At 69.1% G+C, this 57,671-nt stretch carries 40 protein-coding genes, 3 tRNA genes and 3 pseudogenes (1 of these 46 running past the window's edge); 25 read left to right on the top strand and 21 right to left on the bottom strand.

What is annotated here, in order from left to right; genetic code table 11:
* A pseudogene (locus OG246_RS17880) lies at positions 1–646 on the top strand (helix-turn-helix transcriptional regulator); its annotated part reaches 128 nt to the left of the window's first position; the annotation flags it as partial.
* A 90-nt stretch (positions 647–736) separates the two neighbouring features.
* Here the strand turns inward: OG246_RS17880 and OG246_RS17875 are convergent.
* The 3 genes from OG246_RS17875 to OG246_RS17865 form a co-directional block, all read right to left on the bottom strand.
* Complete coding sequence (locus OG246_RS17875; RefSeq protein ID WP_266462967.1) at positions 737–2,251, bottom strand: FAD-binding oxidoreductase; 1,515 nt, start codon at positions 2,249–2,251, stop codon at positions 737–739.
* Between the two features lie 109 nt (positions 2,252–2,360).
* Entirely contained in the window at positions 2,361–3,629 is a 1,269-nt protein-coding gene (locus OG246_RS17870) for an MFS transporter (RefSeq protein WP_266462965.1), read from the bottom strand.
* Entirely contained in the window at positions 3,626–4,369 is a 744-nt protein-coding gene (locus OG246_RS17865) for an SDR family oxidoreductase (protein ID WP_266462962.1), read from the bottom strand. The genes OG246_RS17870 and OG246_RS17865 overlap by 4 nt, the downstream gene beginning before the upstream one ends.
* A 342-nt stretch (positions 4,370–4,711) precedes the next feature.
* Between OG246_RS17865 and OG246_RS17860 the strand changes: the two genes are divergently transcribed.
* Genes OG246_RS17860 through OG246_RS17850 form a run of 3 tightly spaced genes read left to right on the top strand, consistent with a single transcriptional unit; the run spans position 4,712 to position 6,949 of the window.
* Positions 4,712–5,740, top strand: a complete 1,029-nt coding sequence (locus OG246_RS17860; protein WP_266462959.1) for a phosphotriesterase — start codon at positions 4,712–4,714, stop codon at positions 5,738–5,740.
* Entirely contained in the window at positions 5,730–6,071 is a 342-nt protein-coding gene (locus tag OG246_RS17855; RefSeq protein ID WP_266462955.1) for a cupin domain-containing protein, read from the top strand. The genes OG246_RS17860 and OG246_RS17855 overlap by 11 nt, the downstream gene beginning before the upstream one ends.
* Positions 6,068–6,949 (top strand): SDR family NAD(P)-dependent oxidoreductase, encoded by an 882-nt coding sequence (locus tag OG246_RS17850; protein ID WP_266462951.1) that lies wholly within the window; start codon positions 6,068–6,070, stop codon positions 6,947–6,949. Before OG246_RS17855 ends, OG246_RS17850 begins: the two co-directional genes overlap by 4 nt.
* Positions 6,950–7,026: 77 nt before the next feature.
* Here the strand turns inward: OG246_RS17850 and OG246_RS17845 are convergent, their stop codons facing one another.
* Positions 7,027–8,025: an aldo/keto reductase gene (locus OG246_RS17845; protein ID WP_266462943.1), complete on the bottom strand. Its 999-nt coding sequence runs from the start codon at positions 8,023–8,025 to the stop codon at positions 7,027–7,029.
* Positions 8,022–9,533, bottom strand: coding sequence for an FAD-dependent monooxygenase (locus tag OG246_RS17840; protein ID WP_266462941.1), 1,512 nt, complete (start codon positions 9,531–9,533; stop codon positions 8,022–8,024). Before OG246_RS17840 ends, OG246_RS17845 begins: the two co-directional genes overlap by 4 nt.
* A 424-nt stretch (positions 9,534–9,957) precedes the next feature.
* On the opposite strand from OG246_RS17840, the gene OG246_RS17835 reads away from it, so the two are divergent.
* From OG246_RS17835 to fabI, 7 genes are all read left to right on the top strand, one after another.
* The gene (locus tag OG246_RS17835) at positions 9,958–10,926 is read left to right on the top strand and encodes an AfsA-related hotdog domain-containing protein (RefSeq protein ID WP_266462939.1); all 969 of its coding nucleotides are present in this window, start codon (positions 9,958–9,960) and stop codon (positions 10,924–10,926) included.
* Positions 10,926–11,672 carry an HAD family phosphatase gene (locus OG246_RS17830; protein ID WP_266462937.1) on the top strand — a complete coding sequence of 249 codons (747 nt, stop codon included), beginning with the start codon at positions 10,926–10,928 and terminating at the stop codon, positions 11,670–11,672. Before OG246_RS17835 ends, OG246_RS17830 begins: the two co-directional genes overlap by 1 nt.
* A complete protein-coding gene (locus OG246_RS17825; RefSeq protein WP_266462936.1) occupies positions 11,669–12,676 on the top strand; it encodes a beta-ketoacyl-ACP synthase III in 1,008 nt (335 codons plus the stop codon). The genes OG246_RS17830 and OG246_RS17825 overlap by 4 nt, the downstream gene beginning before the upstream one ends.
* 92 nt (positions 12,677–12,768) lie before the next feature.
* Entirely contained in the window at positions 12,769–13,020 is a 252-nt protein-coding gene (locus OG246_RS17820; protein WP_266462935.1) for an acyl carrier protein, read from the top strand.
* Entirely contained in the window at positions 13,020–14,267 is a 1,248-nt protein-coding gene (locus tag OG246_RS17815; RefSeq protein WP_266462933.1) for a beta-ketoacyl synthase, read from the top strand. Before OG246_RS17820 ends, OG246_RS17815 begins: the two co-directional genes overlap by 1 nt.
* Entirely contained in the window at positions 14,264–14,974 is a 711-nt protein-coding gene (locus tag OG246_RS17810; RefSeq protein ID WP_266462931.1) for an SDR family oxidoreductase, read from the top strand. The genes OG246_RS17815 and OG246_RS17810 overlap by 4 nt, the downstream gene beginning before the upstream one ends.
* A complete protein-coding gene (gene fabI / locus OG246_RS17805; protein ID WP_266462928.1) occupies positions 14,971–15,759 on the top strand; it encodes an enoyl-ACP reductase FabI in 789 nt (262 codons plus the stop codon). The genes OG246_RS17810 and fabI overlap by 4 nt, the downstream gene beginning before the upstream one ends.
* 75 nt (positions 15,760–15,834) lie before the next feature.
* On the opposite strand, the gene OG246_RS17800 is transcribed toward fabI, so the two are convergent.
* Positions 15,835–16,773 (bottom strand): RNA polymerase sigma factor, encoded by a 939-nt coding sequence (locus OG246_RS17800; protein ID WP_266462924.1) that lies wholly within the window; start codon positions 16,771–16,773, stop codon positions 15,835–15,837.
* 262 nt (positions 16,774–17,035) lie between these two features.
* Entirely contained in the window at positions 17,036–17,896 is an 861-nt protein-coding gene (locus OG246_RS42785; protein ID WP_323178300.1) for a calcium-binding protein, read from the bottom strand.
* Positions 17,897–18,073: 177 nt separating this feature from the next.
* Between OG246_RS42785 and OG246_RS17790 the strand changes: the two genes are divergently transcribed.
* Positions 18,074–20,968, top strand: coding sequence for a helix-turn-helix transcriptional regulator (locus tag OG246_RS17790; protein ID WP_266462920.1), 2,895 nt, complete (start codon positions 18,074–18,076; stop codon positions 20,966–20,968).
* A gap of 11 nt (positions 20,969–20,979) precedes the next feature.
* On the opposite strand, the gene OG246_RS17785 is transcribed toward OG246_RS17790, so the two are convergent.
* Positions 20,980–21,936, bottom strand: a complete 957-nt coding sequence (locus OG246_RS17785) for an isocitrate lyase/phosphoenolpyruvate mutase family protein (RefSeq protein ID WP_266464323.1) — start codon at positions 21,934–21,936, stop codon at positions 20,980–20,982.
* A gap of 111 nt (positions 21,937–22,047) precedes the next feature.
* Here OG246_RS17785 and OG246_RS17780 point away from each other — a divergent pair, with 111 nt between their 5' ends.
* On the top strand, positions 22,048–22,662 hold the full coding sequence (locus tag OG246_RS17780; RefSeq protein WP_266462917.1) for a DUF1345 domain-containing protein: 615 nt from the start codon (positions 22,048–22,050) through the stop codon (positions 22,660–22,662).
* Between the two features lie 19 nt (positions 22,663–22,681).
* Here OG246_RS17780 and OG246_RS17775 read toward each other — a convergent pair whose 3' ends face one another.
* Positions 22,682–23,323, bottom strand: coding sequence for a DJ-1/PfpI family protein (locus OG246_RS17775; RefSeq protein ID WP_266462910.1), 642 nt, complete (start codon positions 23,321–23,323; stop codon positions 22,682–22,684).
* Between the two features lie 102 nt (positions 23,324–23,425).
* Between OG246_RS17775 and OG246_RS17770 the strand changes: the two genes are divergently transcribed.
* Positions 23,426–24,763, top strand: a complete 1,338-nt coding sequence (locus OG246_RS17770; protein ID WP_266462908.1) for a PLP-dependent aminotransferase family protein — start codon at positions 23,426–23,428, stop codon at positions 24,761–24,763.
* 26 nt (positions 24,764–24,789) lie between these two features.
* On the opposite strand, the gene OG246_RS17765 is transcribed toward OG246_RS17770, so the two are convergent.
* Complete coding sequence (locus tag OG246_RS17765) at positions 24,790–25,545, bottom strand: helix-turn-helix transcriptional regulator (RefSeq protein WP_266462904.1); 756 nt, start codon at positions 25,543–25,545, stop codon at positions 24,790–24,792.
* 54 nt (positions 25,546–25,599) lie between these two features.
* Between OG246_RS17765 and OG246_RS17760 the strand changes: the two genes are divergently transcribed.
* The gene (locus tag OG246_RS17760; RefSeq protein ID WP_266462901.1) at positions 25,600–26,826 is read left to right on the top strand and encodes an MFS transporter; all 1,227 of its coding nucleotides are present in this window, start codon (positions 25,600–25,602) and stop codon (positions 26,824–26,826) included.
* A gap of 427 nt (positions 26,827–27,253) precedes the next feature.
* On the opposite strand, the gene OG246_RS17755 is transcribed toward OG246_RS17760, so the two are convergent.
* Positions 27,254–27,592: an XRE family transcriptional regulator gene (locus OG246_RS17755; protein WP_266462898.1), complete on the bottom strand. Its 339-nt coding sequence runs from the start codon at positions 27,590–27,592 to the stop codon at positions 27,254–27,256.
* Positions 27,589–27,966 (bottom strand): type II toxin-antitoxin system RelE/ParE family toxin, encoded by a 378-nt coding sequence (locus OG246_RS17750; RefSeq protein WP_266462895.1) that lies wholly within the window; start codon positions 27,964–27,966, stop codon positions 27,589–27,591. Before OG246_RS17750 ends, OG246_RS17755 begins: the two co-directional genes overlap by 4 nt.
* A gap of 432 nt (positions 27,967–28,398) precedes the next feature.
* Here OG246_RS17750 and OG246_RS17745 point away from each other — a divergent pair, with 432 nt between their 5' ends.
* Both OG246_RS17745 and OG246_RS17740 read left to right on the top strand, forming a co-directional pair.
* Entirely contained in the window at positions 28,399–29,661 is a 1,263-nt protein-coding gene (locus OG246_RS17745; protein ID WP_266464320.1) for an SLATT domain-containing protein, read from the top strand.
* A gap of 17 nt (positions 29,662–29,678) precedes the next feature.
* A complete protein-coding gene (locus OG246_RS17740) occupies positions 29,679–33,032 on the top strand; it encodes a toll/interleukin-1 receptor domain-containing protein (protein ID WP_266462892.1) in 3,354 nt (1,117 codons plus the stop codon).
* Positions 33,033–34,537: 1,505 nt separating this feature from the next.
* Here OG246_RS17740 and OG246_RS17735 read toward each other — a convergent pair.
* From OG246_RS17735 to OG246_RS17720, 3 genes are all read right to left on the bottom strand, one after another.
* Positions 34,538–34,876 (bottom strand): XRE family transcriptional regulator, encoded by a 339-nt coding sequence (locus OG246_RS17735; RefSeq protein ID WP_266462889.1) that lies wholly within the window; start codon positions 34,874–34,876, stop codon positions 34,538–34,540.
* Positions 34,877–35,377: 501 nt separating this feature from the next.
* Entirely contained in the window at positions 35,378–37,147 is a 1,770-nt protein-coding gene (locus OG246_RS17725) for a GMC oxidoreductase (RefSeq protein ID WP_266462887.1), read from the bottom strand.
* Between the two features lie 239 nt (positions 37,148–37,386).
* Positions 37,387–38,718 carry a matrixin family metalloprotease gene (locus tag OG246_RS17720; protein ID WP_266462885.1) on the bottom strand — a complete coding sequence of 444 codons (1,332 nt, stop codon included), beginning with the start codon at positions 38,716–38,718 and terminating at the stop codon, positions 37,387–37,389.
* 298 nt (positions 38,719–39,016) lie between these two features.
* On the opposite strand from OG246_RS17720, the gene OG246_RS17715 reads away from it, so the two are divergent.
* The 3 genes from OG246_RS17715 to OG246_RS17705 all read left to right on the top strand — a co-directional run bounded on the left by OG246_RS17715 (position 39,017) and on the right by OG246_RS17705 (position 43,228).
* Complete coding sequence (locus OG246_RS17715) at positions 39,017–39,925, top strand: hypothetical protein (protein WP_266462883.1); 909 nt, start codon at positions 39,017–39,019, stop codon at positions 39,923–39,925.
* A gap of 103 nt (positions 39,926–40,028) precedes the next feature.
* Positions 40,029–40,577: a hypothetical protein gene (locus OG246_RS17710; protein ID WP_266462881.1), complete on the top strand. Its 549-nt coding sequence runs from the start codon at positions 40,029–40,031 to the stop codon at positions 40,575–40,577.
* 194 nt (positions 40,578–40,771) lie between these two features.
* Positions 40,772–43,228 carry a galactose oxidase-like domain-containing protein gene (locus tag OG246_RS17705; protein WP_266462878.1) on the top strand — a complete coding sequence of 819 codons (2,457 nt, stop codon included), beginning with the start codon at positions 40,772–40,774 and terminating at the stop codon, positions 43,226–43,228.
* A gap of 66 nt (positions 43,229–43,294) precedes the next feature.
* On the opposite strand, the gene OG246_RS17700 is transcribed toward OG246_RS17705, so the two are convergent.
* The 3 genes and pseudogenes from OG246_RS17700 to OG246_RS17690 all read right to left on the bottom strand — a co-directional run.
* Positions 43,295–45,070, bottom strand: coding sequence for a heme peroxidase family protein (locus tag OG246_RS17700; RefSeq protein WP_266462875.1), 1,776 nt, complete (start codon positions 45,068–45,070; stop codon positions 43,295–43,297).
* 396 nt (positions 45,071–45,466) lie between these two features.
* Positions 45,467–45,633: pseudogene (locus OG246_RS17695) on the bottom strand (transposase); the annotation flags it as partial.
* A 7-nt stretch (positions 45,634–45,640) separates the two neighbouring features.
* Positions 45,641–45,846, bottom strand: a pseudogene (locus tag OG246_RS17690) (ABC transporter ATP-binding protein); the annotation flags it as partial.
* Between the two features lie 758 nt (positions 45,847–46,604).
* On the opposite strand from OG246_RS17690, the gene OG246_RS17685 reads away from it, so the two are divergent.
* Genes OG246_RS17685 through OG246_RS17675 form a run of 3 tightly spaced genes read left to right on the top strand, consistent with a single transcriptional unit; the run spans position 46,605 to position 54,608 of the window.
* Entirely contained in the window at positions 46,605–48,053 is a 1,449-nt protein-coding gene (locus OG246_RS17685) for a triacylglycerol lipase (RefSeq protein ID WP_266462874.1), read from the top strand.
* On the top strand, positions 48,050–53,587 hold the full coding sequence (locus tag OG246_RS17680) for a tetratricopeptide repeat protein (RefSeq protein ID WP_266462872.1): 5,538 nt from the start codon (positions 48,050–48,052) through the stop codon (positions 53,585–53,587). Before OG246_RS17685 ends, OG246_RS17680 begins: the two co-directional genes overlap by 4 nt.
* Positions 53,588–53,627: 40 nt before the next feature.
* On the top strand, positions 53,628–54,608 hold the full coding sequence (locus tag OG246_RS17675) for a hypothetical protein (RefSeq protein WP_266462870.1): 981 nt from the start codon (positions 53,628–53,630) through the stop codon (positions 54,606–54,608).
* A 555-nt stretch (positions 54,609–55,163) separates the two neighbouring features.
* On the opposite strand, the gene OG246_RS17670 is transcribed toward OG246_RS17675, so the two are convergent.
* The 3 genes from OG246_RS17670 to OG246_RS17660 form a co-directional block, all read right to left on the bottom strand.
* Positions 55,164–55,237, bottom strand: a tRNA-Ile gene (locus tag OG246_RS17670).
* Positions 55,238–55,404: 167 nt separating this feature from the next.
* A tRNA-Asn gene (locus OG246_RS17665) sits at positions 55,405–55,477 on the bottom strand.
* Between the two features lie 5 nt (positions 55,478–55,482).
* Positions 55,483–55,555: transfer RNA gene (locus tag OG246_RS17660), tRNA-Asn, on the bottom strand.
* Between the two features lie 147 nt (positions 55,556–55,702).
* Between OG246_RS17660 and OG246_RS17655 the strand changes: the two genes are divergently transcribed.
* Both OG246_RS17655 and OG246_RS17650 read left to right on the top strand, forming a co-directional pair.
* Positions 55,703–56,008, top strand: a complete 306-nt coding sequence (locus OG246_RS17655) for a YtxH domain-containing protein (protein ID WP_266462868.1) — start codon at positions 55,703–55,705, stop codon at positions 56,006–56,008.
* A gap of 86 nt (positions 56,009–56,094) precedes the next feature.
* Complete coding sequence (locus tag OG246_RS17650) at positions 56,095–57,549, top strand: FGGY family carbohydrate kinase (RefSeq protein WP_266462866.1); 1,455 nt, start codon at positions 56,095–56,097, stop codon at positions 57,547–57,549.
* Positions 57,550–57,671 lie beyond the last annotated feature (122 nt).

The following is a 57,671-nucleotide window of genomic DNA, read 5'->3' as shown; positions in this document are numbered from 1 at the left end:
AGAGGAACTCGCCCAGCTCGCCGGGGTGAGTGTGACGTGGTACACCTGGCTCGAACAGGCCCGTAGAATCCGGGTGTCGAGCCAGGTTCTGAGCGGACTCGCACGGGCCCTGCGGCTCGACACGACGGAGACCGGGCACCTGTTCCGGCTGGCCGGTGAGTTACCACCCGCCACACAGGCACCCCGGTCGAGGGAAAGCATTCCCGCGCAATATCTGACGTTCCTCGAATTCCAGGATCCATTGCCCGCATTCATCGTCAACAACCGTTTCGACGTGTTGGCGTGGAACCATGGATTCTGTACGCTCTTCCCCTATTTCGAATCCCTGGAACAGAGCCGCCGCAACACCCTCGTGATGATGTTCGACGAGCGGGCCCGGGAAATGCACCCGAACTGGGAGCAGGACGCACTCGAGACCGCCGCGCTGTTCCGCGCCCAGGCCGCCGATCAACTCGCCCAGCCCGAATACGCGAAGATGATCGACGACCTCCAGGGCGAGTATCCGGAATTCCGGGAACTGTGGGAGCGGCTCGATCTCGCCCCGCCCGTCCCCTCCGTACGCTGCTTCGACCATCCGACCCTCGGGCGGATCGAACTCGGTTATGTGAAGCTGCGCCTGTCGAGCGCGGACGCGACCATGGTCGTCTATCAACCCGTCCTGGACAGCCGCCTGCTCGCCCGCTTCCGCGATCTGGTCGAGGAACGGATCAGGGTGCGGCTGCATTCGGCCGGGGGCTCAGTCGGACGGTCGTACCGACAGAGCGTGCCGGAAGACGTCCCTTGGGTCCCAGACGGCCTTCACCCGCTGGAGTCGGGGGTAGTTCCCCTTGAAGTACAGCGCGTGCCAGGGAACTCCTGAGGTGTTCCAGCGCGGGTCGGCCAGATCCACGTCCGGATAGTTGATGTACGACCCGTCGGTGCGGGAGTCGGAGACGGGTACCCCGCCCGTCTCCGCGTACAACTCCCGGTAGAGCTCCCGGATTCTGCGGATGTGCCGCTCGTCCTCGGCGGGATCGGTCCAGTACGTACCCAGATAGCTCTTGAGGACCGAATCCCGCTGGGCGACGACGGTCGCCGTGGAATCCACGGCGTTGACCTTCCTGCCGTAGGAGAACAGCACCACCGTCGTATGCCCGTCATAGTCGCGGTCGGCGAGATACCGGAACAGCAGCTCGCTCTCCGCGGCCGAATACGGCCGGCGCAGATAGGCGCCCTTGCTCTTGGAGCGGGTCAGCACTCCCCTGTTCTCCACGTCCCGCTGGCTGACCTGAAGCCACGGCATCCCGGTGCGGGTCACCCGGATCGGGGCCCGCACGCCGTTGCCCACCGCCGCGATGTACTCGTCAAGTCGCCTGCGGGCATCGGGAGTCGACCCGTCGAGCTGGGCGCTGAGGGTGATCCGGCCGACCGCGCGCTGGTTGAGGTACAGCGCGCTGTACAGGCTCTCGTACGCCGGGTCCGAGCCGTCCTCCTCGCGGTGCCAGTCGCCGTGGTTGCGGACGAGCCTTGCGAAGTCCCGCTCGCTCAGCGACTCCCAGGGCCACTCGGCGGAGGCGAAGAGAGTCGTCTCCGGGGGCCGGGGCAGCAGATCCTGCGGGGCGTCCGTCTCCGCCTCCGGGGAGCGGAACCAATAGCGGGTGACGACACCGAAGTTGCCGCCGCCTGCGCCGGTGTGCGCCCACCACAGGTCGTGATGGGGGTCGGCGGGGTCCCGCGATGCCACCACGGTCCGCGCCTCACCCGGGCCGTCGGCGACGACGACCTCCACCGCCTCCAGATGGTCGACGATCAGCCCGTCCCGTCGGCACAGGGCGCCGAAGCCGCCGCCCTGGACGTAGCCACCGAGCCCGACCGAGGGACAGGTGCCGCCGGGCACGGCGACGCCCCAGTTCAGGTACAGGGAGCGGTAGACGGACCCGAGCAGCGCGCCCGCGCCCATGCCGAAGGCCCGCCTGTCGGCGTCGTAGGTGACGTCGTTCAGTTCGGACAGGTCGATCAGCGTGCGCACGGCCGGGTCGTCCACCAAGCCCTCCAGACCGTGGCCCCCGCCGCGGACCGCCAGCCGGGACCCGTGGCGGACGGCGGCGGTGACCGCCCGGCGCACGTCCTCCGCGGTGCGCGGCACGTGGACTCGGTCCGGGGTACCGGTGAAGCGCGTGTTGCGCGAACGCGTGGTGAGGGAGAGGTAGCGGGGGTCGGCGCGGGTGATCGCGGGCACGCCCTGCGCGGGGATCCGGGGTGCGACGGACATGCCACCGGGGGCAGCAGCCTCAGGAACGGATACGCCAGGCACGGATACGTCCTGCACGGTCACGTCAGAAACGGGTACGTCAGGAACGGGTACGTCAGGAACGGATACGTCAGGCATCGGTGACCACAGCCGCCTTTCGTGAGGTCACGGCGCGGCGCACGGCCGCGTAGCCGAGGAGCAGGAGCAGGGCGCAGGCACCCGCGGCGCCGCCGAGGAGGGCGGTGTCCGGCCAGCCGCCGTGCGCCCAGAACGGGCCCGTCAGCGCGGAGCCCGCCGCGCCGCCGAGGAAGTAGCAGGTCATGTAGACCGTGGTGACCCGGCTGCGCATCTCGTCGCCGACCTGGCCGAAGACCGTCGTCTGGTTCGAGATGTGCGCGGCCTGGACCGCGAAGTCGATGAGGACGATCGCCGCGCCGAGCACGAGCAGCGAGGACGACAGGGCCGACACCACGGCGAAGGAGACCGCGATGAGCGCGAACGCGGCGGCGCTGACCGCCCGTTGGCGGCCCCGGTCGGCGAACCTGCCAGCCAGATTGGCACCGAGCGCACCGCCCGCGCCGAGCAGCCCCATCGCGCCGATCGCCGCGGAACCGTAGTGGTAGGGACCCTGGATCAGCCGGAGCGGCACAGCGGTCCACAGCACGGTGAACGCGGCGAAGCCCAGAGCTCCGTACAGGCAGCGCTCCACGATCACCGGCTGGGTGCGGACGAGGGAGAACAGCGAGCCGATGAGCCGGGCGTAGCCGCGGGCGGTGAGGGGGGCTTGGGCGGGCTGCGCGGGGAGGATGCGGCGCAGGGTCACGCACACCGCCAGCATCATGACCGCCGCGCCCCAGAACACGGCCCGCCAGTCGACGAGTTCCGCCACCACGCCGGCGAACGTCCGGCACAGGAGCGCGCCGAGGATGACCCCGGTCATCACGGTGCCGACGACCTGCCCGCGCCGCTCGGGCGGTGCCATGCCGGCGGCCTGCGGCACGATCACCATGGCGGCGACGCTCACCAGGCCGAGCAGGAAGAACAGCCAGATGAGGAGGTCGTCGTCGGCCCACGGGATCACCGCGAGCACCGCGGCCGCCGTGGTCACCAGGACGGTGAGGAGCCGTCTGCGGTCGACGGCGTCGCCCAGCGGCACCAGCGCGAACAGGCCCAGCGCGTAGCCGAACTGGGTGGCGGAGACGGACGAGGTGAGCGAGCCGGGGGTGCGGTGCAGCGAGGCCGCGAGCTCGGGCAGGATCGGCTGGAGGTAGTAGAGGTTGGCCACGCACAGGCCGCAGGCGGCCGCGAGCAGCAGCACGGTGCTCCGGCCGACTCGCGGCCGCGGCGGTGCGACGGGCCCCGCGAGGCCCGTCGCACCGCCGTGTGCCGCCTGGCTCACAGCGTGCCGCCGCCATCGACGTGCAGCACCGCACCGGTCACGAAGGTGTTCTGCAGGAGGTGCAGCACCGAGGCCGCGACGTCGTCGGGCTGCCCGATGCGGCCCACCGGCGTGGCCTGCGCGGTCTGCTCGAAGAGACCGGCGCGGGCGTCGTCGGGCAGGAAGGACCACAGCGGGGTGTCGATCAGGCCGCCGACGACGACGTTGACGCGCACCGGGGCGAGCTCGACGGCGAGGGAGCGGCCCATGCCTCCGATGCCCGCGTTGGCGGCGGCGGTCGCGCTCATGTCGGCGTACGACTTGAAGCCGGCCGCACCGGCGATCAGGACGATCGAGCCCTGGCCGGAGATCTTCTTGCCGGCGTGCCGGACGCTCAGGAGCTGCCCGACGATCTTGGTGTCGAGGGCGGCGCGCACGGCGTCGAGGGACACGTCGTAGACGGAGCCGACGGCCATGTCACCGGGGCAGACGACGAGGTGGTCGAGGGAGTCGATGCCCGCGAAGAAGGCGCGCACGCTCTCCTCGTCGGTGACGTCCACGACGCCGGTGGTGATGCCGTCGATCTCCTTGACGATCTGTTCCAGCTTGTCCTTGGAGCGGGAGCCGACGACGACCTGCGCCCCGGCGGCGGCGGCCTGGCGGGCCACCGCCTTGCCGATGCCGGACGAGCCGCCGATCACCACGACGCGGGCGTCGGAGAGCGAGGAGGCGGATGCGGAAGAAACGGGGGAAGCGGACAAGGTCGTCTCCTGGTCACGAGCGATTGGTCACGAGCGGTTGAGTACTGACCGGCCGGGGCAGAAGTGAAAGCCCGGCCACCCATGACGCTGTCAGCTCGCGCGTGAGGCAGGGAGGCGAGGATTCATGCTAGTTGGAATACCACCTGGTTAGGCCTTCGCAGGCGCGCCACCATGGGGTGTCGTCGGGCGCCACGGCTCGCCCGGCGCAACGGTCGGGGCGCGCCACGGCGTACGCGTGCACCGTCGCTGTCGGCTCGCCCGACGCCGCAATGGCTGTCATCTGCCGACGCCGAAAATGGCTGTTATTCCGAGGCGGTTCTCTGTGAGTACAGGCGGTTCTCTGTGAGTACGGAAACTCCACTCCCGCACGACCCGGTTCCGACGGTCCGCGGCCCGGTCGGCGCAGCCGAGTTGGGCGTCACCCTCGCGCACGAGCATCTCTTCGTGCTGAGCTCCGAATTCCAGTCGAACTTCCCCTACTTGTGGGACCGCGAGGCCGGAGTGGGCGAGGCCGTGCGGCAGTTGGAGCAGGCCTACGCGGCAGGTGTGCGGACGCTGGTGGACATGACGGTGCTCGGCCAGGGTCGCGACATCGACCTGGTGCGCGCGGTCGCCGAGCGCACCCCGGTGAACATCGTGCTCGCGACCGGCGTCTACAGCGTCGACGGCATCCCGCTCTTCGCCCGCTTCCGGGGGCCCGGCGCCGCCATCGAGGCCGAAGACCCGCTGATCGAGCTGCTGTTGCGCGATGTCACCACCGGAATCGCGGACAGCGGAGTCCGGGCGGGTCTGGTGAAGTTCGCCTGCGAGCGCACCCCGCCGGACGGGGCCGCGCACCGGATGGCCGCCGTCGTCGCCGAGGTGCACCGGCAGACCGGTGTCCCCGTCGTCGTGCACTGCGACCCCTTCGAGGGCAACGGCATCGCGCTGGTGCGGCTCCTGGAGAAGGAGGGGGTGCCCGCGGGCTCCGTGGTCGTGGCGCACGCCGGGGACTCCGCCGACCTCGACGGGCTGCGCGCCCTCGCCGACACCGGCTGCGTGCTGGGCTACGACCGGTACGGCATGACGCCCTTCGCCCCCGACGAGCAGCGCAACGCCACCCTCGCCGCGCTCGTACGGGCGGGCCACACCGCCCAGTTGCTCGTCTCGCAGGACCACCCCGTGCACATCGACTATCTGACGTCCGAGCAGCGGGAGCGGATCTATCCGGGCTGGAGTTATGTGCATCTCTTCGAGCGCGTCCTGCCGATGCTCCTGAAGGAGCCGGGCATCGACGACGCGACCGTGCACACCCTCCTCGTCGACAATCCGCGGCGGCTGCTCTCCCGTATCGCCGCGCCCCACCCCACGGAGGCCCGCGATGCCGCTTGAACCCTGGCAGGAACTGGGCGCCGACCTGCTCATCGACGAGGAGCACGTCAAGTGCTGGGTGGAGACCGTGCCGCCCGGCGAGCAGCGGCCCGCCCACACCCACCGGCACCCCTGGGTGACCGTCGTGCTCTCCGGGGCGCACGGTGAATCCCTGGACGAGAACGGCGAGTTGATCAAAGCCGTGACGCTGGAGACCGGCCAGGTGGTGCACAACCGCGGCGAGTCCCTGCCCATGCGGCACTACGTCCACAACCTCTCCGACCAGACCCTCGTCATGGTCGCCATCGAACTCCGTACGCCCACGGCGCCGGAGGAAGGACCGAGTACATGAGCCGACACGAAGGCCGAGCGGAGCAGAGCGGCGCGGGACAGCCGCCGCCGAGCACTCCCGCCCTGGTCACCGGGGCAACCTCCGGCCTCGGCCGGAGCCTCGCGCGGGCCCTCGCCGACCGCGGCTGGACCGTCCTGGTGCACGGCAGGGACGAGGGCAGGTGCGCCGAGGTCGTCGGCGAACTGCGTGCGGCGGGCGGCACGGCCTATCCGTATCTCGCGGACCTCTCCTCCCTCAAGGAGGCCGCCGAGCTCGGCAGGAGGGTGGCCGCCGAGCATCCCTCGCTGGGGCTGCTCGTGAACAACGCGGGCGTGGGCGCGGGCCGTGACTCCCGCCGCCGCGAGGTGAGTCGCGACGGCTACGAACTGCGGCTCGCCGTCAACTACTTGGCGCCGGTGGTCCTCACCCACGCCCTGCGCTCCCCGCTGCGTGCGGCGGGCTCGGCGCAGGTCCTCAACATCGGGTCGATCGGGCAGAGCCCCGTCGACCCGGACGATGTGCAGTTCACCCGGCGCTACGACGGCATGGAGGCGTACACGCGCAGCAAGTTCGCGCTCGCCGCCTTCACGTTCACCATCGCCGAGGAGTACGCGGCCGAGGGCATCCGGGTCAACTGCGTGCACCCCGCGAACTACATGGACACCACGATGGTCACCGAGGCCGGGGTGCGCCCCTGGTCCTCGGTGGCCGAGGGGACCGCGGCCGTGCTGCACGCCATCGACGACGGGGCGCGGGGCGCGAGCGGCCAGTACTACAACGAGAGCCGCCGGGCCAAGGCGCACCGCCTCGCCTACAGCGCGGACACCCAGCGGCGGCTCGCCTCGCTCACCGACCGGCTCATCGCTCCGGCGGAGGGGGCGAGCGGCACGGGCTGGTGAGCATCTGACATGTGGGCGGGACACGTCAAGACGGGCCCGGGTGCGATTCGACTCGCACCCGGGCCCGTCCCCGTGCCTCAGTCCTCCTGGACCAACGCCAGCAGGTGGTCGGGGAACCGCTCGCCCGCGAAGGCGCCGGCGGGGGCGATCTCGTCGACCTGGCTCAGGACTTCGGGGGTCAGCGTGACGGCTCCCGCGGACGCGTTCTCACTCATGTGCGTACGCCGCTGGGCTCCCGGAATCGGTACGACACCCTGCGCGACGAGCCAGGCAAGGGCGAACTGCGCGGGCGAGCAACCAAGTTGGGCGGCCAGTTCGCCGATCCTGGTGACCAGGGTCTGGTTGAAGCCGAGGTTGTCCTCGGAGAACCGGGGCAGGCCGCGGCGCATGTCGTCCGGGGCCAGCTCGGCTCCGGAGAGCTCCCCGGAGAGCAGCCCGCGGCTGAAGGGGCTGTAGGCGACGAACCCGATGCCGAGCTCGCGCACGGTGGGCAGTACGGCGCGCTCCGGGTTGCGGCTCGCGAGGGAGTACTCGGTCTGCACCGCGGTGATGGGGTGCACGGCGTGCGCGGCGCGGATCGCCGCCGTACCGGCCTCGGAGAGGCCCAGGTACCGCACCTTTCCGGCCTCGACCAGCTCCGCCATGGCGCCCACCGATTCCTCGACCGGCACCTCGGGGTCGACACGGTGCAGGTAGTAGAGGTCGATGTGGTCGATGCCCAGGCGCTTGAGACTGGCGTCGACGGCCTCCTTGATGTGCCGGGGACTCGCGTCGACCCGCACACCTTCGGGGGTGCGGATCAGGCCGCACTTGGTGGCGAGGATGGCCCGGTCGCGGTGTCCGCCGGCCAGCGCGCGGCCGACGATCTCCTCACTCAGGCCGGCGCCGTACATGTCCGCGGTGTCGAGGAAGTCCATGCCCCGGTCCAGGGCGCCGTGGATGGTGCGGATCGACTCGGCCTCGTCGCTGTCTCCGTAGAACTCGGCCATGCCCATGCAGCCGAGGCCGATCGCGGACACCTCCAGGCGGCCGCCGAGCAGGATGCGGTCCAGGGCGCGCGGTGTGATGGTGGTCATGCCTTCTCCTCGTTGGCTACGGGTGGTGCGGGCGTGCTGGTGGGCCCGGTGTCGCCGTGTGCGGCGGGCAGCAGCTGCTCCAGGCGGCGCAGAGCGCCCGGATCGGTGAGGGCGGCGGCAGCGGCGACGACTCCGTCCGGGCGCACGAGCACCACCCCGGGACGGCGGGCGCCCAGGGCGCGGGCGGTCCGCGCGTCCAGGTGCGCGCAGGCGGGCGTGTCCCGCTCGGGGAAGGGGGTGGGGCCCGCGAGGGCGAGCAGTGCGTGCCGTCCGTCGCGCAGCAGGTCGTGGGTGCGGCCGCCGGTCGGGAGGGATACGTCCGGCAGCCGGGTTCCGGGGCCGAGTTGTCCCAGCGAGGGCCCTTCGGCGGGGTAGCGCAGGTCCATCTGCGCGAGGCGGGAGGGCAGCACCCGGTCGAGGACACCGCTGCGCTCGGCGGCCGACGCCGCGAGGTCGCGGGCCCGCTCGCGCCAGCCGCTCCAGGTCCACAGGCGGGTCTGGCGGTCGGTGTCGTCGACCACGGCGTGCGCGACATGCGTACGTTCCCGTTCCCAGGCCCCGAGCGCGGTCTCCGGCAGCCTGCCCCGGATCACGTCGGCGAGCCGCCAGGCCGCTTCGTGCGCGTCCTGGATGCTGGTGTTCAGTCCCTGTCCGCCGGCCGGGCTGTGCACATGCGCGGCGTCGCCCGCCAGCAGCACCCGCCCGTCACGGAACCGGTCCGCCATCTTGCGGTGGACCTGGAAGTGGCCCGCGCCGCTGACGGAGACCAACTCCAGCGGAACGGGGCTGCGTTCGGCGGCTATGGCGCGGACGGTCTCCTCGACGTTCTCCGGTCCCGCGCCCTCGGGGGCGCTGCCGAAGACACGGATGCGCCCGCCCGGGAGGCCTACGACGACGAGCACGCCCGTGGGGCCCATGAAGTAGTGCGCCTCGGCGTGGGCGAGCGGCGTCTCCCACTCGCCGTCGACGAGGACGAACGACTGCGGGTACGTGGGCCCGGTGAAGGCGACGCCGAGCCGCTCGCGGACCGCGCTGTGCGCGCCGTCGCAGCCCAGCAGTCGGCCCGTACGGTGGACGGTGCCCGAAAGGTCGGCGTCCACCCCGTCGGCGTCCTGGGCGAGGGCGGTCAGCGGATGCCCGTACTCCACCCGGCCGCCCGTCTCACGCAGCGCGTCGAGCAGCAGTCCCTCGGTCTCGTTCTGCGGGAGGGAGAGGGGGGTGCCGAAGCGACTGCCTTTCAGGCCCCGGAAGTTGATGCGGGCGACGCGGCGGCCGCGGGCGTAGTAGTTGGCGGCGACGACAGGAAGTGCCGCGTCGCGGATGCGGTCCTCCAGGCCGAGGCGTGCCATCACTTCCAGCGCACGCGGCTGGAGGATAATCGCCTTCGCATGGGGGTTCCTTCGGGCCGCGCGATCGACAATCCTGGTGTCGATCCCGCGGCGGATCAGCTCGGTGGCCATCATCAGGCCGGTCGGCCCTGCGCCGACGACCAGTGCTTCGCTGTCCACGGTGATGCGTCACACCTCCTGCGTTCAGGGGGGAACAGGCATACGGGGTAGGCGTGGTTGGTGCGCCGGAGAACCATGGTGCATGAACTCCAAGAGCCGGACGTGGTGGGCGTGATACCCCTGAGTCCAGCACCACCCTGGGCGATTTTTCCGGCCGGGAATCCGGGCCCCCGGCGGCTGCGCGGCTCGTAGTGAGCCCTGTGTCGGGTGGCCGGCGACGCACCCCAGGCCGAACAGCAACTCGCTTTCAGCCAGCGCGAATTGGCGCAAACCACGGAAAGCCGGGGCACCCTGACTCGGGGTAACTGGTAGCGATTTCAAGGGTATGAGCCGCACGGGTGGCAGAAGGCTCTGGCTGGCGGCGGCGAGGCGCTCGAAGAATGTGGGCCACGAGCCCGGCCACTCCACAAGGAGCAGCACACCGATGCCCCTCCCCCAGAGCGCCCTCGCACCGGACGCGGCCACCACCGCACCGGCCCTCTCCTACCGGCACACGATCGACCGCGGCGACGTCCACCGCTGGGCGGTCAGCGAGGTCTTCCTCACCGACTACGCCGACCTGACCTCGGACAACTACCTGGCGGCCGCCCAACTCCCGCCCGCTCACCACTACTTCGGTGACCACACCGGACCGGCCGCCGACGCCCCCGACAGCATGCTTCTCCTCGAGTGCTGCCGGCAGGCCGCCACCTGCATCGCCCACCGCGGCCTCGGCGTCACCCGGGACAGCGCCTTCCACGTCACCGACTGGACACTCGAACTCACCGGCACCACCCCGCCGCCGGCCCACGGCAGGCCCCGCGAGCTCGACATCCGGGCCGCCGTCACCCGCAGCAAGGTCCGCTCGGGAACGGTGCGCGCCGCGCGATACGTCCTGGAGCTGTCGCACGGCGGCGAAACGATCGGGCGCTGCGACATCTCCGCCCGCTACTCCCCGGCGGAGGAGGCGGAGATCGTCCGCCGCTACCACCGCAAGTCGGCGCCTCCCCAGTCGGGTTCGCTGCCCGCCGTACCCCCGGGCACACCCGTGCCACCCGCCGAGGTGGCCCGCCGCGACCCCGCCAACGTGGCGCTCGCCGACGCGCGCCGTGTCGCCGGCGGGGTGGCCGCCGTGGTGGCGGTGCCGTCCGGACACCGTACGCACTTCGACCACCCGCAGGACCACTACACGGCGATGATCCTCATGGAGGCCGCCCGGCAGACCGCGCTCCTCGCGGCGGGCACCGGCGTACGGATCACCGGTTACCGCTCGGCGTTCGCCAGGTTCGCCGAACTCGACGCCCCTGTACGGGTGTCGGCCGTGCGCCGCCGCTGCGACGAGGTGGCCGTCCGCTTCCGGCAGGACGGCGTGGTCGTCAGCGAGATCACCGTCGGCGTCTCGGAGGACTTCTGATGGCCGCCGTACCCGGGCCCGTACGAGCGGTCTGGACCGACTACGGCGGCGTGCTGACCCCTCCGACGGCCGAGTCGATGGAGTCCTTCTGCGCCCGGCTCGGCGTGCCGTCGGCCCCGCTCCTCGCCGCCATGCGGCAGGTGTCCCGCGACTGCGGCGCGGGCGAGGACATCATGGCGCCGCTCGACACCCCGCTGCTCACCCAGGAGTCCTGGGAGCGCCGAGTCGAAGCGGCCCTCGCGACCCACAGCGGCATCCGCGTCGACCTCAGCGACTACCCGGCGCGCTGGTTCGCCGACCGCGCCGTCAACCAGCCCTGGCTCGACACCCTGCACCGGCTGCGCCGACAGGGCGTGTTCGTCGGCCTGTTGTCGAACATGCCGCCCGCCTGGGACCGGCACTGGCGCCTCGCCGTACCGCCCGAAGGCCTCTTCGACGCGGTGGTGCTCTCCTACAACTCCGGCTGCCGCAAGCCCGAGGAGGAGATCTTCCGCCTCGCCGCCGAGCGGGCCGGGGCGCGCCCGGAGGAGTGCGTGCTCGTCGACGACCTCGCGGTCAACTGCGCGGGGGCGGAGCAAGCCGGCTGGCACGGTGTCGAGTTCACCGGAGCCGAGGCCGCCACGGCCAGGGTCGACGCACTGACCGCGCCGGGCTCCGCACTCGTACCCGTCGACCCCGACCGCGAGCACCTGCGCGGACCGCGGCACGCGCCGGTGACCGTCGTGGCCCCGGGAGGCGACCTGTGAGAGCCGCCGTCATCAGCGGCATCGGCTCATGGCTGCCGCCCGACCTGGTCACCAACGACGACCTCGCCGCCCGCATGGACACCTCCGACGAGTGGATCCGCACCCGGACCGGTATCCGTACCCGGCACTTCGTGTCCGCCGGGATGCCGACCTCCCGTCTCGCCGCGGAGGCCGGGGCGCGGGCCATGGAGTCGGCGGGCACGGCGGACCTGGACGCCGTGGTGCTCGCCACCACCACGCCCGACCGCCCCTGCCCGGCCAGCGCCCCCGAGGTGGCCCGCCGCCTCGGCCTCACCGGCCGCCCGGCCTTCGACGTCTCCGCCGTCTGTACGGGATTCCTGTACGCCCTCACCACCGCGGCCGGGATGATCGCCTCCGAAGCCGCCGATCAGGTTCTCGTCATCGGCGCCGAGGCCTTCAGCACCCTCATCGACCCTCAGGACCGCTCCTCCGCCGTCGTGTTCGGCGACGGCGCGGGCGCGGTGGTACTGCGGGCCGGGGAGCCCGGCGAGCCCGGTGCCCTCGGCCGGATCGTGCTCGGCAGCGACGGTTCGCTCGCCGACCTGATCACGGTGCGGGCCGGCGGCTCCGAGCAACCCCACCCCGACGCCGACCCCGAACGCAGCGACCCGGCCGACCGCTACTTCTCGATGCGGGGCCGGGAGGTCTTCGGGCACGCCGTGACCCGCATGTCGGAGTCGGCGCGCGCCGCGCTCGCGCCCACCGGATGGCAGCCGGGCGATGTCGACCGGCTGGTCGGCCATCAGGCCAACCTCCGTATCCTGCGGGCCGTCGCGGAGCAGCTGGACATCCCGGCGGACCGGCTCGTCATCCACCTGGACCGGGTCGGCAACACCGCGGCGGCCTCCATCCCGCTCGCCCTGGCACACGCGCACGCCACCGGAGAACTCACCCCCGGGGCACGCGTCGTCCTCGCCGCCTTCGGAGGCGGCGCCACGTGGGGGGCCACGGCACTGACCTGGCCCTCGCTGAAGTCCGCGTAGCCACGCGCCCGTTCACGCACCGTCGCAACGCCCCACCGCGCCTCGTCACAACGCCCCCCACCCGAACCCACAGCCGAAAGGCGGCATCAGCCATGAGCACCTTCACGCCCCCCACCTTCGAGATCCTCTCCCAGGTCCTGGAGGAGAAGTTCGGCGTCCTGCGCGACGACATCAAGCCCGACACCGTCCTGGAGGACATCGAGCTGGACTCGCTCGCGTTGATCGAGGTCGCCCTGACCCTGCAGAAGCAGCTCGGCTTCGCGATACCCACCGAGGACCTCAACAGCAGCGGCACCGTCTCGGACCTCTACGAGCTGGTGAACACGGCAGCGGAGAAGGCCTGATGGCCGAGCGCACCGGACGGGACACGCCCGTCGCGATCACCGGGATCGGCCTCGTCACCCCGGCCGGCATCGGAGTGGCGGCGAACTGGGAGCGGCTCCTGTCGGGCCGCCCCACCGCACAGCGCGACCCGGCGCTCGCCGGGCTGCCCGTGGACATCTCCTGCCGGGTCCCCGACTTCGACGCCAACGCCCTGCTCGGCCGCTCGACGGCCTGGCGCCTCGACCGGGTCAGCCAACTCGCCCTGGTGGCCGCCAAGGAGGCCCTGACCGACGCGGGCCTGGACCCGCAGGAGTGGGACGGCGCCCGGGTCGGCGTCGTCATGGGCAACGCGCTGGGCGGCACCGCCTCCTACGAGGACGCCCACACCGCGTACCACCAGGAGGGCGCCGACCAGGTCTCGCCGCTGGTGATGGTGAACTGGCCGGTCAACATGATCTCCGGGTATCTCGCCATGCACTGCCGGGCGTTGGGCCCGAACCTGGTGGTCGCCACCGCCTGTGCGTCCGGCGTCACCGCGGTCGGCACCGCACGGCAGATGCTGCAGTCCGGCGTCTGCGACATCGTGCTCGCCGGTGCGTCCGAGGCACCGCTGAGCCCCACACCGATGGCCGCCTACCACCGGATGGGCGCGCTGTCCCGCCGCACCGACGACCCGGCGGGGGCCTCCCGCCCCTTCGACGCGGACCGCGGCGGTTTCGTGGCCGCGGAAGCGGCGTCCGTGCTGGTCCTGGAGCGCGAGCAGGACGCACGGGCACGGGGCGGCACGGTCCGTGCGCTGATCGCCGGCTTCGGAGCCAGCGCCGACGGGCACCACGCATCCGCGCCGGACCCGAAGGGCGCTGGCGTGGAGCGCGCCCTGCGCTCGGCACTCACCGACGCGGACGTCGCCCCCGACGCCGTCGACCATGTCAACGCCCATGGCACGTCGACCAAGTTGAACGATCTGATGGAGTCTCAGCTGATCAACCGCGTGCTCACGGGGCGGCCCTCGGTGACCTCCACCAAGGGCGTCACCGGACACGCGCTCGGCGCCGCGGGCGCCATCGAGGTGGCGTACACGGCCCTGACCATCGAACACGGGCTGGTGCCGCCCACCGCCAACCTCGACAAGCTCGACCCCGAGATCGACATCGATGTCGTCAGCGGTGCGCCCCGCGAACAGCGCGTCACCACGGCGACCAGCCACTCCTTCGGGTTCGGCGGACAGAACGCCGTTCTGGTCCTCCAGAAAGCAGGCACACGATGACCGGCGGCCGGTCCGTCTTCGTCACCGGAGGGAACCGCGGGATCGGTCTGGCCGTCGCCCGCGCCTTCGCCGCGCAGGGCGACCGGGTGGCGGTCGGCCACCGGTCGGGCGAGGCTCCCGAGGGCTTCTTCGGCGTGCGCTGCGACGTCACGGACGCCGACTCGCTGGACGCGGCGTACGAGAAGATCGAGGCCGAGCACGGCCTTGTGCAAGTCCTGGTGGCGAACGCCGGAATCATGCGGGACAAACTGGCGCTGCAGACCACCGACCAGGACTTCCTGGAGATCCTCGACACCAATCTGGTGGGCGCTTTCCGGTCGGCCCGGCGGGCCATCCCCGGGATGCTGGAAGGACGTTGGGGGCGGCTCGTCTTCATCTCGTCCTTCTCCGGAATGCTCGGCTCCCCCGGGCAGGCCAACTACGCGGCGTCGAAGACGGGTCTCACAGGGCTGGCCCGCTCGCTCGCCCGGGAGCTGGGGCGCCGGGGTATCACGGCGAACGTCGTGGCCCCTGGTTTCATCGACACCGACATGGTCGCGGGCGTCACCCCGAAGCGGCGTGCCGAGTACCTCTCCATGACGGCGCTCGGCCGCCCCGGCACCCCCGAGGACGTGGCGAACGTGGTGCGCTTCCTCGCCGGCGAGGACGCCTCGTATCTCACCGGCGTGTTCCTGCCGGTCAGCGGCGGACTCGGGATGGGCGTATGAGCACGGAGCCGAAGGGCGGCGGGCTGCTGGCCGGGAAGCGGCTGCTGGTCACCGGCGTGCTCTCCGACACGTCGATCGCCTTCCATGTGGCGCGGATCGCCCAGCAGGAGGGCGCCCAGGTGGTGCTGACCTCGTTCGGGCGGGCACTGCCCATCACGGAGGCGATGGCCGAGCGGCTGCCGGCGCCCGCGCCCGTGATCCGGCTCGACGTCACCGATCAGGGCGACCTCGACGCGCTGCCGGACGCGGTCGCCGACCGCCTGGGCGGTCTCGACGGCATCGTGCACTCGATCGCGTTCGCCCCGCGGTCCGCGCTCGGCGGCGCCTTCCTGGAGACGACGTGGCAGGACGCGGGGACGGCCCTCGAGGTATCGGCGTACTCCCTCAAGGCCCTGGTCACGGCGTGCCTTCCACTGCTGAAGGAGGGCTCGTCCGTGGTGGGGCTCGACTTCGACGCGGCCCTGGCCTGGCCCGGCTACGACTGGATGGGGGTCTCCAAGGCCGCGCTCGAGTCGGTCACCCGCTACCTGGCGATGTACCTCGGCGAACGGCGCGTCCGTGTCAACCTCGTCGCGGCGGGCATGGTCCGCACCCTGGCGGCGCGCTCGATCCCCGGAGTGGAGCGCATGGAGGAGATCTGGCGCACCCGCCCGCCACTCGCCTGGGACGTCCACGACCCGGAACCGACGGCGAAAGCCTGCGCGGTGCTCCTCTCCGACTGGCTGCCGGCCACCACCGGCGAGATCCTGCACGTCGACGGAGGACTTCACGCGGTCATGACATGACCGCGGGAGGCATCGACACGTTCCCGGCCGCTGCCGCAGCGGCCGGGAACGCCCGCCCGTGGAACCGTTCAGGGCTCACCGCGACGGCTCGGGAAAGATCAGCCGGAGTCGCTGGACTCTCCCCTTCTCGCGGAACATGAGCCAGGCGATGGTCGGCGGGCAGGGGTTGGCGGCCCCGACGGGGTTGGTGACGTCCATTTCCCAGATGGTGATGTCGCGGCTGGCCACCACATGTCGCAGGTACTGGCGCACCCCGGATTCCAGCATGTGCCGCATGACCGGGACGGGATGGGTGCGTTCCCCCGGCCGGCTGAGCGGGCCGACCAGTTCGGTCTCCGCCGGCCACAACTCGGAGATCTCCCGGGGCAGGGCGCCGCGCTCGGACGCCTGCAGGGTCTCCACGGCCTCGTGTCTGCTCTCCTTGGCGAGCGCGGAGGCGTCGTCGTGCGTCCGTGCGGCGGTCGACAGCAGCACCTGGGCCATTTTCCCCCTGGCCTGGTTGAGCCGGCTTCGCACCGTGCCCACCGGAACCTCGCAGACGGCGGCTATCTCCCGGTAGGAGGTGACGCCGCTGAAGTGCCGCAGCATCAGCACCAGTCGGAGCTGCGGCGGCAGTTCGTCCACCGCGTCCCAGATCCAGTCCCGCATGGCGTGTTCCTCGATGAGCCGCTCCGGTTGCGAGGGCGCCTGCTCGCGAAGCCGCAGGTGGTCGAGGCCGTCGAGGCCCGGCGTCTCCCGGGTTTCGCGCAGTCGCGTGCGGGAGGCGTTGCGGACGATCGCCCGCAGCCACGCCCCCACCGCCGACGGATCCCGTACGTCCCCGATCCGCCGCAGCGCGGTCAGTGCGGCGTCCTGCACCGCGTCCTCCGCGTCGGGGCCGTAGCCGAGCAGGCTCAGCGCCACCGCGCGCATCGGCGCCTGATGACGGGCCAGCAGGAGACCCAGGGCCGCGGTCTCGCCGGCCTGGGCCCTGCGCGTGAGTTCCTCATCCGTGGGCGGGTTGAGGGACACCATGAACTGAACGCCTCCGTGCGGACGAATCACGAACCGTGTGCAGTCTGGAAGATACGCCGGGACGGGTCCTCGGCGTCCACCATCGGGAGGATCGCCTTCCCTCGGGCTTGACGCAGCCGGCTTCCGTGGAGGCCGGACTGGACGGGTCCGCCGGGCCCGCCGGGCCCGACAAACCGACGGCCCTGCGCGACGCGCTGACGGAACTGCCACCCGACCAGCAGGGGGTGGAAGGGCCGCCGGTGGCCCCTCCCCCCCCTATCGGTTACGGATTGCAGCTGACACGGACCTCACCGCTGCAGGTGTCGACCCCCGTACCGCCGTTCAGCCGGTCGAAGCCCGGACCGCCGTTCAGCGAGTCCCGCCCTGCGTCCCCGAACAACCGATCGTTGCCGAGGCCGCCGCGCAGCGTGTCATTGCCAGGGCCGCCGCGCAGCGTGTCGTTGCCCGCGTCCCCGTTGATGGTGTCGTTGCCGTCGCCGCCGCTCGCCGTGTCGTCGCCCGCGCCCCCGTTGAGGGTGTCGTTGCCGGCGCCGCCATTGAGCTGGTCGTTGCCCGCGTCGCCGTTCAACGTGTCGTTGCCGGCGCCGTCGCTCAGCGTGTCCCTGCCCGCTCCTCCGGACAGCCGGTCGTTGCCGGAGCCGCCGTTGAGCACGTCGATGCCGTCGCGCCCCGAGAGTCCGTCGTTCCCCGCGCCTCCACGAATGAGGTCACGGCCCGAACCGCCGACCAGGGTGTCGTTTCCGGTGCCCCCGTTGAGAGTTGTCGGGATGAAGACGTTCGCGCTGACACCGACGGAGTCGCTCAGGTTCAGGGTGTTGACCACGATCCGCTGGACCCCCACGCACCGCACCCTCGTCACATCGGCGCCGACACGCTGGCATCCGGCCCCCGGCGTGATCCGGACGCGGTCGTCGACCACATAGGTCGCCACCCCGGTGCGGCTGACGGTGACCTGGTTGACCTGGTTGACGCGCGCGTCGTACCTGAGTGTCCCGTTGGAGACCGCGGCGCCGCCGGGTGCGGCGGGCGCGGCGGGCAACGCCGCGGCCGGCATCACCTGGGAGGCGGCGACCGCCCCCGCCGCGATCGCGGTGGCCAGCACCATCTTGCATGTGTTGCGCATATCCGATTCCCCCTGTGGGTGTGTCCGCCGCGGCACCCCCCGTGGACGCCGCCGTCGGACCCCCACAGCCTCACGGCCCGCCGCCGGCAACACATCGGGAGAATCCTTGCTTCCGCCCGCGCCCCTACCTCATATGTCCATTGACGGGCGGCGCCCCGAGTCCTAGCTTCGGCCCCGATGCCGAACCCCTTGTACTCCTCGCCGGTGATGGTGGGACGGTCGCTGGAACTGGCCGTTCTGGACGCCGCGCTGCACCGTGCCGGCGGCGGCGAGGGACGGCTGGTGGTCGTCGAGGGCGACGCCGGCATCGGCAAGACCCGGCTGGTGGACAGCTTCGCCCGGGCCGCCGCCGAGCGTGGCGTACGGGTCCCGGTGGGGTACTGCCCACCGCTGGTGGACGACGTGCCGTACGCGCCGATCCTGGACATCCTGCGCGGCCTCGACGCCTCGCCGGCGTCCGCCCGGATCCGGGACCGCGGGCGCTTCTTCCGCAAGGTCGCGGATCTGCTCGCCGGACAGGGCGAGACCACCATGGCGGTCGTCGAGGACCTGCACTGGGCCGACGGGTCCACCCGCGACCTGCTCGCGTTCCTCTCCCGCGTACTGCGCAAGGACGCAGTCCTGCTGGTCGTCACCGTGCGGGGCGACGAACTGGTCCCCGGCCATCCGGTCGGCGCGCTGCTCGCCGAACTGACCCGCGACCGGCAGGTCGACAGGCTGCGGCTGCTGCCGCTGACCCGTGCCGAGGTGGAGCAACAGGTGTGCGAACTCCTCAGGGAGCGCGCCTCCGCCTCCCTCGTGGACGACCTCTTCGGCAGGGCGGAGGGGAACCCCTTCTTCACCGAGGAACTGCTCGCCGCCGACGGCGGGACCGGTCGCGTTCCGGCAACCGTGAGCGATGCGCTGGACGCCCGTTTCGCCCGGCTGGGACCGGCCGCGGGGCAGGTGCTGCGTGCGGCCTCCGTGATCGGCCGCTCCAGCGACCACCTGCTGCTCGCCGCCGTCGCCCGACTACCGGACGACGTACTGGAGGAGGCGCTGCGCGAGGCGGTGGACCACTTCCTGCTGGTACCGACGTCCGACGGCTACCGTTTCCGTCACCAGTTGGCGCAGGAGGCGGTCCTGCGCGCGGTGCTGCCCGGCGAGCGTGCCCGGCTGCACGGCCGCGCCGCCCGGGCGCTCCAGGACCGCGGGCCCTCTTCGGCCGACGCCGCTCCGGCGAACGCGGCGGAGCTGGCCAGGCACTGGGAGGCCGCGGGCGAGCCCGTGCAGGCACTGCCGGCCGCCCGCCTGGCGGCGGACCTCGCGGAAGGGGCCAGTTCCCCCGCGGCGGCCCACGTGCAGTACGAACGGATGCTGCGGGTGTGGCCGGAGACCCCGGGCGCACAGGTCCCGGCCGGCATGACGCGTCATCAACTCCTCCTCGACACCGCCGGGTCGGCCGCCGCCTCCGGCAACAACTCGCGAGCCGTCGCCCTGGTGTCCGAGGCCCTGCTGGAGGTCGACAAGACCACCGAGCCGGCGCGTGCGGCCGTACTCCTCGAGCGCCAGGGCTGCTACGCGCTGACCTCCGCCGACCAGAAGACCTCCCGTACCGCGTACGAGGAAGCAGCCCGTCTGGTGGCGGGCGCGCCCGCCTCGCCCGAACGCGCCCGGGTACTGGAGGCGATGGCCCAGGGCCTGATGCTGCGCTCCTACGACGAGGAGGCGATCGGCTACGCCGAGCAGGCCATCGCGGACGCCCGGGAGACCGGTGCGGGCCCGGTCCTGTCGATCGCCCTGTCCATCCTGGGATCGTGCCGGATCAAACTCGGACGACTGGACGAGGGCCTGGCCGTGCTGGGCGAAGCGCTCGCGCTCGCGCTGGAGGTCGACGACCCACCGGCGGCCGGGCACGCCTACCTGTCGCTGTGCGAGTCGCTGGTGGCCGCCGGCCAGTTGCGAACGGCGCTGGAGCGGTCCCGCGAAGGCGCCCGCCTGACCAGGGAACTCGGGCTGACCGGAACGATCGCGCCTGCCATCGAGTGCAGCGCGGTACGTACGCTGGTCCGGCTCGGACGACTGAGCGAGGCCTCGGACCTCGCGGACCGGGCTCTGAGTGAGGTCGTGGAGCGCTTCTACTGCCAGCAGATCGAACTCCAGCTGGCCGGGCTGGAGATCAGGCGCGGGCGGCTGGTCGCGGCCGGGGAGCTGCTCGGCGGACTCGACCCCATCTTCACGGCCGAGGACGTGCTGTTCAGCGCCGGCACGCTGCGGTGGCGGGCCGAACTCGCCGTCGCCCGCGGCGACTGGGCGGACGCGCTGGCACTGGCCGAACGGGGACTCGGTTCGCGTCATACGAGCGGATACGAGGCGCTCGGCCCGCAGCTGTGCGCCGTAGCCGTACGCGCTGTCGCCGAGACGGTCGAGGAGGACCGCGGCAACCGCCGCCGCCCCGACCCAGCCGCGGCGTCGGCGGAGGCCCGCCGGTTCGCCGATCTCGCGGATTCACTGGTCGCGCAGGTCCGGGCGCGCGGAGGCCAACCCTCGCCCGACCACCTCGGCTACGCGCTGCTGGCCCGAGCCGAGTGCTCCCGCCTCGACCCGGCCGGACCGGACCCCGGCCTGTGGGAACAGCTCTCCGCGGACCGGGACCGCGAGCTGGACCCCTACCTCGCCGCATACGCCCGCCGTCGCCAGGCCGAGGCGCTCCTCATGTCCCGCGCCCCACGTGCCACCGCCGCACCCCTGCTCTACGCGGCCCACCGCAGCGCCCAGGAGATCGGCGCCGAACTGCTGGCCCGCGACATCGGCGACTTCGCCGGCCGCGCGGGCATCACCCTCGACCGCCCGGCCCCCACGGACCCGGACCGGGAACCGGCAGCCACCGAATTCAGCCTGACCGACCGCGAAACCGAAGTCCTCCGCCTCCTGTCCCGCGGCCTCACCAACGGCGAGATAGCCCGCGAACTGTTCATCTCCGCCAAGACCGCAAGCGTCCACGTCTCGGCCATCCTGCGAAAACTCGGCGTCACCAGCCGTATCCAGGCCTCCACGATGGCCGGCGGGATCCTGGGCGACGGCCGGGACTGACGTCGGCCTTCCTACCCCGCGGAACGACCACCCGGTCTGGCCCGTTCGATGTCGGCGGCCGGATACGGTGTCCGCTTGCTCACCGTGATCAGGCCGTGGTGGAACCCGTCCAGCACGGCGGCGGCGCGGGCATGCCGATCGATGATCGCGGCGATCGCGGGCGGGACCCCCTCGGGCCTTTCGCCCGCGATCCAGTCGTGCAGGAACGCCTCGTGCTCCGCCTCGCCGCGCAGGCCGTCGGGCAGGTGGTGGCGAAGCAGATGGTTCACGACGTAGCAGCCGTCATAGGCGTGATGGTCGGCGAGGAACTCGGCCTCGTCCTCCGAGAGTTCGAACCTCGAGCTCAGGGCGAGGCCGAAGTCCGCGAAGTAGATCAGCCGGCCGTCGGTCAGGACGTTGTTGAAGTGGGCGTCGAAGTGGACGAGCCCGCGGGAGCTCATGAAGGCGGCGCCGCGCGTCAGGGCTTCCTCCACCCACGCGTACCCCGGGACGTCCTCGCCCGCCGGAGTGGATTTCCTTCGGTCGCCCAGCCACTCGGCAAGGGTCTGAGGGACGTGTTCCAGGACGGCGGCCCGGGCGGCCCGGATGCGGTCCACCGCGAGCGCCTCGTCGTACAGCGGCCGGGTGCGGTCACCGGTGAAGTCTTCGATGCTGCCGCCGGCGGCGCCCGCCGCGAGCGTCAGCGAGACGGTGGTGGCCACCGTCTCGGGCGCCTCGCCGTACCCGTCTTCGAGGTCCGCGCTGACGGGCACCGTCACCCCGTCGGCGATCTCACGCACGCGACGCATCATCGTCTCGCGGTCGACACGGCCGTCCGGTGCCTTCTCGTCGAAGAAGTCGTGGTCCGGACGTCCGAGGGAGAACGCGATGCCCGCGCTCGTGGTCGCCACCGCGGGGAAGCCGGCCGACTCCAGGACGCGGGCGCTGCCCACGTACCAGGCGTTGGGCAGCAGGAAGGAGCCCCCGATCCGCTGTCGCCGCCGTGGCCCGGGCGGTCGCCGCGGACCCTCGCCGGCCTCTGCCCCCACCTGACCAGCGACGAGCGGCTACCGTCATGGCTTGTGCGCGTGAGATCCCTGATGTCCCTGTCCGCAGTCCCACGGCTCGCCAACGCGGTCGTCGTCGGAGCAGCCGTCGGTGTGGCCGTCGGTTCGTCGACCGATGTACCGCTGGGCATTCTCGCGGGTGTCGCCGCCACCGAGACATGCTTCGTGGTGGTCGGCTGGATCGTGCTGTGGCCGATGGACGCCGAAACCACCCGCCGAAACGCCCGACGCGAGGACCTGCGGCCCATCACCGAAGAGATCGCCGTGGTCGCGGCCGCCCTGTGCGGCCTTGTCGGCATCGTGGTGTTCATGCTCGGCAACTCCGACACCACCCATGCGGCGACGGCCCTCATCGGTGTGTTCATGGCCTGGGCCGCACTGCACCTGATGTACGCCACCCGGTACGCGTACCTCTACTACCTGGCTTCCGCGGGCGGAATCGACTTCAACTCCGGCCATCCGCCGGCGTACCGGGACTTCTTCTACTTCAGCTACAACCTGGGCATGACTTACCAGGTCTCCGACACCGACGTCTCCAGCACGACGATCCGCTCGGTGGTCCTGCGGCACACCCTTCTGTCGTACGTCTTCGGCACCAGCATTCTGGCTACCGCCATCAACCTTGTCGCGGGAATCTTCACTCGTTGAACGTTTTCTGCACGGTCGCTTATCGGGTGACGCCGACGGGCTGCGCGACGCAGGAGGGTCCCAGGTAGGGCGTGATGTTGCGCCAGGCGCGCTCGATGTACTCCTCCTTCTCGCCGACCGGGGCGACGTAGTGCAGCGCGCTTTCGGCGGCGTCGTGGCCCTCAAAGCGGGCGATGATCCAGGCGGCGAGGTAGTGCGAGGCCAGGCAGCCACCGGCGGTGGCGATGTTGTCCTTGGCGTAGAAGGGCTGGTTGAGCACCTCGACGCCGGCGGCGACGACCCAGGGCTTGGTGGTCAGGTCGGTGCAGGCGGGGATGGAGCCCAGCAGGCCGAGCTTGGCCAGCACGAGTGCGCCGGAGCACTGGGCGGCGATGAGCTGGCGCGAGGGGTCCAGGCGGCGCAGGACGTTCATGATCGCCGGGTCTTCTACGACCTCGCGGGTGGCGATGCCGCTCCCGACGATGACGGCGTCGGCGGCGCACGCCTCCTCAAGGGTGGACATCTGCTCGATGACCACCCCGTTCATCGACGTCACCTTGGGGCTGGGGGTGGCGATGGTGACGCGCCAGTCGTCGGTCTTGATGCGGTTGAGGACACCGAGCGCGATCAGGGAGTCGAGCTCGTTGTAGCCCTCGAAGGTGAGGATGGCGATGTGCGGCACGGCGGCTGTCCTTCCGGGTCGGTGGTCGGTGGTCGGTCGTTCTTGACGGTAGGAACCATCGACCAGGACAGTCAAAGAATTGTCATGGATACAATCCGGCGCATGGCAGCCTCGCGGTACAAAACACTGGTCGACGCGCTCGCGTCCGACATCCGGAGCGGGCGGCTCGCCGCGGGCGCACGGCTGCCGACCCACCGTGGGCTCGCCGCCCGTGAGGGCATCGCCGTGGTGACCGCGACCCGGGTGTACGCCGAGCTGGAGATCATGGGTCTGGTGAGCCGGGAACAGGGCCGCGGCACGTTCGTGCGCGACATCGCGGTTCCCGCCGGTCACGGCATCGATCAGCAGGTCGTCGCCACGGACGCGGTCGACCTCAACTTCAACCATCCGTCACTGCCCGGACAGGCCGATCTCCTGCGGCAGGCCCTGCGAGAGGTGGCCGGCGCCGGTGACCTCGACACACTGCTGCGCTACCAGCCACATCGAGGGCGCCTCCAGGACAGAGCCTCGATCGCGCGGCACCTGAGGCGCCGGGGAATCACCACGGACGCGGACCGGATCCTCATCACCAACGGAGCGCAGCACGGCCTCGCCATCACCGTCATGGCCACGCTCAACGCCGGTGACGTCGTCGCGGTCGACGCACTCACCTACCCGGGCTTCAAGGTCCTCGCACACGCCTTCCATCTCGACCTGGCGCCCATCCCCGCAACCGCCAACGGGCCGGATCTCGACGCCCTCGAGAAGCTGTGCGCCACCCGCCCCGTCCGGGCGATCTACACCATGCCCACCCTGCACAACCCGCTGGGCTGGGTGATGCCGGCAACCGACCGGACCCGCCTGATCAAGATCGCCCGGCAGCACGGTCCGCTCATCATCGAGGACGCCTCCTACGCCTACCTCGTCGAGGACCCTCCACCGCCGCTGGCCGCGACCGCGCCGGACATCACCGTCTACGTCTCGGGACTGTCCAAGAGCGTCGCCACCGGCCTCCGGGTCGGCTTCGTCGTCGCCCCGCCCGCCGCGGCGCCGTCGCTCGAACGCGCGATCCGGGCGACCACCTGGAACACCCCCGCCCTCACCACCGCCGTCGCCTGCCGCTGGCTCGACGACGGCACGGTGGACCACCTGGAAGCGCGGAAACGAGACGACGCGAAGGCCCGCCAGGCGATCGCCGGACAGGAGCTGGCGGGCCTGCCCCTCATCAGCCACCCCTCGTCCTACTTCACCTGGCTGCCGCTGCCCGACGACGCACGCGCCGATCGCCTGACCGCCACCCTCGCGCGTCAGAACATCTCGGTGGCCACGGCCGAACCGTTCTCCACCACGACGCACACACCGCAGGCGATCCGCCTCGCTCTGGGCTCGACCGATCCGGACAGTCTCCGGTCGTCGCTGCGCACAGTGCGACAAGTCGCTGTCGAGGACGCCCACGCGTGAAGCAGGCGACGGGGACGACGGGCCGGTCAGCCTGTCTTCTCGCGCGGCTGATGTGTGCCCGGGGTGTGCCCGAAGGTCCGGCGGAAGACGTCGATGAACGCGCTGGCGGACGACCAGCCGCACAGGTGGGCCACGGCGGTGACCGGGGTGTTCTCGGCCAGCAGGACCAGGGCGTGGTAGAGGCGCAGTTGGGTGCGCCACTGCGGGAACGTCATGCCGAGATCGGACTTGAAGAGGCGGGAGAGGGTGCGGTCGCTGGCGCCGACTTCCCTGCCGAGTGCCACCAGGGTGCGGTCGTCGGCCGGGTTCGTGCGCAGGATCTCGCAGACCGCCGTCAGCAGAGGGGCAGTTGGCGTGGGCAGGTGCAGCGGCTGCTGGGGTGATGCCCTCAACTGGTCGAGCAGCACGGCCCGCAGCCGCCCGCGTTCGGCGCTGTCGTCGTGCGGCGTGCGGGTGTAGGCGAGGACCAGTTCCCGCAGCAGCGCACCGACGGTCAGCACGGTCGGCTCGTCCAGACCGAGCGGGTTGTCACTCGCGGGCAGACCGACCAGGTGCAGTTCGAGTTCACCGTGGGCCTGGTGGGCGTGCACGGTGCCGGCCGGCACCCAGATGGCGCGATTGCCCGGCGCGAACCACGAGCCGCTGCTGGTGGTCACGGCCAGCACTCCCCGGCCCGCGTAGACGATCTGGTGGTCGTCGTGGCGGTGGGCGTCGATGGCGGCTCCGGGCGCCAGCCACTGAGTACGGGTCGGCGCTACGGGCTCGTGGCGGATTTCTGACATTGGTTGGCAGTTTATCGGAAGCGCGACACACTGCCCGGCGATGAGCATGGTGAGGTGTCAAGGACCAAATCGATCACCCTGCTGTCCGTCGGCCATGCCTGTGTGGACATCTACCAGGGCACGGTCGCCTCTCTCGTCCCGTTCTTCGTCGCCGAGCGCGCCTACGGCTACGCCGCGGTCTCGGGCATCGTGCTCGCCGCGTCCGTGCTGTCCTCGGTGGCCCAACCGGTGTTCGGCCTGCTCACCGACCGCTGGGCGATGCCCTGGATCCTGCCGGTGAGCACCGTCCTCGGCGGACTCGGTATCGCCCTCAGCGGCCTGAGCGGCTCCTACCCGCTGACACTGCTCTTCGTGGCGATGTCAGGCGTCGGAGTCGCCGCTTACCACCCCGAGTCCGCACGCGTCGCCCGGCTCCTCAGCGAGGGCAGCCACAGCGCGATGGGCTGGTTCTCCGTCGGCGGCAATCTCGGCTTCGCCGCCGCGCCGCTCATGGTCACCGCCGTCGTCGCCTCCGGCGGCCTGCGCCTGTCGCCACTGCTCGTGCTGCCGGCCCTCGCCGGCAGCGTGCTGTGCCTGCCCGTCCTGCGCGCACTCCAGAAGAAGACAGCCCCCGGCAGTTCATGCGGCCCAGCCGTGGTCGGCGCCGACGACAAGGCGTCCTTCGTGAAGCTGTCGCTGGCCGTGGTCTTCCGGTCCATCGTCTTCGTCGGCCTGAGCACGTTCATCTCGCTCTACGCCCAGCAGCGGGTGGGAGGCGGTACGACAGCGGGCACCGTGGCGCTGTTCGTGCTCTACATCGGCGGTGCGATGGGCTCGGTGGCGGGCGGCAGCCTGGCCAACCGCTGGGACCGGGTCACCGTCGCCCGCTGGTCCTACCTCCTCACGATCGCCGCCGTCGCGGGAACCGTGTTCATCCCCGGCCCGGCGTTCTACGCGTTCGTGGCGCTGACCTCCATCGGCCTGTACGTCCCCTTCTCCCTGCACGTCACCCTCGGCCAGGACTACCTGCCCACGCGCGTCGGCACGGCCGGCGGCGTCACCCTCGGACTGACCGTCAGCATCGGCGGCCTGGCCAGCCCCCTGATCGGCAGCGTCGCCGACGCGACCTCCCTGCGCACGGCTCTGGCACCCCTGATCCTGATGCCCGTGCTGAGCTGGCTGCTGTTCCGCACCCTGCCCGAACCCACGGCGCCCAAGCCCGTGCCGGCGGTGCGGCGGACCGGAGACGACACGGACGCCGAACTCACGGGCAGCAGCTTCCGTCCGTTGGGCGGAAGTTGACGCTCCGACACCTCACAAGGAACGTTTCCGCAGGTCCAGAAACCGCGCATGGTGGGGCGGGTGGGACTCGAACCCACGGCCGACGGATTATGAGTCCTTTGAGGATCTTGGCGGCCCTTGCCGATTTACACGGTTCTTGCAGGTCAGACGTACTGATCAGTGTCAGCCCTGTGCAGTGCTTGTCGGTCTGTTCCTGTCCTTGTGGCCCCTCAATGGACCCTGGGGGTCGATGAGTTGGACGCTTACCACAGCAGCAGCTGCGTCCGCCCAGTTCAGCCAAGGGGATAGAACCCTCGCACAGCGGATTCCCCTTCCAACGCGCAGATGCTCCACCCCAGGTATCGGCGTGGAGCATCTGCGCTATTTCAAGAGGCGAACTTGTCGACCAGAGTGCGCATTAACCCCGGGCTGCGGCCTGTCGACCGGGTCAGCCGAGGACGTAGGTCTCATCACCGAAGTCAGCGACGATCTTCAACTTGCCGCCGAGCGCCTTGACATAGGCAGCGAGGGTGTCGACCTCACTGCGCTCCAGTTGACCCTTCTCGATGCGTGAGACGCGGGCCTGGGTGACACCCATGGCTGCGGCAACCTGGACCTGTGTGGTGTGCTGCCGCTTCCGCAACTCGGCGAGGCGGTGCACACGGGAGGCCAGGACCATCGCCTGCGCCCCCTTCTGGATCTGATCCTTTTCGGCATCAGTGAAGGCGAAATCCTCGGCCAGGTATCCCCAGGAGACGGCCTGCGGGTCCTTGAGGTGATCAGTCATCGTGCCCCGTCCTCTCCATCGATTCGCTTCAGATGCTCCGCGTACGCCTGCTCCGCCTGAGGCACAGCGACGCGGTACCAGCCGACCCAGTTGCCCGCCTTGTCACCGCCGACCAGGATCACGGCCTGGCGGTCCGGGTCGAACACGAACAGCAACCGCACTTCCGTGGCCCCTGCCGAGCCAGGGCGGAGCTCCTTGAGGTTCGACAGCACCGAGCCCTTGATCGTGTCCACCAGAGGCCGACCCAGCGCGGGACCTTCCTCCTGAAGAGCAGTGACAGCCTGGCTGACCTGAATCAAGGTGTCGCGGTCAGTACGGCGCAGGCCATGAAGCCACGATAGAGCCGGCTCGACCACGACAATCTTCCAGGCCATGCACGCGTCCCCCATCTGCAATTTATTACACTGGCAGCATACACCACTGACGTCATAATGGCAGTGGCTGCGGTCCTCGCAGTCCTCTATGCTCGACGCGCAGCAGCTACTAGCGGCACGTCTCCGTCGACGCGAAAACCCACCTACCGATCGAGGTGTGGGAGACCCAGAAGGCCGAGCCCCTGGCCGTCTAGGTCCGCGCCCATCCCGGCATCGAGGCGGTGTGCCGGGACGGCCGGCACGTCTGCCGCTGCGCCTTCAGCGCGGCGCGCCGCACACGCCCCGTCCCGTCCCCCTGTGCGCCCGCCGAAGGGCCTTGACAGTGCTCGCCAAGTCGCTGACAGTCGGCGCATGCATGTGAGTTGGGCGGGGGACGTGTCACGGCAGCGCCCTCCCGGCTTCTACGGCCGTACCCTCATAGCTACGGGCGTGATGCTCGCGGCACTCGGTGTTGCCGCCATCGCCTCTGCCCATCCGGTGCTCATCACGAGTGTCAGTATCGCGCTCGCGGCTTGGCTAATTCTCGCCCTGCACTGCGGTTACCACCTGTTACGGGCGTATCGATGGCGTGAGCGACGGCGCACTGAGCAGCAGGCACGCGAGCGCCTCGCCATTCCCGGCGACGTCCCTTCCCCCGGCAGCTTTCCAGGTGTCCGCGAGATCGACGAGGCACAGCACGCAGAACTCAAGCAGACTCCGGACTACCAGGGCCGCTACCGTGCCACCGGTGTCAAGGTGGCGTTCCTGCCCACCTTGGCAGTGGGCTTCATCACTCTTCAGGCAATCTTCTTCCGGACCCTCGGACCGACCGCCCTTGGCCTGGCCTACGGCGAGGCTCTCCTGCTTGCGGTTCTCGTCCTGGTGGTCCACACGAACAAGCAGCCGAGCTTCGACTGGGTGCTCAGCCGGATCCGCGCCGAGCTGTTGCGACGGGAACAGTACCTTCGCCTTGCCCAGGTCGGACCATATCTGGGGATGGGACGCGACAGTTCCGCCCAGATCCGAAAGCAGCGAGTCACCCTCATCGCCACCGGAGATCTGGAAGGTCTCGAACGACTCGCCTCGACGGCAGACCAAGACACTCCAGAACCTGGTATCGAACGGCCGTGGGTGGACAGCCTGTGGCAGGCAGCGGCCACCCGCACCGGCTCGGGACGCACTGGCTCGGGCATCGAAGCGGACCCCGGCCTCCCCGATCAGGTCCGGGACCGTGCGCGTAGCTACCTGTACTACCGCATCGGCAAGCAGCTCATGTGGTTTGGGCTGAGCACCATCGCATTCGAGCGCGCCGAACGCAGGATCACCCGGACAACACAGGCCACCGTAGTGGCCGCAGTAGCGGTGGCCGTGGCCAACGCGGTGCTGCTGTCGGCGGATCGGCAGCACGGCGGTGCGTCCTCGTCCATCGCGCTGCTCGCCGCCGTGCTGCCCGCTCTCTGCACAGGCCTGTTCGCGACTCATGAACTGTTCGCCTTCCGACAGCTTGCCGTCTCGTACGACTACACCCGGCAGGAACTGGCGCGTTGCCAGTCGTCGTTACGGGCGCTGATCGGCCGCTTCGAAACGATAACTGACGATGCATCAGGAACTACGGAATTCCAGGCGCTCGTCCTGCGTACGGAAGCTGTGCTGACTCTTGAGCTGCAGAGGTGGGTCAGGCTCGTCCACAAGTCGCGTTTCGACGCCGCAATTTGACCGGGGGCGTTGCCACCATGCCGTACGAGATTTTCATCAGCTACAGCAGGGATGCCACCCCGATCTGCGACGACGTCCTGCGCATTCTGGAGGAGCGACTCCCCTACGAGGGCGTGGTCTTCGTCGACCGCGAGACTATCCCCGGCGGCGGCGACTGGTGGAAGAGGATCACCAGCGCGCTCGCCGAAGTTCGCTACCTACTGCTCCTCGGCACCCGGGAGGCCGCGACCAAACCCGACATGATCCTCAAAGAGCTGAAGGAGGCCCGTAAACAAGAAGTGGTCATTGTTCCGGTCGAGTTCGATGCCGGTGCGGTCAAGTCGCTGCTCGGCGAAGGGGAGACACACTATCTCGCTGCCGCTCGGCGCGACGACCAATGCGGTGACCCCGCAGGGCTCGAGCGCGCCCTGCGACGCTCTCTCGTGCAGCGCGTCGTGGACCGCCTGGAGTCACGTCGCAGGAAAGCCATCGCCTGGGCCGGGCAGAGACTGCCTTACCCGTCCTTCTGGGAAAACGTGTGGGACAACCTCGTTCCGGATACCGGCGCTGTCGTCCTCGTCGCTCCGGGAGGGCGTGGCAAGTCTGTGGTCGCAGCTCACTTCATCGACCGGATCTGCGCTGACACAGATGTCTACCCGTTCCTGCTTGAGGCCGCCGACACTGCGCGCGGCGCCGATGCCCTCGCGGGAGAACTCGGCGCCCGGTCCGCCAACGATCTGCCCGGCCATCTCCAGTCGCTGCGCGAGGAACACGGCAAGGAAGTGGTCTTTGTCGTCGACGCCCTCGACCAGATCCCGCCCGGCGACGACCCCAAGCACACTCGCACCATCGGCCTGCTGAACGTCCTGCATGCTTCCTGCGACCGGCTTCTGATCACGTGCCAGGATGACGTGTGGGCCGCCGCCTACGCCCCGTCGCTGGCCTTCTCCGTCCAGGAGGTGGGCGAACTTGACGAAGGCGCCGTCGCCCGCATCCTGCACTCGCTTCGCATCTCCAGTGAAGCGATCGGCAACAGGTTGCTACGGACCCCCTTCTTCCTCGATCTGGCTCTGCGTCGTGCCACGGTCTGGGACACCATTCCCGCAGTCGAAACCGCCTTCTTCCGACGGCTGTTCCGCGATGCCGCCGAGGAAGGTGGGCCAGTGCCCCAGGTGTCCGGGCGCCGCAAGCACGCTGTGCTCACTGCCCTCGCCGAGGCGCAGCTGCACGCAATGTCGTACGAGATCCCACGGGCGACCGTCCACGAACGCAGCGGCCTGGCCGAAGACGCCTTCACTCAAGCGGTGGCTCGGCTGAAGGACGACAGGTTGCTCATGGAGCGGCGCTCCGCACTGCGCCTCAGCCACGACCAGCTCGATGCCTATGCGGTGGCAATCGCCGTATACGGCACGGCTGACCCGGACGCCGCGGCCCGCGAGCTGTGCGGCCGCATGGAGACGGAGATCGGCTGGCCGGTCGGGTCGATGCTGGTCCGACTGGCGCACGAGCAACACGCCGAGCCGCTGCTGCGCACTCTGTTCACAGAGTTCCTCGGCATCCTCGACTGCAAGCGGGACGGGGACGTGTGCATGGCTCGAGCCTGGGGCGTCACCTACGTGCTGCGTCAGCGGCTCCCGCTGCTTATGCCCTTTGTACTGGAAGCGCTCGGCGGATCGCTGGTCGAGCGGCCGGGCCCGGGCAGCACTCCGAGCGCCATCGGTGACCATCCTCGTGTCACCCAGGACGCCGCGAGTTCGCTGGCCTCCGCATTCGGCGGGCTCGAGGCGGGTGACGTGGCGGACGTACCACGGGTCCTGCCAGTACTCGCCGACGGACTGGACAAGTTCCGGCTCAAGGGCCGCTTTGTAGAGGCCCTCGCCAAGTACCGCACCGCCGAAGTCCGTGCCCTGCTGACCCGAAGGGGCAACCATGAGCTCGACAGGCGCACGGACCTGCCCTGCCTTCGCTATGTCGCCCAAGGTTTACGCGGCTTCGACCCCCACGAGGCCACGACCGATCTCCTGGAGCGCATCGTCAACGACACCGGCATCGACCCCGTCACCCGCCGCCGCGCACGCGAGACCCTGCACGCCCACGATGGTCGGCCAGAGCCCGAGCGGGACGAAACGGAGATCGTGGAAGGCCTTCGCATCGCCGACACATCCGGCCCCTATTCCGACTGGGACGTGGTCCGCGAGTACGCCTCCTACGTACGAGACGAAGCAGCACGTGGGCGCGCCTTCGGCCCGAAGGTGGTCAGTGCCCTCATCGACTGCTTCCAGCACCCGATGAGCTACGTCGGCTATCCCGTCGCCGTCGCACTCGGCTGCTTCGACGACGACGCGGCCCGCGATGCCCTCCTTGAGCAGCTCTTGCGGGACGTGCTCACCGCGGAGGTTCGGGAAGCCTGCTTGCGCGCCCTGCACCAGCAGTTCGACCGATCGGGCGGCGAGCCACTCAGGCACCAGCTCTTTGCCTTCCAACTGTTGTACGCGGCACACGTCGCCCGGCACCGTGGCGCGGAAGCTGCGGCCCGCAGTCTCACCGAAATCGTCGGTCCGAACTTTGACACGGACGCCCTCGACGTCCTGCCACACAAGCCGATGGACAGTCCGGTCGCTCTGTCGGTGCAGCTGCAGAGCGACTCCTCCGCGGCTCTCGTGGATCCTGCTCTGCTCCGTCTCGAGGGCCCCGTCGACGGCCCCGATCTCGAACGCAAGTACCGCTTCACGGGTATCGGCCTAAGCGCCGACCGTCGAGCACTGGAGATTTCGCTGGCTCCGACGAGCTGGACAGAAGCCAGCCGCTTCCACTCCGCCCTGCGCCAGGATCCTGGCTCCGCGCGCAATACTGACCGCCGCCATGCCCTAGCCGGCAACTATCGATGGATCAGGCCCGTTCCGCTCGGCGAGACTGTCCTACCCGGCATCGCCTGCGTCCACTGCATCGTGCTGAGCAGCGACCGTCAGGTGCTCTTCAGCCGACGGAGCACGCAGTCCCCGTACGCCCCGGGCCGGTGGTCGGCCAGCTTCGAGGAACAGCTCAACGAGCATGACATGGGCGCTCACCCTGACCCCTTCACCCATGCGGCATGCCGCGGCTTCCATGAGGAGTTCGGCGCCGAAATCCATCCCGCGCGGGTTACGCCCCTCTCAGCTGTGATCGAAATTGGCCTGCTCAACCTCGCTCTGACCATGCTGCTGAAGCCGGAGCTGACAGCCGATGAAATCGAAGCACGCTGGCACACCAACGCCAAGGACCGATGGGAGGCCCAGACCCTCGACTGGCTCCCCGTCCGTTCCACCGCGCTCGACAGCCGCACTCCGGCACATCCCACCACGGCACTGCGCTGGGCGATGCTGCACCGATGGCTCGCCACGCACCAGGACTGAGTCCCTACCGCTCCTAGAGACCTCCGCGAGGATCCTGGACGACGACGCGATATCGGAAATCCAGTCGGCCCGTGGGAATGTACGGCTTCATGAGAACTGAGTAGCCACGGGCTGCCAACGTCGTAGGTGCATCAGGTCAGCCCCTCTCCTTCAGCCACCCCCCTATGGCGTCCGGGGTACGCACCCATAGAACACTGCGTTGGACAGGGCTGCATCACCCGGCACTACCCAGCCTTCTTCTCCAGCCAACGGAGTGACCTGAGGTCTCGTCAGTCGGTCATTGCGTTCCGGCACTGCGGCGAGCAGCCTCTCGAACGTGTTCTTGCCCGGTTCGGCCGAAGCCGTCGGAGCAGCCGTACTGGCCCGAAAGGCCGCGGGAGCCGGGCACGCCGACAGCAGGCGGGCTGCCCAGGTGATCACCCCAGCATCGTCGTGCCGGGGAGTGCCGTCATCATCCGGCTCCGCTCATGATCGGCCGGGCAGACCTCGACGACCGCCCGGCAATCTGACCAACCGACCGTGGGGAACTACACGAGAGGGCGGTGCAACCCCGTATGGCCGTTTCCTTGCCCCCTGCCATCGCCAGGACGCCCTCTCAGCGGCCACCTGCTACCACTCAGCTCAAGGTCCGATATCGACACCGAGGCCGCCAATCCCCTGGCCGACATCGAGAATCGAGCGGCACGAAAGCGACAGTCCGTCCCCACCGCACAGGCAGCAGCCGAAGTCGCTCTACCCTGACGGCGCATCAGACGCGCCGACATCTGCGCCGCCTCCACTGCCTACCCGGTACTCAACCTGCTGTGCCGCAGAGGGCAGCCCCATGCCTCACAGCAGGCAAATGGGACAACGTCCGGCCTGGGTACACCGTCGGCGCGGCCACGTCGGCGTCGTCCCGGCCCCTGCCCGGCCCCTGGATCTTGGTATCGAGCCTCAGGACAGCCATCCCGGAGGCCGACAACAACCTTGATCACCCACTCCGCCACAGGTCAGATGGGTCGGAGCCCTCCCGAGCGCCACCGGACTCCAAAGCCGTGAGCAGCGGATTCAGTCCATTGGACGGAAGTTGACGCTCCAACACCTCACGAGGAACGTTTCCGCAGGTCAGAGGCCATGCATGGTGGGGCGGGTGGGACTCGAACCCACGGCCGACGGATTATGAGTCCCTTGGGGATCTTGGCGGCCCTTGCCGATCAACGCTCATCCTTGACGTTTTCCCAGGCCAGACGTGCTGATCAGTGTCAGTCCCGAGTGGTGCTTGTCGATGTGTTCCTGTCCTTGTGGCCCCTCAATGGCCCCTGGGGGTCGACGAGTTGGACACTTGCCACAACAGCAGCCGCGTCCGCCCAGTCCAGCCAAGGGAATAGAACCCTCGCACAGCGGATTCCCCTTCCAACGCGATGATGCTCCACCCTGGGTATCGGGGTGGAGCATCTGCACTACTTCAAGAGGCGAACTTGTCGACCAGAGTGCGCGTTGGCCCCGGCCGCAGCCTGTCGACCGGGTCAGCCGAGGATGTAGGTCTCATCACCGAAGTCAGCGACGATCTTCAACTTGCCGCCGAGTGCCTTGACATAGACAGCGAGGGTGTCGACCTCGCTGCGCTCCAGCTGGCCCCTCTCGATGCGTGAGACGCGGGCCTGGGTGACACCCATGGCTTCAGCAACCTGGACCTGCGTGGTGTGCTGTCGTTTCCGCAACTCGGCGAGGCGGTGCACACGGGAGGCCAGGATCATTGCCTGTGCCCCCTTCTGGATCTGATCCTTTTCGGCATCGGTGAAGGCGAAATCCTCGGCCAGGTATCCCCAGGAGACGGCCTGCGGGTCCTTGAGGTGATCAGTCATCGTGCCCCGTCCTCTCCATCGATTCGCTTCAGATGCTCTGCGTACGCCTGCTCCGCCTGAGGCACAGCGACGCGGTACCAGCCGGACCAGTTGCCTGCCTTGTCACCGCCGACCAGGATCACGGCCTGGCGGTCCGGGTCGAACACGAACAGCGAACAGCAACCGCGCTTCCGTAGCCCCTGCCGAGCCCGGGCGGAGCTCCGGCACTCGGGAGCGGAGCCTCTGTGGCCGTTGTCGCAAGGGGTGTCAGTCCACCGCCAGCTCTCCCTGGATACAGCGAAGGCGTACACCATCTCTTTCGGGCCGTCCTTCTCAGGCCGCTCGTCGGCGTCGCGTCTGCGTACACCCGCTCGGCCGTCAGTATTCACTGCAGGTGAACCGCCACGGGCACCAGAATCACCAAGCGAGTAACAGCAATCCACCAGCTGCCCTCATATATCGATGAGTTGCCTCGGGCACCTGCACCGCCCCCATCCCGGGACGTTCAGGGCGTCCACCGTTTCATCCCGCCGGCGCCAGGTGCTCCGCCAAGCGCAACGCGAGCGCGGCCAGCGTCAGGGACGGGTTCGCCGCCGGGGACGTGGGAAATACCGAGTTGTCGCAGGCGTAGAGGTTGTCGTAACCGAGGAACCGCAGATCGCTGTCGACGACACCGCCGACGCGCAAGGTGCCGACTTCATGGGCTACCCCGCCCAGTGACGCGGTCTTCAGTGACAGGTCCTCGAATCCGACCGGCTGCGCGCCGAAGGCATCGAAGACCGCTCGCTTGACCTGCTCCATCTGCTCTCGGACCTCGGGCGCGACGGGGGCGGGCCGGACATGGACGGTCACGGGGTCATCGAGCGAGCCGCCGAGTTCGACGTGGTTGTCGTTCTGCAGATCCGCGTGGAGAAGGAACACGAGTTCGCAGAGCACCGACTCCCTCTTGTCCTTGCAGTGCTGCGCGAGGTTGTCGGGATCGACATAGCGACCCTGGTTGAAGTCCGCGCCCAGTTCCAGCACCGCGTTGTACGGGTGGTCGTCGGCCGAGGCATGGCGATACCGGGACAGCACCTTGGAGCTGGAGGCGGGCACGGCGTGCGGCGAGTCGAAGGGGAGCGAGAAGTGGGTGTAGAGGATGGGATGGTCGGTGATGCCGCGTCCGATCAGCTGGTTGGGGTCCTTCAGCCGGGACTGGAGTGCGATCTTCGCCGACTCGATGGTCCCCGCGGCCAGCACGATGCTCCGGCCTCGGTAGCGGCGTTCCCGCCAGTTGAGGAGGTCGAAGCAGCGCACCCCGTCGGCCCTGTGGTCTCCGTCGGTGAGCACCTCGCGGACGGCATGGTTGAGGTTGACGGTGAGCCTGCCCGGTGGCGGGGTGTTGTCCTGGACGAGCAGACTCTCCAGCAGCAGGTCGGCGGTGGAGAACATTCCGCCGGGCATCGACGCGGAGGTGTAGCCCTGGTATTGGACGGCCACCGGCGCGTCGAGGTGCTCGTGGTCGGGCAGCGTGGCGGTCAGCAGTCGTTTGGTGTCCTCCTGGTAGGCCGAGGCGACCGGGGTTGTCCGGTTGAGCGCGTCCTGCGCGCGCCGGTAACCCATGTCGAGGAGGTGCTCGCGGATTTCCGCGGGCCAGCCTACGAGTTCCCACGCCCCCATCGCGGGGATCAGGCCGCCCCAGAAGACGGACCGCCCGCCGAGGTTGAACCCCTGGGCACCCTGGAAGTCCGACCCCGGGCCGTTGGTGTAGTTGACGGTGCGGAAGTCCTGCCACAGCCCCCACACATGCTTGTCGAAGACTCCGGTCCGTAACCGACGCGGCAGATTGGCCACATGGGTCGGGAACAGATAGGACCCGAGCTCCAGAACGAGCACGTCCGCACCCCGGTCGCCGAGCTGGTCGGCAAGGATCCCGCCGCCGAAACCGGAGCCCACGACGATGACGTCGTAGACATGGTTCTCGTCGTAGTCGGGCCGGATAAGGGCCCGCTGCACCCGGCCGGACTCCGCGACCACCTTCTCCTCCGCGAGGAAGACAATCTCAGCATCCGTGAAGCGGCGCGCTGCGCCGGGCGCCGTCGCCACGTCGAGGTTGTTCCCCGCCATCCAGGTAGTGCGGTCCAGCACGAACTTGCACTCCAACTGGTCCCCATAGTCTCGCTCATCGAGCGTGAAGATCCACTGCCCGTCTGAGAACCAGCCAGGGATGTCCGCGTTCCAGTCCTTCGAGGTACGAAGGGAGATCACGTGCCCGGGCGCGGCCGCCCGGGTCTCGAAGGCAACGGTGAACATGGGCGCCCTTCCTGGGCTCAATGGTCACCGTACGTAGTGACCCGGGCAGCAGAGAAGCGGGGGTTGGACAAGACCGCCTGCGTCGCCCCGAGGGGACGGCGCTTTTGTGGCCCTGGGCGCAGGCGCCCACAGTCTGCCCGTGAGGCTGGCGCAGAGGAGGTCACGAGGAAGCGGGAACACGGGACCGTCGGCCTGGGAAAACACCTCGACGGTTGAGGCCGGCATCCCTGCCGGTCCGCCTACCACCAGCCTTCTACGGCGGTCTGGTACTCGGGTGAAGCGACAAATCCGATCAGAGCGTCCTGGTGGTTGAGGCCACGCATCAGCTGGTCGGTCCAGTCCTGCCATCCTGCGGCATCCGGCTGACGGCGCAGGAAACGCTGGTAGAGATCACGGCTGTGGTTGCGGCAGTACTCCTCGGACAGCACGAAGCCGCGCGCGACCTCGAAGCGCGGCATGCCGTCCCGCATGCGCTGACTCCAGAAGTCGAAGCCCCCGGCGTCCGGCGGACGGCCGAGCAGACGGCGGTAGAGCGAATCGATGAACGCGTCATCCGCCGGATGCTTGCCCCGGTACTCCGCGCTGTCGAGGAACGCGACGATCGCCGACTGGCGTCCCATGCCCTGCTGCAGCTGGCTGCGCCAGCCGGCAAGGCCCGCCTCGTCCGGCGCCCGGTCCAGCAGGGCGAAGTACAGGTCCGTGGCGATCTGCCCGGAATGCTCTTCCGAGTAGCAGAACCCGCGCGCCACATCCTGCGGGCTTGCACCCGAGAAAAGGCCCTGCACCCAGCCGTTGAGTCCCCCGTCGTCGAAGCGGCGGCCGAGTATGTCGCGGTAGAGCGACGCGACCCAGATGTGGCGCCGGTAGATCGAGCGGATCCCCGCGCGGTCGTCCGCCGCAGGGACCGACGGCGTCGGATAGAAGGGGTTCATCGTCGAACTCGGCACCGAGGTGTGCGCCAGGCCCAGCGAGTGGCCGAATTCGTGCACCATGACCGTCAGCAGGTCGAAGCCTTGGGCTCCAAATCCCTCCTGCCACGTTTCGTCCTCGTCGAAATGCGCGTCTCCGGCCAGCGCCCCGGCATTCGGCGGCGGGAAGAACGCGTGTGCGAGAACGCCTCCGGCCCCGTCGAACGGAAAATCGTCTCCGTGCGCCTGCGCATCGAAGAGAATTTCGATATCAGGTTGCTCACCGGTCTCTCGAAACACCAAGGGAACCACCGAAGACCAGCGACTCCAGGCCGTCTCTATAAGAGCACGCTGCCGCTCGGGCCCCAAGTCACGGGAGAGATTGTTGACGCGGTAGGTGATGACCGCGTGATCCCATACCGTGCCGAAGGCCACGAAGGTCCCGATGCCGGCCTCAAGGGCACCCTGCCGGTCAGGGAATCCACAGCGGGGCCGTGCGAACACTTTCTCTGTTTCGGCATCGACTGCCCCGGTGGCCGGCAACAGGGCCATGGCCTGGCATGCTCGGACGGCCGCCGGGCCCTGGGGAGAGTCGAGGGCGACTTCGTCGGGGAGGTAGCCGAACTGTCGCAAATAATCTAGCGCACGTTTGTCGTCGGGCATGCTGGTCACTTCTCCCTGGTTCACACCTCTGGGGTTCGCAGCATCCCGCGATGGCAGAGTGCTGGCCAGCCCCGGGAGCGGGAATCCTGTCTCCCACTTTTCGCCGTCGACGCGGAATCATTTGGGTCGGCCGTCGGTGACGATTTATTCCTTGCCTTCCCAGGAACCAAGAGCACGTTGAACGAGCAACCACGCCTGCCTGTGCCGCGTTTTCTGACGGATTGACCGGAAGCCGCTGGAGCGGGATGCTCCCCGCAACCGCGCCCCGCCACGGAAAACCGGAAGGGAGATTTCCTCTATGGAATTCAACGCGAACCCCGCCACGTTCATCTATGTGCATGGTGCTGGCAATAAACCGCCGGAGTCCGACCTGAAGAGCGCCTGGGACGAGGATCTGTTCGGGCAGGACATGAAGGAGCGCACCCGGATGGTCTACTACGCCGACCTGCTGCACGACCGCCCGGCCGCGATCGCGGCCGATGCGTGCAGCGCGAGCGGTGCGCTGGGGGCGCTTGTGTCCGACGCGTTCGCCGATACCGCGCTCATCGAGGACGCCGAGGTTCGCGAAGCGTTCGCCGAGATGGCCCCGGTCGGGCAGGAGTTCGCCCTCTCCCTGGCGATCAGTATGGCAGCCCGCGCCGCGAGCCCGACGGGCCTCGCCCCGACCGCAGGCGCCCGCCCCGCCGCCGGTGTCGCCGAGCTGCTGCCGCTGCCCGGACCCCTGCGCCGCTTCCTGTTGCGGCAGCTGCTGCGCCACCTCATCCCGGACGCCAACGGGTACTTCTTCACCGGCGTCCAGGAAAGGATCAGGGACCGGCTGCGCACGGTCCTCAATGCCGTGAACGGACCCGTCGTGGTGGTCAGCCACAGCCTTGGCACTGTCGTTGCCTACGACGTGCTCAGCGAGGCCGGCTTGGCCCAGAAGCAGGTTCCGCTGTTCATCACGCTGGGCTCGCCCCTGGGCTACACCGAGATCCAGGACGTCATCGCCCGGCCCCTGCGGATTCCCGCCCCGGTGCGGTTGTGGACGAACTTCGCCGACCCTCTTGACCTCGTCACGCTGGACACCACCCTGGCTGACGATTTCAGGACGGGGGCGAAAGTGATTGCCGACATCGTGGTGGACAACCCCTCGCCGAACAATCACGCGTCATGTGGCTATCTGCGATCCCGCCACGTGCGTGAGGCTGCGGCCGCGGCAAAGTGACAATCCACGACCGCAAGGACCCGTCTGAGGGGCCTCGCGTCTTCCGGCCAGGGATCTGACCGATCAATCGATCGCCCGGCAGCTGGGCATCTCGAAGAACACCGTGAAGCGGCCGCTGGCCACCAACCGGCCGCCGATATACTCCCGGGCGCCGAAGGGCTGGGCGGTCGACGCGGTCGAGCCGCAGACCCGGGAGCTGTTGAAGCAGACCCCGACGATGCCGACGACGGTGATCGCGGAGCGGATCGGCTGGGACTGTGGCATGACCGTCCTCAAGGAGCGCGTACGCGAGTTGCGGCCGGCCTATCTGCCGGTCGATCCGGTCTCGCGCACGACGTATCAGCCTGGCGAGTTGGCCCAGTGCGACCTGTGGTTCCCGCACCTAGACATACTCCTCGGATATGGGCAGTCCGGGCGCCCGCCGGTGCTCGTGATGGTCTCGGGCTACTCACGGATCATCGCCGCGCGGATGCTGCCCACCCGCACCACCGGCGACCTGATCGACGGGCACTGGAAGCTGCCGACCGGCTGGAGTGCGGTCCTGCGGATGCTGGTCCGGGACAACGAGGCCGGGATCTGCCGGAGCAAGGTGACCGCGGACTTTGCCGCGTTCGCGGGCCTGCTCGCCACCCGGATCTATCTCTTGGCATAAGGGTTCACCGCAGCCTCTCAACGCGCAACAAGGCACACCCAGCTGACCGGAAAGGACCCGATAGGCGCCTGGCTTGGTGCCGTTGACTTCAGCGACCTTCACTACGAGCAGTTCGGGGTCTCGACATCTGCTCTGCGACGGTTAGGTTGCCCACAAAGGGTTCCCGATAGAGGACCTACTGATGGGAGTTGATCATGCCAGTGGGATTTTCCGCGATACCGGACTGGTTTTCGCAGGACAACCAGGGAGCAGGAGTCGCTGTCGCCGACCTCAACGGCAACAACAAGTTAGACCTCGTGGTGTTCATGGTGGATAACCCACCGGGACAGAACCGCGGCTTATACCGCGTAGGCCACGACCTCGACGAACAAGGCAACATCACCGGCGAATGGGGCCCATGGCTCGACATACCAGACTGGTTCTCCTGGGAAAACCAAGGCGCAGGAATCGCCATCACCGACCTCAACGCCAACGGCAAACCCGACCTCATCGTCTTCACCATCGACAACCCACGAGGACAGAACCGCGGCATATACCGCGTAGGCCACGACCTCGACGAACAAGGCAACATCACCGGCGAATGGGGCCCATGGCTCGACATACCAGACTGGTTCTCCTGGGAAAACCAAGGCGCAGGAATCGCCATCACCGACCTCAACGCCAACGGCAAACCCGACCTCATCGTCTTCACCATCGACAACCCACCAGGACAGAACCGCGGCATATACCGCGTAGGCCACGACCTCGACGAACAAGGCAACATCACCGGCGAATGGGGCCCATGGCTCGACATACCAGACTGGTTCTCCTGGGAAAACCAAGGCGCAGGAATCGCCATCACCGACCTCAACGCCAACGGCAAACCCGACCTCATCGTCTTCACCATCGACAACCCACCAGGACAGAACCAGGCCCTCTATCGCTTCGCGTTCGACGTGGGGCCAACCGGCGTGCCCGCGCAGGGCGAGAACGGCTGGTCGACCTGGCTCGGCGTCCCCAACTGGTTCTCCTGGGAGAACGAGGGAGCCGCCACCGCCGTCGCCGAGATCGGCGGGGCACCGCAACTGCTCGTCGTCATGGTCGATGCCCCGCCCGGTCAGAACGCCGGCTTCAGCACCGTGCTCCCGTTGCGGGACGACCCGGCGGTCCGAGGCTCGTGGCAGGTACTCCCCTTCAACTCGCAGGTGCTGGCTATCCATGCCGCCCTGTTGCACACCGGGCAGGTGGTCTTCTTCTCCGGGTCCGGCAACAGCCAGGTCCGAGCGGCCAGTCCCGACTGGGGCAGCATGGCCAAGGGTGTGTGGACCAGCGTCATCTGGGACCCAGCAGCGCCACCCGGGGGGAACTTCTTCCATCCGGAGACCCGCTTCGGCCCCGATGGCAAGCCCTTTGATTTCTTCTGCGGCGGCGACACCCTCCTCGCAGACGGCTCGCTGTTGTCCGCCGGCGGCAACCTCGCCTATCCGGGCGATGGACACGGCAACCTCGGCCGTGCCGACTGTCTGGCCCTCGACCCGGTCACCCGGCAGTGGCAGCCGCGCGCCCGGATGGCACACGGCCGCTGGTACCCCACGCTGTTGACCCTGGACGACGGCAAAGTCCTCGCCGTCAGCGGGCTGAACGAGACAGACGGCACGCTCAACCGGACCATCGAGCTTTACGACCCGGTCGTTGATTCCTGGCGTCAACTGCCGCTGCCCGGCGAGGATCAGCTGACAGGGATGCCGCTCTACGCTCACCTTTTTCTGACCACCGGTGGGCGGGTCTTCTTCAGCGGCGGCCGAATGGACGACGAGAGCCCACAGGGCCCCTGCCTCCTCGACCTGGGGACACAGCCGATGGGTGTCACTCCCGTTCCCGGGCTCCAGGACCCGGCCTCGCGCAACCAGTCCGCCAGCGTGCTGCTGCCCCCCGCCCAGGAGCAGAAGGTCATGCTCATAGCCGGCGGCCCGGAGGACGTCAGCAACGCCACCGGAAGTACGGCGATAGCGGACCTGTCCGTCCCGAACCCTCAGTACCGGCCCGCTGCACAGATCAATCTGCCGCGCATGCACCTCAATGCCGTCCTCCTGCCGGACCGCACGGTCTTCGTCAGCGGAGGGGCACTCAAACGGGAGTCCCACACGGTGCCACGGCTTCAGTCCGAGATCTACGACCCAGCCACCGACACCTGGCGAATCGGCGCCACCGCGACGATCCCCAGGCTGTACCACTCCGTGGCGCTGCTACTGCCCGACGGACGAGTCGTCACAGCCTGCGGCAACCCGCCGCCCTACGGAGCACAGGTCCACTGGGAAGACAGCCCGAACGAGGAGCTGCGACTGGAGGTCTACAGCCCCCCGTATCTGTTCGCGGGACCACGACCTGTCATCACCGAGGCAGCCGAGGAATGGGCCTACGGACAGGAAGTGACCGTCAGTACCCCACAGGCGGGGCAGATCCTCTGGGCCAGCCTGATCCGGGGCGGCTCCACCACGCATGCCTTCGACAACTCCCAGCGGCTGGTGGACCTTCCCATCACCAGGCAAGGGAACGGGCAGATCGACCTCGCGGTCACCAAGGATCCGGATATCGCACCGCCGGGCTGGTACATGCTCTTCCTCACCGACGACAACAAGGTGCCCTCAACCGCGCACTGGATCCACCTCTGAACGACGATGCGCTGTGGCCCCGCTCCATCCGGAGCGGGGCCACAGCCTGTGATTTTCGGCGGCCTGTCAGATGGGGCCGTCGAGCAGGGGGTTGAGGAGTTCCGGCTTGCCCTCGAAGGCGAAGAGCAGCAGGTCCACCATGGTGAAATCGCCCTGCTTGTACGAAGGTAGCGTAGGTGTCCAGTCCGGGTCCTTGACGATGGAGTTGACACTGCCTTCCATCGCCCGGTGGAAGACCTCAGCGACGATGTTGCCGCCCAGGCCAGTGAGCCGTCCGGGCCGCTGTGAGTTCAGCTCAGCCTCCCGCAGGATGTAGAACCACAGCGGGGTGTGCTCGACCAGTTCCTGCTCCTCGGGCTGTGTCAGGACATTCTCCCCGGTGAACTGCACGCCATCGGTCCCGTTGCCGCGCAGGATCTCGGTCCTGGTCAGCGGTGTGATACCCAGCCCCTCCAGCTCCGCCACCAGTTGGGGGCCTGTGGCCAGCTTCACCATGGAGGCCCTGGTGAGGTTGCGGAAGGCCAGGTTGCGCTGGATGGGCGGGGGCGTGCCCTGTCCCCTCTGGTTGAAGGATCCGGCGGGGAGATCGCTGAGGGGATCGACCAGCAGGGTGTCTATCCGCTTGGTGAGATTGAAGTCCAGCGTGTCGACGACCAGGTCCTTCCGGCCCGCCGCGTCGAAGTCGAACAGCCTTCGGAAGTCCGCGATCCAGTTGCTCGGCAGCCGAAGGTTGTCGCCCGACTCCGGATCATCCAGATCGGTCAGATCGGTCGGCGATCCGGGTGTCAGATTTCCGGAGGTCCCGCTGAACCGGAACAGCAATCCCAGGTTGGCGGGGATGAGTCCTCCCCTGCTGTTGAACACGCGGTTCCACTCGTACTGGCCCCGGATCATGCTGTGTCCGAGCCGATAGGCGGCAACCGAGAACTCGATGGGCATCGTCGGCCGGTCTCCGGGCTGCGCGCTGTCGTACGGTCCCCCGCTCTGCGGCGGCAAACCGTACGGGCCCTGGTTGTCCGGCGGAAGTTCGAAGAACCGTCGCCCGTACGTGAACACCTGGTCCACGATGCCCTGGTCGACGATGTGGAGCAGGAATTCGGTGCGCAGCATCCACTGGTAGTGCTTGACCACGGTCGCGCGGGCTCGCTCGAACAGCTCGGAGCTGGTCGTGCCCTCCTCGACAAGGTGGTCGACCACCCGGTTGTGGAAGCGCATGAACGCCAGATGGAGCTGGCCGACCACCAGGTTCTCGTCGTTGCGCCCGTCGGGGATGAGCGGCCTGCGCTTGTCGGCCTGGGTACCAGTGCCCAGCTCTGCGGCACGCGGCAGGTCGAAACCCGGATGAGAGATCGCGGCCGCCGGAACAGTAGGCGGCCCGGATGCGATGGTCTCTCCCACCTTGAGCCGGGCGCCGTCCGCCTCGAAGAAGGCCGCCGAAGTCGGGTGGCCCGGCCCCAGGCCGTACAGGGAGTCGAGGTCGAGCGCAGGAGAGCGCCCCTGGAGCATGTCCTCTAGAGATACAGGGTCACCGAAGTTCGCCACCCGCGTCCGGTCCTGGGTCAGGTCGTGGTCGACGAACTGGCCCAGGTAGGTGAACCCGGCGGGTATACCGGGCGAAGAGTCCGGGTTGGCGGCACCACCGCCCGCTGTCATCGCCCTGGCCAGCTTCTCGCGGAGCTCGGGGCTGACCTGGATGCCCTCCGTCCTACTCAGCCGGGAGAAGCGGAAACTCGTCAACTGCTCTTCCGCCCGGGGGACCCTCGATCGCGGTTCCCCGTCCCTGATCTCCAGGATCCGGCCTTCATCGGCCAGGAAGAACGTTTCGCGATTGTGCCTCTGCATGATCCCGCCCCACCTCTCCCCGCGTCCCGAACTACCGGGCCCGGTACCGCGGGCGCACAGTGCACTTTCTCCCACGGTTCGGCCTCACGCTAAGCCGCCGACGTGGGCTCGCCTTAAGCACCAAACAGGTCAACTCGGGGTACTGCTCACGATGCGTGTGGTGCCACAGCGGGGTACCACATCGCTCCGTCCACGTATTCCGGACCGATGGGCCTGCCGCAGCACCGAGCGAAGGCGCTCGGGCAGGATGCCGTGTCCGACGGGACGACCATGGCCGAATCCTCCACGAACCTCACGTCGGTCAGCACGGTCTTGAACCGCATACCGTTGCGGGAGTTCCTGCCACCACGGCCGGCCCAGTCGTGCGACTCGAAGCTGGGCGACTACGCCGCGACACTTGCGCACGATTTTCGGCTCGACGAGCCGTCCCTGTCACGGGGCACGGCTATCTCGACCGGCCCGACGTCGATCAGCGCCGTCTTGATGCGGTTGCCATTGCGGGAGTTACCGCCGTTCTTCCCGGCCGGGTCGTGCTGGCCGTAGCCGCTGTGGATGGTGAGCTCACCATTGCTCGGCGACGGCCTCCATCAGGTCCTGCATGAACTCCCATCGGGCCAGCGGGTCGAGGGCGGCGACCGGCTCGTCCGGGATGAGCAGCTCGGGCCACTTGGCTATGCCGAGGGCGAGTTGTGCCCACTGGCCGCGGACAGCTTCCCGGCCCGCTGCGTGGGGTCCAGGGCGAGCCGCCGGATCCGGTCCCGCGCCACGGCCTCGTCCCCCCTGGCCTGCGCACCAGACATACCGACATCTGCGCCGCCTCCGCTGCCGGGCCGGACTCGACTGGCCACGCTGTGGACGACAGCCCCATGCCCAGACAACAAGCAAAGGACAACGAACCGGCCCGGGGGCACCGTCGGCGCGGACACGTCGGCGCCCCCTGGCCCCTGCCCGGCCCCTGGGTCTCGGCATCGAGCCTCAGGGCAGCCATCCCGGAGGCCGACAACAACCTTGATCACCTACTCCGCCGCAGGTCAGAGGGGTTGGAGCTCCTCCGAGCGGCGCCGGACTTCAAAATCGCGAGTAGCGGATTGCCCTTCCAACGCGATGATGCTCCACCCCGATACCGGGGTGGAGCATCATCGCTACTTCAAGAGGCGAAATTGTCGACCAGAGTGCGCACAGACCCCGGCCAGCAGCCTGCCGACCGGGTCAGCCGAGGAAGTGGGTCTCGTCACCCAGAGGGCCTTCATTCAAACTTCATCCCCAGCCAACGGAGTGTCTCGAAGTCGCATCCGGCGCTCCCGCCAGAGTGTTTTCAGTCTGACCGTTTCCGGTTCGGCACACCCCGTCAGCTGGCGGTTGCGTTCCGGACTTGCGGCAAACAGCCTCTCGAATCACCGGATGACATTGGTCCTGATTGTCGATGCGGTGAAACCCTGCCGAACATGGGCGACCCGGCGCTATCTTCGTACCCCTGATTGACCGTCACCCTGGTCCAGCGCCCCGGTGGCGGGCGTGAACGGGGGAAACAGCAGTGGCTTCACTCAAGCATCTTGTCGTCGTGGTGCCCGGAATCGGCGGGAGTGTCCTGCAGACAGCGGAGGGGGCCGCCCGCTGGGACGAGCACCGACGGCGGTTCGTCGCCGCGGCCACCCGGCCGCACCGGCTGGGCCTGGACACGCATCCGGACCTGGTCCCGGTCGGTCTGATGCCGGACATCACCCTGATCGGCCCCTTCGTCGTCCCCGGCTATGACGGCCTGGTACGCAAGATCCGCAACCGCTTCGATGACGTACAGGTGGATGTCTCCCTGCCTGGGCGCGCGCCGGACAACCGTGCTGACCTGGTCCTCTTCCCGTACGACTTCCGGCACAGCATCCGGCACGCGGCCGAGCGCCTCGCCGCCGATGTCGCCGCCCGTCTGAGCGGCGAGCACTCCGGAGCACGCCGACGGCGTGTGATCGTGGTCGCGCACTCCATGGGTGGCCTGGTCGCCCGCTACTGGCTGGGCCCCCTGGGCGGCGCGGCCGACTGCGCCGCGCTGATCACCCTCGGCACCCCGCACCGCGGCGCTCCCAAGGCGCTGGATGTCCTGGCGAACGGCCTGAAGGTGGGCCCCAAGCGGCTGGCTGGGCTCACCGCAGTGCTGCGTCAGTGGCCGTCGGCGTACGAACTCCTGCCGCGTTACCCTGCGGTGGCACGGCCGGACAGCTCGGAACCGCTCAGGCCCTACGAGTTGGAGGAAGGGGCCGGCGCAGGGGCAGCTGTCGACGCGTCGTTTGTCTCGCGGGCGAAGGACGCATTCGGCGTCCACCAGGACATCGAGGCGGCCTGGACAGAGCTGCCCGACAAGCCTAACTGCCCTGAGTTGACAGCCGTGTTCGGCCGGGGTCACGCCACCCTCCAGCAGGCCCTGCTCTCACCTGCCGGCCTGTCGGTGACGAAGGGCGCACCGGGCTGGCTGCCCAACCCCGACTGGCTCGGCGATGGCACGGTCCCTGCCATCTCGGCCATCCCCATCGAGCAGCAGGACATGCGCGCCCGCAGGGGAGTGGCGGAGCGTCATATGGCACTCGCCTCCTCGTCGGTGGTGGTGGACATACTGGCCGAGTACGCCGGTGAATCGCTCGAGTCCGTACGAGGGGACAAGCCCGACCGCCCCTGGCTCGGGCTCGACCTGGACGACACCGCCCTGTCCGGGGACCCGGTTGCGGTCGGCGTGAACCTCCACGGCGCGCGGGCCGACGAACGGACGCAGGTACGGATACGGGTCCGTGCACGCGACGACCGGCAGAAGGACGTCACGCCGTGGCTGCCTTGCGCCAGGTCCGGTGACGATCGGTGGCAGGCGGAGCTCTTGCCGCCGGGGGCCGGGACGTACTCGGTGGAGGTCGCGGCCACCGGTGTGCCGGTGGTGGATCGTCTTCAGGCCGGGGACGTACTGGGCGTGGTCGACGCTGGGTACGAGGGAGCGGGCTCGTGAGTACGGCGTGGCGCCGGTGGGCGAGCAGCGATCCCAGGGCTCTGATCGAGTACGTCCAGCGCGGTCGTCCGGGCGAGCGTGCGCGCGGGGCACCGGCCGACCTCCTCGGCACCCCCATGCCCGCCCCCGGGGACGGTCCTCCTGCCGCTCGCGCACGTGCCTTGTACGAGGCCTTCGCCGCTCTCCGTATCCAGTACGCCGATGAGCCGACCACCAGTGATCCCGGCCGCCAGACCATCCGGCCGCCGGACCAGGTGCTCCGCCGGCCACGCCACGGCACCTGCCTGGACCTTGCGGTCACCTTCGCCGGAGCGTGCCTGGACGCCGGGCTCCATCCGCTGATCATTGTCCTGGCCGGTGCCAAGCCGGGTGATCCGGCGCACGCGCTGGTCGCTGTCTGGCTTGACGGCAACTGGTCCAACCGCGCGCACCGGGACTACCGCTGGGACGAGGAGGACCCCGACTGGGGGACCCTTCCACCTGACTTCGTCGACCAGCTCGCAGAGAGCGAGGACTCCCCCGGCACGTTCCTGGCCGTCGACATCACCGGCGTCGCCTCCCGTGTCGATACGGCCGACCCGCGGCGGCGAGAGCAGCAGTCCTGGGCTCAGTCGGTCGCCTACGCTGCCGCGCTCCTACGGGAAGCCACCGAGGACCGCTGGAGCGTGACAATCGACGTCGGTCTCGGCTACGAGCACTGCGAGCCGCACCCCCTGCCGTACCGGCCCACCACCGACGTCCTAGCACCGCCGTATCTGCCGGTGCCAGAGTCACTGGCGGCGGACGACAGCAAGGGCGGCCCGCTCAAGTTCCTGTGGGCCCGCTACGACGCCATCCGCTTCCATCCACGGGACGAACTCGGCTTCCTCCAGGACTGGTTCCAGGCACCTGATCCCCTGGGGCCACGCACTCGGATCGCCCTGCTGCACGGCGTCGGCGGAGCGGGAAAGACCCGCCTGGCTGCGGAACTCTCCCACCGGCTTGCCGCCACCGGCTGGTACGCCGGTTTCCTCGTCCGCGACCCCGACCCCCAGGACCGGGCATGGTTGAGCGACGTCGCCTCCCCGCTGCTGGTCGTCGTCGACTACGTCGAGGACCGCAAGTCCGGGGACGTCATCAATGTGCTGCGGACCCTGCGGGAGCGCGAAGCGCCCACCTGCCTGCTGTTGACCGCGCGAACAGTCAGCGGCTGGTGGGACGAGGAGATCGCGGTGGCGCTCAGGGAGGAAAGCCTTCCCTACGCTCTGCACGACAGTGCTCTGGCCGCCCGTCACCCCCGCCAGACGGGCGTCTACCGGGCGGCAGTGCGCTCCTTCGGCGGGTCGGAACTCGTCGCCATGGGCAGCAGCCCGCCTCCCGACCCCGACTCCGGCAGGTGGACCACTCTGGATCTGGTCATGCTCGCCTGGCTCGCCGCCCGAGCGGGCGACACCGGGGGGACCCCCGGGTCGGAGGAGGAGCTGTACGAGAAGATCCTCGACCACGAACTGGGTTACTGGGTGCGGGCGTACAAGTCCCGGATCGGCATGCCTTCGAAGCGAACGAAAGGGATACTGCGCGAGGCAGGAGCCTGCCTCAGCCTCCTGGCGCCGCAAGAGGAACGGCTCGACCACACCCTCCAGGCCATCAAAGGGTTGGCCCATGACGGCAAGTGGCGCGATGAGATAGCCGCGCTGCTCGCGGACCTCCTGCCCGCCGCTCCCGAGGACGGCACGTTGGCGGTCCGGCCGGACCCACTCGGCACCCATCTTGCGTCCAGCGTGTTCAGCACAGATCGCGCGCTGCTCCGTGGGTGCTTGAAGGCAGCAGACGAGGATGAGCAGCTGAACGCGTGCGTGGGCGTCTCACGGTTCGCTTCGTCGAGCGACGAATCCACCGTGGCGGACATCGCTCAGGCTGTCTTGGACGCCGCCCCCGGCTTGTGGCAGCCCGCGCTCTCGGTGGCCGCAACGCAGGGTGGCGTCTTCGTCAAGGCTTTGGAGCGGTTCGCCGAAGCCGAGGGAACACCACTGCCACTGGCCGAGTTGGCTACGACGGTACCGATCGGACACAGCACACTTCGCGGCCTCGCGCTTATCGCCGCCAGGCGCTCCGAACCCGACGACGCTGTCGATACGTCCGAGGAAGCACGAGCGGCCCGGGCCTCGTGGCTCAACAACCTCGCAGTCCGCCAGAGCGAGGTAGGCGACCGTGACGGGGCACTCACCTCCATCACCGAAGCCGTCAGGCTCTACCGCACCCTCGCCCAGGCCAACCCCGCCGCCTTCCTCCCCAACCTCGCCGGAGCCCTCAACAACCTCTCCAACCAACAAGGCGGCACCGGGGACCGCGACGCAGCACTCACCTCCATCACCGAAGCCGTCCAAATCGGCCGCACCCTCGCCCAGGCCAACCCCACCGCCTTCCTCCCCGACCTCGCCGGAGCCCTCAACAACCTCTCCAACCGACAGAGCGGCACCGGCGACCGCGACGCAGCACTCACCTCCATCACCGAAGCCGTCCAAATCGGCCGCACCCTCGCCCAGACCAACCCCACCGCCTTCCTCCCCGACCTCGCCACCTCCCTCAACAACCTCTCCAACCAACAAAGCGAGGTAGGCGACCGCGACGCAGCACTCACCTCCATCACCGAAGCCGTCCAAATCGGCCGCACCCTCGCCCAGACCAACCCCACCGCCTTCCTCCCCAATCTCGCCTCCTCCCTCAACAACCTCTCCAACCAACAAAGCGAGGTAGGCGACCGCGACGGGGCACTCACCTCCATCACCGAAGCCGTCGAGCTTTACCGCACCCTCGCCCAGGCCAACCCCGCCGCCTTCCTCCCCAACCTCGCCGGAGCCCTCAACAACCTCGCAGTCCAGCAAGGCGGCACCGGCGACCGCGACGCAGCACTCACCTCCATCACCGAAGCCGTCCAAATCCGCCGCACCCTCGCCCAGACCAACCCCACCGCCTTCCTCCCCGACCTCGCCGGAGCCCTCAACAACCTCTCCAACCGACAGAGCGGCACCGGCGACCGCGACGCAGCACTCATCTCCATCACCGAAGCCGTCGAGCTTTACCGCACCCTCGCCCAGGCCAACCCCGCCGCCTTCCTCCCCGACCTCGCCACCTCCCTCAACAACCTCTCCAACCGACAGAGCGGCACCGGCGACCGCGACGCAGCACTCACCTCCATCACCGAAGCCGTCCAAATCGGCCGCACCCTCGCCCAGGCCAACCCCACCGCCTTCCTCCCCGACCTCGCCGGAGCCCTCAACAACCTCTCCAACCGACAGAGCGGCACCGGCGACCGCGACGGGGCACTCACCTCCATCACCGAAGCCGTCGAGCTTTACCGCACCCTCGCCCAGGCCAACCCCGCCGCCTTCCTCCCCGACCTCGCCGGAGCCCTCAACAACCTCGCAGTCCAGCAAGGCGGCATCGGGGACCGCGACGCAGCACTCACCTCCATCACCGAAGCCGTCCAAATCGGCCGCACCCTCGCCCAGGCCAACCCCACCGCCTTCCTCCCCGATCTCACCTCCTCCCTCAACAACCTCGCAGTCCAGCAGAGCGGCACCGGCGACCGCGACGGGGCACTCACCTCCATCACCGAAGCCGTCAGGCTCTACCGCACCCTCGCCCAGGCCAACCCCGCCGCCTTCCTCCCCGACCTCGCCGGAGCCCTCAACAACCTCTCCAACCAACAAAGCGAGGTAGGCGACCGCGACGGGGCACTCACCTCCATCACCGAAGCCGTCAGGCTCTACCGCACCCTCGCCCAGGCCAACCCCGCCGCCTTCCTCCCCAACCTCGCCATGTCCCTCAACAACCTCTCCAACCAACAAAGCGAGGTAGGCGACCGCGACGGGGCACTCACCTCCATCACCGAAGCCGTCCAAATCCGCCGCACCCTCGCCCAGACCAACCCCACCGCCTTCCTCCCCGACCTCACCTCCTCCCTCAACAACCTCGCAGTCCAGCAGAGCGGCACCGGCGACCGCGACGGGGCACTCACCTCCATCACCGAAGCCGTCGAGCTTTACCGCACCCTCGCCCAGGCCAACCCCGCCGCCTTCCTCCCCAACCTCGCCGGAGCCCTCAACAACCTCTCCAACCAACAAAGCGAGGTAGGCGACCGCGACGGGGCACTCACCTCCATCACCGAAGCCGTCCAAATCCGCCGCACCCTCGCCCAGGCCAACCCCGCCGCCTTCCTCCCCGACCTCACCTCCTCCCTCAACAACCTCGCAGTCCAGCAGAGCGGCACCGGCGACCGCGACGGGGCACTCACCTCCATCACCGAAGCCGTCGAGCTTTACCGCACCCTCGCCCAGGCCAACCCCACCGCCTTCCTCCCCAACCTCGCCGGAGCCCTCAACAACCTCTCCAACCAACAAAGCGAGCGTCAGCGTCTTGCCGAAGCAACGCGCACCTACGACCAAGCGATCTCGGAACTCCCCTCCGGCCCCCAAGCCGAACTACTCGTCTCACGCGCACGCTGGCGCCACCTCCACGACGATCACGCCGGCGCGGCGGCAGATCTCCTCTCAGCCGCCCAACGCGCGGATGAAACCACCGAATCCACCTGGTCCGGCCGTTCCCGCCGTACCGTCCGCGAACTCGCCGAAGAACTGAGCCGACACGTACTGGCGCGACAATCGCTGGAGCCAACCCTCCCCGGCCTGCCCGCCTGGTCGAAGGACGAACTCCCGCCCGAGGTCATCGACCGCCTCAATGGCTGGCTTTCCGCCCGGAGTTGGCCGGAGCAGGAGACGTTCATCCAGCAGGCCTATCCGCTCCTCGCGGCGCCGGAAGGCCGAGCTGCTCTCGACCTCACCCGTGCGCTGTACCCGGAAACCACCGGTCTCAGCGACCTCGCAGCCGTACTCGACGCCGCACACGAACAAGGCCTTGGCCAGGTACTCGAAGAACTCCGCGAGACCAACGCCAGGTCCGATCTAGTCGACGAGTGGCTCGCCACCCCCACCTGGCCGGAAGACCTGGAATTCCTCAGCCGCCATCCCCAACTGACCGAGGACCCCCTCGTACGGGAGCTGCTCAACTCACAGTGGGACGACCCGGCGTCACGCCAACACCTGGCGATCCTCCAGCTCACCGACCACCTTCCCGCACCCGACGTCTACGACGCGATCACCGATCCCACAACGGCGGTCGACACAGCCATGGAGTTCATCGAGCGGGGCCAACCGGACGCACTCCTCCCGCTCTTCCTCGCTTCACCAGCCCTCGCGCAGATTCCGTTCATCACTCCGTACCTGTTCGCCGTACACACGGTGTTCTCCACCCCACCAGCAGCCGAGTCCCCACAACCCGAGGCAACCCCCGACACCAACGACCCGTCCCCCACCGACCTCATCGAGCAAGCCGCAGCACAGGGCTCCGAAGTACAGCGAGGAGCCGGCGCGGCCCGCCTCCGCCAACTTGCCCAGCACCGCCCGGACCACGCGACCACGCTGCTCCAGCTGGCCGCCGCCCTCACCGCGGCCGCGCCGGCCCCGCAAAGCGAAACCGCCTCCGATGCCGGATGAGGAACAGCCCCCACCCTCCGGGTCACCGTGCAAACTCACGGTGGAAGAGATCACGTACCTCAGCAACATGGGTCGGCTCTTCCACTCAGCACCCGGCTACCGGGCCATGCAAGATGCTCTCGACGCGGCCCTCAAAGCCGTACAGCGGCACCGCGCCGACGGCGTGAGCTGGCCGGACATCACCCGTGCCCTCGGCATCCCGCAGGAAGAACTCCTGCACCGCATGCGGGAGACGACCGACAAACCGCGCCCAGCGCCTCCGCCGCCCACCGCACCGACCAGGATCGGCAGCCACCTGCTGCCCCGGCACCCACTGCACCCTCCCACCAGTCACCCGCGACCGCCCCCGTCGGAATTGATGAACCAGGCATCGTCCGCCTCGATCTCCGCCCACTCGTCGCAGAACTCGGTCTTCTCCGCCAACATCCCCCCGCAGGACCACGATGTGGGACTCCTCTCCCCAGCAGGCGCCGCCCCGAGAGTGCTATTCGTCTCCGGCGATCCACGCCCTGGACGCAACGACTTCGGCGCCGAGGCAGCATGCATCCGGCAGGCCGTCGCCGCGAGTTACATGCAACTGACCGAAATGGCATCGGTCAGGCTCGCCGAAATCTGTCCCGCCCTGGACACATTCAGACCGACGATCCTGCACATCGCGGCGCACAGCTCGTTCGGCGGAATCCACCTCACCCAGGAGAGCGGAGACCTCTGCATCGCGTACGAGACCTTGTGCGCGCAGATCTCCCGTGTCCGCCACCCGCCACTCCTCGCCGTGCTGAACTTCTGCGGCTCAACCGCCCTGGCCCACGAGATGGCGCTAACCGTGACCACGGTCATCAGCTGGCCCCACGCCATGGACGACGGGCAGGCCCGGACATTCACGAGGCAGCTGTACCAATCGCTGGCCGTCCGGCGCTCCGTAGGTGACAGTTGCAAGGACGCGGAAGCCGAACTGAGCGGCCCGCATCCGGATCTGCCGCTGCCTCTAACGCATGGCGATGCGACGGCCTACATCTTCTGAACCGCTTCGGTCCGAGGCCGGATCCAACAGCGATCACTCACGCTCTCGCGCGCATGTGGTCACTCCCTGCGCCGTTCAGCCGGTGAACGCCGTCAGTATCTGGCTCGTCTCATGATCGGCCGGACAGACCTCGACGGCCACGCCAGCTGGACCGTGGGCCACTACACGAGAAGGTCGGTCAACCCCGTATAGGGCCGTTTCCTCTTCGGGCCGTTTCCTTGCCCCCTCGGCCATCGCCAGACGCTCTCGCAGCAGGTACCTGCTGTCACCTGAACACCAGGTGCACTATCGGCCCGGAGACACCGTCGCCTGGACACGGCCGCGCCGTCCCGGCCCCTGTACGGCCCCTGGGTCTTGGCATCGGTCCTCAGGGCAGCCGCCCTGACCCCGAGCGACGACCTCTTCCGCCTACTCCACCGCAGGTCAGAGGGGTTGGAATTCCCTCGAACGACACGGGACTCCAAACCCACAAGCAGCGGATTCAGTCCGTTCAGGCAAAGTTGACGCTCCGACACCCCAAAATGAACGTTTCCGCAGGTCAGAAGCCTGCACAGGTGGGGCGGGTGGGACTCGAACCCACGGCCGACGGATTATGAGTCCGCTGCTCTAACCGGCTGAGCTACCGCCCCATCTACGGCGCGTCGCGCACATTTGTGCGCGCCGTCTGCCGCAGCATAGCCGCTCATACGATCTCCTGCTTCGGATGGTCGGCAACGCATGACCATGAGGACTTCGGTGTGCCGTGCGCGGTTCCGGCGGACATGAAAAAGGACCCCTGAGGGGTCCTCTTCCGTTGCTCTCCCGACTGGACTCGAACCAGTAACCTGCCGGTTAACAGCCGGCTGCTCTGCCAATTGAGCTACAGGAGATCGAGCTCCCCCGACTGGACTCGAACCAGTAACCTGCCGGTTAACAGCCGGCTGCTCTGCCAATTGAGCTACAGGGGATCGCTTCGTTGCATCGAACGCACCTACCTGGGTATTCGCCAGGGGGCGTGCGCTTGCTGCGACACATACATTAGCGCAAGCAGGGGGGTGCTCCGCCAATCGGTTCCGCCCCCGCACCGATGCCGACGCAAGGGAAGGGTGGCCGTCATGCGCTACCGGCTCACATTCGTCGCCGGACTGGCTCTGGGTTACGTGCTGGGCTCTCGCGCCGGGCGCGAGCGTTACGAGCAGCTGAAGAAGTCCGCCCGCCAGATCTCGCAGAACCCGGCGGTGCGCAACACCGCCGAGAGCGCCGCCCAGCAGGGCCGCGAGTTCGCGGGCAAGGCGTACCACGCGGTGAGCGAGAAGGTGGGCGACCGGGTCCCCACCTCGGTGACCGACCGGGTCCGCTCCCTGCGCGAGCGGAACGCCAACGGCCGCGGTGAGGACGACTGGGGCACCTCCAACACCTAGCGAGGGGCGCCTCCAGCACGTAGCGATCGGGCCCGCACGATCCGGTCCGGCGCGGTCGCCTCTCGCGGTACGGCAGAATTTGCGCCATGGGGATAGTCGCCGGGTTGGACAGTTCGCCCGATTTCACTCGCATCGTCGTCTGCGACTCGGACACGGGTGTCGTACTCAAGCAGGGGTACGCGCCGCATCCGGTCGAGTCCACCGAGGGCGGCGGGCGTCCTTCCGACGTCGACCCTCAGGCCTGGCTGCTGTCCCTGGGAGAGGCGGCGGGCGGCGGACTGCTCGAAGGTGTGCAGGCCATCGGCGTGTCCGCGCAGCAGAACGGTCTTGTCCCGCTGGACGCGCAGGGGAACACGGTGCGGCCTGCGCTCGTCGGCAGTGACAAGCGGACGCAGGTCGCGGCCGCCGATCTCGTCGACGCGCTCGGCGGGCGCGAGGCGTGGGCCCAGGCCGTGGGCTGCGTACCACAGGCCGCCCAGCCGGTGACCAAGCTGCGCTGGCTGAACAAGACCGAGCCGGATTCCGCGCGGCGGACCGCGTTCCTCATGCAGGCGCACGACTGGCTGGTGTGGCAGCTGCTCGGGCGGCCGGTGCGCAGGACCACCGACCGGGGCGGGGCCTCCGGGACCGGGTACTGGTCGGCGGCGACCGGCGGTTACCGGCCGGACATCGTCGACATGGCGCTCGGGCACCAGGCCGGGCTGCCCGAGGTGCTCGGCCCTTCCGACGCGGCGGGGACCACCCCGGAGGGGCTCCTCATATCCGCCGGGACCGGCGAGACCATGGCGGCGGCGTTCGGGCTCGGCATCGGGCTCGGGGACGCGGTCGTCTCCCTCGGAGCCTCCGGTTCCGTGATGGCCGTACACCCCGAGGCGCTCTTCGACTCCTCCGGCATGATCACCTCACTCGCGGACGCGACCGGGATGCATCTGCCGGTCGTCACCACGCTCAATGCCGTACGAGCCCTGCGCGGCGCCGCCGAACTCCTCGGCCTGCCCGACCTGGAGAGCCTGTCCGACCTGGCGATGAAGTCGACGCCGGGCTCCCACGGCCTGGTGATGCTGCCGTATCTGGAGGGCGAGCGGACGCCGAACCTGCCGCACACGGCGGGGATGCTGGCCGGGCTGCGACGGGAGTCGATGCGGCCCGAGCATCTGGCGCGGGCCGCCTTCGAGGGCATGCTGTGCGGGCTCGCGGACGCGCTCGACGTGCTGCGCGGCCGGGGTGTCGACGTACGGCGGATCTTCCTGTTGGGACAGGCCGCCGAGCTGCCCGCCGTACAGGCCGTGGCGCCCGCACTGTTCGGCGTGCAGGTCGTGGTGCCGCAGCCGGCGGACTACGCGGCGTTCGGCGCGGCCCGGCAGGCGGCCTGGGCGCTCGGCGCCTCGCAGGGCACCCTCGATCCGCGGACGCCGCCCGCCTGGCAGGGCCCGGTCGCACAGGTGCTGGACCCCGGTGAGGAACTGGCCATGGGCCAGGCCATACGGCAGCAGTACGTGGCCGTACGGGAGCAGGCGCATCCTGGGGCGTTCCGGGGTTAACAGAGCGCGGGGCGTACGTCCCAGGTCTGAGGCCGGGTCGGTTCTTGGCCTGCACTTGGGTTAATCGGTTGAGGTAACACGGGGGGAGTGTCCGACGATAGGGGGTGGTGCACCCACCGCTC

The organism is Streptomyces sp. NBC_00620 (genome assembly GCF_026341825.1).
Taxonomy (GTDB): domain Bacteria; phylum Actinomycetota; class Actinomycetes; order Streptomycetales; family Streptomycetaceae; genus Streptomyces.
This window is presented reverse-complemented; position numbering and strand designations above follow the sequence as displayed.

Coding starts and splice junctions, on each gene's coding strand:
- OG246_RS17800 (WP_266462924.1), bottom strand. CDS start 16,773: ATGGTGTCCCTCAACCCGCCCACGGATGAGGAACTCACGCGCAGGGCC.
- OG246_RS17650 (WP_266462866.1), top strand. CDS start 56,095: ATGGGGATAGTCGCCGGGTTGGACAGTTCGCCCGATTTCACTCGCATC.
- OG246_RS17705 (WP_266462878.1), top strand. CDS start 40,772: ATGCCAGTGGGATTTTCCGCGATACCGGACTGGTTTTCGCAGGACAAC.
- OG246_RS17855 (WP_266462955.1), top strand. CDS start 5,730: ATGCCGCTTGAACCCTGGCAGGAACTGGGCGCCGACCTGCTCATCGAC.
- OG246_RS17845 (WP_266462943.1), bottom strand. CDS start 8,025: ATGACCACCATCACACCGCGCGCCCTGGACCGCATCCTGCTCGGCGGC.
- OG246_RS17755 (WP_266462898.1), bottom strand. CDS start 27,592: ATGACTGATCACCTCAAGGACCCGCAGGCCGTCTCCTGGGGATACCTG.
- OG246_RS17750 (WP_266462895.1), bottom strand. CDS start 27,966: ATGGCCTGGAAGATTGTCGTGGTCGAGCCGGCTCTATCGTGGCTTCAT.
- OG246_RS17655 (WP_266462868.1), top strand. CDS start 55,703: ATGCGCTACCGGCTCACATTCGTCGCCGGACTGGCTCTGGGTTACGTG.
- OG246_RS17740 (WP_266462892.1), top strand. CDS start 29,679: ATGCCGTACGAGATTTTCATCAGCTACAGCAGGGATGCCACCCCGATC.
- OG246_RS42785 (WP_323178300.1), bottom strand. CDS start 17,896: ATGCGCAACACATGCAAGATGGTGCTGGCCACCGCGATCGCGGCGGGG.
- OG246_RS17725 (WP_266462887.1), bottom strand. CDS start 37,147: ATGTTCACCGTTGCCTTCGAGACCCGGGCGGCCGCGCCCGGGCACGTG.
- OG246_RS17835 (WP_266462939.1), top strand. CDS start 9,958: ATGCCCCTCCCCCAGAGCGCCCTCGCACCGGACGCGGCCACCACCGCA.
- OG246_RS17765 (WP_266462904.1), bottom strand. CDS start 25,545: ATGTCAGAAATCCGCCACGAGCCCGTAGCGCCGACCCGTACTCAGTGG.
- fabI (WP_266462928.1), top strand. CDS start 14,971: ATGAGCACGGAGCCGAAGGGCGGCGGGCTGCTGGCCGGGAAGCGGCTG.
- OG246_RS17770 (WP_266462908.1), top strand. CDS start 23,426: ATGGCAGCCTCGCGGTACAAAACACTGGTCGACGCGCTCGCGTCCGAC.
- OG246_RS17720 (WP_266462885.1), bottom strand. CDS start 38,718: ATGCCCGACGACAAACGTGCGCTAGATTATTTGCGACAGTTCGGCTAC.
- OG246_RS17850 (WP_266462951.1), top strand. CDS start 6,068: ATGAGCCGACACGAAGGCCGAGCGGAGCAGAGCGGCGCGGGACAGCCG.
- OG246_RS17790 (WP_266462920.1), top strand. CDS start 18,074: ATGCCGAACCCCTTGTACTCCTCGCCGGTGATGGTGGGACGGTCGCTG.
- OG246_RS17815 (WP_266462933.1), top strand. CDS start 13,020: ATGGCCGAGCGCACCGGACGGGACACGCCCGTCGCGATCACCGGGATC.
- OG246_RS17745 (WP_266464320.1), top strand. CDS start 28,399: ATGCTCGCGGCACTCGGTGTTGCCGCCATCGCCTCTGCCCATCCGGTG.
- OG246_RS17810 (WP_266462931.1), top strand. CDS start 14,264: ATGACCGGCGGCCGGTCCGTCTTCGTCACCGGAGGGAACCGCGGGATC.
- OG246_RS17830 (WP_266462937.1), top strand. CDS start 10,926: ATGGCCGCCGTACCCGGGCCCGTACGAGCGGTCTGGACCGACTACGGC.
- OG246_RS17780 (WP_266462917.1), top strand. CDS start 22,048: ATGTCCCTGTCCGCAGTCCCACGGCTCGCCAACGCGGTCGTCGTCGGA.
- OG246_RS17875 (WP_266462967.1), bottom strand. CDS start 2,251: ATGTCCGTCGCACCCCGGATCCCCGCGCAGGGCGTGCCCGCGATCACC.
- OG246_RS17735 (WP_266462889.1), bottom strand. CDS start 34,876: ATGACTGATCACCTCAAGGACCCGCAGGCCGTCTCCTGGGGATACCTG.
- OG246_RS17820 (WP_266462935.1), top strand. CDS start 12,769: ATGAGCACCTTCACGCCCCCCACCTTCGAGATCCTCTCCCAGGTCCTG.
- OG246_RS17700 (WP_266462875.1), bottom strand. CDS start 45,070: ATGCAGAGGCACAATCGCGAAACGTTCTTCCTGGCCGATGAAGGCCGG.
- OG246_RS17715 (WP_266462883.1), top strand. CDS start 39,017: ATGGAATTCAACGCGAACCCCGCCACGTTCATCTATGTGCATGGTGCT.